Raw genomic sequence first — 42,727 nt, 5'->3', positions numbered from 1 at the left:
CATGATCACATTGGCAGCTTTCATGCCAAGACCGGTCATAGACAGACCACCGATCACAAGACCGGCTGCCGCACAGGCACCCGCAACGGGCAGAATACGCAGGGTTGTTTCACCAAGCCCTTCAACAACACGCCACAGGCTCATGCGGGTTCTTGGTGAACATGCTGCCGCAACCACCACCGATGCCGCCCCCAAACCAGCCGTCATGGTTGGTGAGTAGCCAAGTGACAGAACCAAAACAATCACCGCCACCGGGACCACAAACATCCAGCCATTGATGACCGTTTGCTTGAGAGTGGGAATATCATCCGGATAAGCACGCAAATCACGTTTTACAGCACGAAGATGGACCTGCGAAAAAACGCCAAGGTAATAAAGGATGGCTGGAATGATCGCTGCATACACCACTTCGCGATACGCAAACCCGGTATATTCCGCAAGAATGAATGCGGCCGAGCCCATGATAGGTGGCATCGCACTGCCCCCGGTGGAAGCTGCAACCTCAACTGCACCAGCAAAGCGCGCAGAATAGCCAAGCCGTTTCATGATTGGGATCGTGATAGATCCGGTTGCAACAACATCAGAAACCGGACTTCCCGAGATCGTGCCATACATGCCCGACGAGATAACCGCAACTTTTGCCGGGCCGCCCGGACTTTTACCGGTAAGCGCCGCCGCAAGATTGAAAAAGAAGTCACCACCGCCAGCGAATGACAGCAAGGTCCCGAACAGGACAAACAGGAAAACGTAACTCGCAACAACCTGGATTGGTACGCCGAACACGCCGTCTGTTGTGAAAATCAGAGCATCAAGAAGATAGCTATACTCGATCAAGCCATGCCCGAAGGGAGGCGGCAGCAAGTGTCCAAACAGGTTGTAAGCCATAAAGCCCAAAACCACGACCGTCAGACCAGCGCCAGTTGTGCGACGAGTAGCCTCTAATGAGAGAAACAGCAAAGAAGAGCCAAAGAAGAACTGCAGGGGGGTAAGTTCTTCGAGCAGGGTAATCCTGCTGGAAATGACATCGGCATTCCAAAGGAAGAATGCACCTGTCGCCAAGCTAAGTGCGCTGAGCCCCCAGTCGATGATCGTTGGCCGTTCAGCCGCGTTGGCACGCGAACCGATAACCAGAAACAGCATCGAAAAGAGACCGCTCAGAAACAAAATCCCGATGATCAGCGGATCGGAGATCACAAACAGGTTGCCATAGATCACGCCCAGAGCAAACAGCGCTGCAATGATGATCAGGGTTTTGTGGGGTAAGGCCGCAAACTTACGTTTGCGGCCTGTGCTAACAAGTGACTTCATCATTTGAGAAGTCCTGCCTCACGATATGCTTTTTCCGCGCCCGCGTGGAACGGCATGACATTCTGGTCAACCATCAACTCCGGGCTCAGCGCCTTCATGGACCCGTGAACAGCCTTCACCTCTTCGATGTGATCAATCAACGCCTTGGTCAATTCATATCCGGTAGATTCAGGCATCTGATCGGTCGTCACCAGAAGTGCACCAAGTGCTGGCGTTTCAACATCAGCAGGCTGGTTGGAATAGCTACCGCCCGGGATGGTGAAAGTCTGCGTGCCAAACCGTTCGTTGGTTGCATCAATCACGTCTTTCGGAATATCAAGAACAATCACTTCATTGTTCTCGTCAATTGCACGGAACGAAGAGTGCAGAACGAAGACACCGTTGGTGACCATATCGATACGGCCATCCTGAAGCAGGTCCGCCTGATCATTTGCACCGGCCTGCACAATACTGCCGCCATTAGCTTCAACAGCATCTTTGGCAAGTCCAGCCTGCTCGAGCATGAAGAGTGCAACGTTCGAGGTGATGTTACCGGAACGGTTCACACCAATACGCACCGGTGCCTTTGTCGTTGCAAGATCATCGAGGCTGTCGATGTTGTATTCATCGGCAATCGACTTCGCGAGGAAGAAGTGCATCGGCGCCCAATTATACATGTAGCCGATTGCACGCATGTTGGTCACAGGGGCCTTGAAAGGCGCTTCGCCTGCCAAAGCAATCTTCACTTCGGCGTTGTGAACAAGCCCCATATCCGTCCGGTTTGCCGCAAGCAAACCGATATTGGCAAAGCCGCCACCAGTCGCCTGATAGGTAACGACAGAGTCTGCATCAGACTGCTTGACTGCTCGGTCAATGCCTGCGCCAAGAAGGGACCACAAACCACCCGGGTTCCCACCCGACAATGTCAGGTTTACCGGTTCAGCTTGTGCAGTGTTAACGCCGAAGGCCAGTCCAATAGCCGCGGCAAGAGTCAAAAGCCTCATTCTTTCCTCCCTAATGGGTACGATCTCTGATTATGGTTTTGTTTTATTGTTATTGGACGCCGAACCTTTTCAGGTTTCCGCAAAGCAGCGTCAGGCCTCGAAAGTGATATTCACGTTTTTCTGTTCGGTATAGGACAGCATCTCACCGAGGCATTCTTCACGCCCGATACCTGATTGCTTCATCCCGCCGTATGGGGTGCCAAGAAAATGGTCGCTGGAATTGTTGACCCAGACATATCCGGCACAAATGTCATCCACGGCCCGCATTGCCTGGGAAAGGTCACGCGTCCAGACTGAGGCTGTTAACCCGTAATCAACACCGTTCACGGCATCGATAAGAGCGTCATACTCCGTCCACTTCAGGATACTTAGTACGGGACCAAACACTTCTTCTTGGGCTATGCGCATCTCAGGTGTCACATCGGCAAACACCGTCGGCCTGACGAAAAAGCCACCCGCCAGATCGGCAGGAACGTCGCCTCCTGCAACCATCCTTGCCCCTTCATCTTTGGCAATATCGATGTAGTGAAGAACCTTCTCGTACTGACCTCGTGTGGACAAACACCCCATCTGAGTGTCTGGGGAGAGTGGATCACCCGAGGTAATATCGTTGAAAGCGGAAGCCAGTTGTTCGACAACCAGATCATAAATGCTCTCATGAACGAAAACACGACTGGTCGACCCGCATGACTGCCCCGCCGTCCACGGCAAATTCATGCCCTTAACAGCACTTTGAACGGCTTTTTCAACATCGGCATCGGGGAATATGACAAGGGCGTTTTTGCCCCCCAGCTCAAGAGAGACATGCTTAAGTGTCTCCGCGGACTGGCGCATAACAGCACGTCCGGTTGCGGCACTGCCAACAACACTGACGCTTGCGATCCCCGGATGGGTCGAAAGACCTGCACCCAGATCGGGGCCACCATTCAGAATATTCAAAACACCGGGCGGGAAAAGACCGCCGATCAGTTCTGCAACCTTCAGACTTGAAAGCGGCGTTTCTTCGGACGGCTTAATAATAACGCTGTTACCAGCCATAATCGGCGGCGCGAGCTTGGCACATGCAAACATCAATGGATGGTTGAACGGGACAATACGGGCAACAACCCCGACCGGCTCGCGAACGACATAGTTCACTTTGCCCGCGCCAACCGGAACAGTTTCGCCCTTAAGCTCCGTCGCAAGACCGGCAAAGAAATCCATCAAGGTCGCGGCAAGTTCGACATCAAACAGCATCCCGGTCAGGGAATTTCCGCTATCGAGCGCATCAATACGGGCAAGCTCGTCCTTGTTTGCGCGGATGATGTTCGCGGCTTCACGCATCACTTGTGAACGTTCGCGCGGAGTGGTGCGCGCCCAAAGTTTCTGGCCTGCCGCTGCCGCTGTCACAGCAGCATCAAGATCAGATGCTGAGCCGCTATCTACCTTTGCGATTTCAGTTCCGGTAGAAGGCGCAAAGACCGGGATTTGGGCATTTGCGGCGCGATGCCATGCCCCTCCATAATAGAGCCCTTTGGGAACTCTCTCAGTCAGCAATACCTCGGCAGTAGAAGCTTTCAATGGCTTCATGCTGTTTTCCTCCCAGGAAAATCCGCGCTCTATATTTTTATTGTACGCGGAAAGGTCGTTATTTTCTTTTTTATAAGATATCTAAGTTAAATGGCAGGACATATGATCCGTCAACAATAAAATTAGATATCTTAGTTATTTTTTACCTGAAGGGCAGATTCGCAGCCGAACCTGCCCTTGAAAACACTACTCAGCAGCGACACTTGCTTCTTCTACAAGCGTACGCCAATCAACGGTTTGTGGATAAACCCCCTCGCGCGAAGCGATGTTTACTTGAGGGACTCTTGGTTCCGTCGTTCCAAGGGCCTCACCGCCGGCATCAACTTTCCTTGCGGCGTCCACCATCAGACGACGAAACTCGACAATCGCCAGATCGGATGCGCCCAAGATATCGTCAGACCGGTCAACAATCGCCCCCATAGAAACCCACATCACGATATCCTGGTTCGGAATACCGAGCACACCGGTAAAGTTCCCAAGCTTCATAGCTTGGCGGTCCTGCAGGAAGTTGTTGTGGAGTTGTCGCTGGGAAACCCATCGTTCATCCAGATGAATGCCTTTTTGGGCATGGTTGAACTTGCGCCACTCTTCGGTTGTCGGGCAGGCCTTCCCACCCCACGCGATGAAATGGAAGTGCGTGGTTTCATCATCGATCGGTACGATGACGCTCGCGACATTGTAATTGTTGTTCGGCGGAATCAATGAAGTGTATGGCGCGATGTATTCAGTAATACGCAGATAATGATGCGTGCCGGCATTCTTGATCGGCTTGCGGATCGCAGCATAGTGGAAACCATAGCTGGTTGTCTGCGTTTGCATGCGCGGCGATTTGTCGGTGGACGGACGATACCACGCCTGATCGTCTGCAGACGCGCCTTCGACACGCGCGGGTTTCATGTCAGAAGAATGCAGGCTTGAAGAGTGCGCAGAGTCGATCTGACCTTCAGTGATCTGTGCCCAGTTTGCCGGGATGCGAATTTTCAGGATGGAAACCTGCGTGTCTTCGGTCGGTGCAAAAGCGGGCGGAGAAAACGGATACATGTCTTCTTCTTCGCCAAGCCACGCCCAGACAAATCCACCCCACTCGACCGTTTTATAGGATTTGTGTTTGACCTTTTCGTGAAGCGGGCTGCCTTCAGGTTCGGACGACATGGCAACGCAGTTGCCTTCAACGTCGAATTTCCATCCATGATAAAGGCAGCGCAGTCCGCAATCCTCATTACGACCGAACACAAGAGACGCACGTCGATGCGGGCAAAGCTCGTCAAGCAGTCCAAGCTTGCCTTCTGAGTCGCGAAACGCGACGTAACGGTTACCCACCGCTTCAACAAGCAGCGGTTTGCCATCTGCTTCAGCGACTTCCTCAATCAGGCAAACCGGCGTCCAGTGCTGGCGCATCAGCTTGCCCATCGGCGCATCGCCAGTGACGCGGGTTAAAAGATCATTCTCCTCATGGCTCAGCATCTCGCGAACTCTCCTCCGTGTTACTTATTCTTAGATATCGAAGATTATATACATGACCTGATTACAGGCGTCTAGTGACTTGACAAGAATTATTAGATATCTAATTTATTGCGTAAAGTTAATTCGGGAGGAAAAAATGTCAATAGAATTAGAAAGCATAAAAATGCGCGTTGTGGCCCGGCGAGAGCTCACTCCCCACATCTGCGAGTTTGCGCTTTTTCCTGTGGAAGGCATTGAACTTCCAGCATTTGAACCCGGCTCGCACATCACAGTTGAGACCCCCTCCGGGGCGATGCGCCGCTATTCGCTGGTCAATGATGGACACAGCCCCGAGGAGTATGTGATCGCCGTAAAACGTGAACCTGAATCGCGTGGCGGCTCCTCTTCGATGCACGAGTCGGCGCTTGAAGGAACCGAGTTATCGATCCAGCCGCCCGAGAACACCTTTGCCCTGAAAAATGCGTCAAAATACCTTCTGATTGCCGGGGGCATCGGCGTCACACCCATCTATGCGATGGCCAATCACCTGACGATGGAAGGAAAACCCTTCAAGATCATCTATTGCACGCGAACTGCGGAAGATACGGCATATATGGCCGAGATGAAGGAAGCCTTCGGCTCAAACGTTACCTTCCATCATGACAATGGCAACCTTGAACAGGTTTACGATTTCTGGGACCACTTCGAAGAGCCTAGCCAAATCCATGTCTATTGCTGTGGACCATCACCTTTGATGGAAGAAATCAAGGCGATTTCCGGTCACTGGCCCGAAGGGCGTGTCCATTTCGAGGATTTCAAGGCCGTTGAGGCCGTCCGCGAGGATGACAAGGCGTTCGAGGTCACGCTTCTTAACACCGGAGAGACAATACAGGTCCCGGCAGATCGATCTGTTCTTGAAGCTTTGCGCGACAGTGGCATCAAAACCGTCAGCTCATGCGAGAGTGGCACATGTGGCACATGCCGCTGCAAGCTGATCGAAGGTGATGTCGACCATCGCGATATGGTGCTGATGGATGAGGAAAAAGACAGCCAGATCATGATCTGCGTCTCCCGCGCCAGGGAGGGTAACCTTGTCATCGAACTCTGAGTGCCGGTCTGAACAGACCCCGTTGCGTCTGGGTGTGATCGGGCTCGGACGCGGGTTCATGCTGACATTGCCAAGCCTGCTTGCCGATGAACGCGTCAAACTCGTCGCGGCCTGTGCCCCGCGGGCATCATCGCGTGCTTCATTCGAAAAGGAATTCGGCGGCCAAACATATGATCGCGTTGAAGACATCTGTGCTGACCCAGACGTCGAAGCTGTTTACATCGCAACACCACATCAGATGCATGTCGATCACGTTTCAATCGCCGCCCGCGCAGGAAAACATGTGCTCGTCGAAAAGCCACTGGCGATAAGCCTTGAGGATGGCATCAAGATGGTCGAGGCCTGCGAGCAGGCTGGCGTACAGCTGATTGTGGGACCAAGTCACAGCTTTGACGGTGCCGTCAGCCTTGCCCACGATATCATTCAGTCCGGCAAGGTTGGTCGGGTCAGAATGATCCACGCCCTGAACTATACCGACTTTCTGTACCGCCCCCGCAGACCCGAAGAACTCGTTACAGCAGAAGGTGGTGGCGTCATCTTTAGTCAGGCTGTCCATCAGCTTGATATCGTCCGGCTTCTGGGCGGTGGCATGGTGAAGACCATTACGGCAGCTACCGGCAACTGGGATCCAGAACGCTCTACAGAAGGTGCGTATAGCGCCCTTGTCTGTTTTGAAGGAGGCGCCTTTGCGTCTTTGACCTATTCGGGCTATGCGCATTTTGATTCAGACGTCTGGCAAGATTGGGTTGGTGAATTGGGTTACCCCAAAGACCCTGCCAATTATGGTCAGGCCCGCATCGCACTTTCAAAAGTATCCTCCCCGCAAGAGGAAGCCGCCCTTAAATCTGGCCGGACATATGGGGAGGCACCGGTGCGACCGCCAGCTCCCCATCACGAACATTTCGGACCAATTGTTGTTTCCTGCGAAGGGGGCGATTTGCGCATCACGGCAGATGGCGTTTGGTTGCATGGCGATTTTGAACAGAAGTTCATGCCAGCTCCAATGCATGCCGGCCCGCGATCTGAGGTTGTCTCGGCACTGATCAGCGCAGTGCGCTTGAATGCGCCGCCATCACAAACTGGCCGCTGGGGACTGGCAACACTCGAAGCCTGTCACGCAATTTTGCAATCGGCAGAAACAGCCGGAACCGTGAAATTGGTTCATCAAATACCGTCAAAAGAAACAAACACCGGAGGAAACTCGTGAGTAACCTGACCCTTTCACTGGCCTATGGGGACTATGATCGCACCAGACCGATTTTTGATGGTCGCGTCAAAATTGATGGCGTCGACCCGGTATCGATGCTCCTGTCACCCGAAGAAATGTTCTTCCGGGCATTTCGCAACGAAGACTTCGACGTAAGTGAACTTTCATTTTCATCTTATTGTGTGAAGCTTGCCCGTAACGAAGCACATTACGTGGCGATCCCGGTATTTCTCTCTCGCGCCTTCCGCCATACCTCGGTTTACATTCGCACCGACAAGGGCATTAACAAGCCAGAGGATCTAAAGGGCCGCAAGATCGGCATTGCCGAATATCAGCTGACCGCCAATGTTTGGGTGCGAGGCATTCTGGAAGACGACTACGGTGTAAAACCATCCGATATCCATTGGGTACGTGGTGGTATGGACACCCCGGGCCGCCCGGAAAAGATTAAGGTTGAGCTTCCCGAAGACGTCAAAATGACCCAAGCCCCCGAAGGCGCCACCCTCAACCAGATGCTGGCAGATGGCGAGATTGATGGCTTTATCGGTCCGCGTTGGCCGAAATGCTTTAATGAGGGCCACCCGCATGTTGGCCGCCTGTTCTCAGACAGCATTTCTGCAGCTGAGGGCCACTATAACCGCACCGGCATTTTCCCGATCATGCATGTGCTAGGCGTCCGGAGAAGTCTTGCAGATCAACATCCTTGGCTGCCCGGCGCGTTGCTTAAGGCTTTCTCGCAATCCAAGCAAATGGCTTTGGAAGCACTGAGCGATACCTCCGCAACCAAGGTCACCATGCCATTTGTCGAAGATACCCTTGATCGTGCCAAGAAACTTCTGGGCGACGATTTGTGGCCATATGGAGAGGCACCGAACCGCAAAGTGATCGAAACCTTCCTTGACTACCATTACCGTCAGGGCCTCTCACCACGGAAGCTTTCTATCGACGAACTCTTCCACCCCTCCACCCGCGAGGTTTTCAGCCTATGACCACCAATAAAGCAAAAACATCGGGCGCATTTCCCTCTCTCCCGGCCATTCTGGTCGAAGAGGGCGTGCGTGCCGCTCTCAAGGAAGACCTTGGCCGCGCCGGTGATCTGACCACCGATGCAACGATCGGCCCGGAGCTGAGCGCAAAAGTATCCCTCGTTTCCCGCGAAGCCGGGCGCCTCTGCGGTGTTGATTTTGCCCGGACTTCTTTTGCTCTTGCCGGTGCAGGGCTCCAGTTCGAGGCCTTCCGAAAAGATGGGGATACGCTCGCGCCAGGTGACGAAATCGCGCGGGTGACAGGAAACGCACGTGCCATCCTTTCATCCGAACGTGTCGCACTGAACTACCTCTGCCATCTGTCTGGCGTTGCAAGCACAACAGCAAAGTTTGCCGACTTAATTGCGCACACAGATGCGCGGATTTGCTGCACGCGTAAAACCACACCCGGTTTGCGGGCCTTTGAAAAATATGCCGTACGTTGTGGTGGCGGTGCAAACCATCGCTTTGGCCTTGATGATGCGGTTCTGATCAAGGACAACCACATCGCCGTTTGCGGCAGCATCACCAAGGCGATCGAAGCCGCGCGTAATTATGTCGGGCATCTTGTTGTGATTGAGATCGAAGTCGACACGCTTGAACAACTCGAAGAAGCGCTAAGCGCTGGTGCAACGACCGTTCTTGTCGACAACTTCGGAATTGATGGCCTGAAAGAAGCGGTGAAGCTTAACAACGGTCGCGCGCGGATTGAGGCATCAGGCGGGATCAATATCGATACAATCAAGGATGTTGCCGAAACAGGGGTTGATTTCATCTCAAGCTCCAAGATCACCATTTCTGCACCGACCCTTGATATCGGTCTCGACGTCACACTGGGGTAGAACAATGAAACAATTTCAGCCTGGCGATATCATCGAAATCACGCTCCCCCAAGGCTTTGGCTACTTGCAAGTCACGCACAACCATCCTGCGTACCCTGAAGTAGTCCGTGCCTTGCCCGGGCGCCATCCGGCTCGCCCGGCAAACATTGCAGAGCTTGCAAAAGGCAAAACCGAATTCACCTTCATGCTCCCGCTATTCTCAGCGCTTAAACAGGGCATGATCAAAGGCGAAAAAGTCGGTGCCGCGAAAATACCGGCCAGCGACAGCACCTTTCCCACATTCCGGATGCCGATCCGCGACAAGCAAGGCAACGTCGTATATTGGTGGTTCTGGGATGGTGAAGGATTGCACTATGACGCAAATCCAGACGCGTCAGCAGACCAAATGCCGCTGCGAGAAATCACAACGGCAGATGCCTTGATCGCAAAGCTGTCAGCGGTCTGATCGGACGCCTTAGGTTGGAATGCGGGTTGGCGGGACTTTACGTCCTTCCTCTCCCGCCTTTCGCTCATCTTCCTCGAGATTCTCAAGAATAATCAGCATGCCCTTCCGGATGGTTTCGATCTCGTCTGGTGTCAAGCCATCCAAGGCAACCTCGTTCACCTCAATCGCGAGCGGTTCAAGCTCCACACGAAGCTCCTTGCCTCGTTTGGTCAGGAATACATGCTGTTTGCGGCGATTACCGGCCAAGGTACGCTTTTCAAGAAAGCCAAGCGCTTCAAGACGTTGCAAGGCTGTATGTGTCGTTGGCTCGGTAAGACCGGCTTCTTCGGCCAGCTCACGTTGGGTTAAACCTTCCTGCTGCCACAGGATACGCAGGAAAATCCACTGGCCAAACGTCACGTGATGCGACGCAAGACGTATCTGCAGAGAACGGTTAAAACCGCGGGTTGCCAGCCGGATAATATGCGCAAGACGTTCGCGTGAATCCGGAACTCTGTTTTCTCTATCGGCCATGAATTGATGGATGCCCCTAAAACCAACTGATCTTGCTTTTCGGATTGACTGATACAGCCGTCTTTTACCGGTGTCAAACGTGCTTAGCCGGGAGCTTGCCAAGCACGCTTGCACATTACGCCAACGATTAACCTTCGTCACCTTCGGCAGTTTCTTCAGCCGTACGCGTCATACCCGACGACATGGCCTTGGTGTAACCAGGGGTTATGCGCGCATCGATCACGACGGCTTTTCCCGCCTTGACGATTGGCAACGCTTCTTCAATGGCGGCATTTAGTTCTTCCGGTGTGGACACAGGACCAAATGCCATCAACCCTTGCGCCCGGGCCATTGCCGCCAAATCGATATCCGGCCCGCCAATATGCTGGCCAATCCATTTGTTTTCGACCGGACGTTCGCGACTGATGGCAACTTTTTCCTGATGAATTTCATCGTTATAGAAAGACCGGTTATTGGCAATGATCGCAAGAAACGCAATGCCATAGCGTGCAGCAGTCCAAAACGCCGAAAGCCCCATCAGGAAATCACCATCCCCTAAAACGGCAACCGGAAGACGATTGGTGTCGCGCAGCGCCAACGCCGCACCGACCAACATGCCAGGACCCGACGCAATCCCGGCTCCACCATCATAGCCAAGGTAGTCAAGTGGGTGGCGGAAATGCCAAAGATCACCACCCCAGCTAAGCGGCAACCGAACAAGCGACACGACCTCTTCGGCGACTGCCGCTCCCAAAGATGCAGCAAGACTGTCCACGTTAAGCGGGGCTGCGGAATCTGCGATATCGCCAGTGCATAGTGCCGGCAGACTTTCCAGACTACTGGTTGCTGCAATGTCAGCTTCTTTGCAAAGTTGCTTGATAACCACATCCGGTTCAGCGGCGATATGCAGATCAGCCCTGACATTTGCCTGATGATCCATGCTCCAGCCATTGTGGATCTGATGATCGAGCGAAATCTGAACAATCTTTGTATTTTCCGCCCTCGGCCCAGCCTGTTTCAGCGTACCAGCAACATCGACCCAGTCAAAACTGACAATCAGGTCGGCATCGCTCAAGACACGAGCTCCTTCTGGCGACATAAAGAAGCCCGGAGCACCGGTATGGAGCGCGTGATCCGTCGGAAATGCTGCCCCAAGCTTGATGTCCGTGAGAACGCGGGCATTGAATACCTCTGCCAGCGCGACGCGGCGCGTCCAATCCTCCTCGTTGCGCGAAACACGGCCCATCAGGAACACTGGCGCTTTCGCCGTTCGAAGCATCGTCTGCAATTCGATCAAAGTTTCGCGTGATGCGGCGGGTTGCGCAGGCAAGGCATGACGACTGACATCAGGAAGACTTATGGGCTCGGTGACTTCCTCTTCCTGTACCGAAACGTCAAAACAAACGTAAACTGGCGCCATCGGAGCCGTTTTTGCAATTGTTGCCCCGCGCATCATGGCTTCAAGCGATGCACGAATAGAAGCGGGTTGATCGTCCCATTTGACATAGGGGCGTACCAAAGCGGCCTGATCACGGGATGTATGAATCCAGTCAATCCATGGACGCCGCTCGGCGGCGTCGACGGGACCGGTGGCACCAAACACCAAGACAGGCACACGATCACACCACGCGTTGTAAATTGACATTGCGGCATGCATCAGCCCAACATTGGCATGAACGATGGCCGCCATTGGGCGCCCAGTAACTTTCGCCCAGCCATGTGCGATCGCAACCGTATGCTCTTCATGCAGGCACAGCAGCATTCTGGGCTCTTCATTCCCAAGATGGTTGACCAGACTGTCATGTAAACCGCGGAAGCTTGATCCGGGATTAAGGGCAACAAATTCGACATCAAGGGACCGCATCATCTCTGCAATCAGGTCACTGCCCCATACCCCTTCCGATCCTGACGCGACAGGATTCTCGACCTTTTCCATTTTTCCTCCCGGACTTTTCAGTGCTTTATCAAAGCTATTTAGAATTTTTCTTTTTAAATACTTCGATATCTAACATTATGTCAAACGGGATTTCCCCGCGAACAGAACAGATGTCACAAAGGAGCTAAAGATAGGCTTTGGATTGCAATACGCCGCCGACCCAAAATGACTGTTCTAGAGATCACCAGCCCCAGCTTACTGATCAGCAGCAACCAACAGAGCGAGAAATATGAAGAAATTGAATTGGTTAACGATTTACGCCCTGATACTGGCCGTTTTCTTTGTCATCGGCGGCACGATGAATTTGCTCGCGTCTGATGCAACGCAAACAGATTACGCAAGATGGGGTTACCCGACATGGTTTCCCTATCTCACTGGAACCTTGGAGTGGGCCGCAGCCATACTTCTTGTGTTTCGCGCGACACGCCTGGTCGGCGCAGCATTGGCAGGAAGCGTTATGATCGCGGCAGCTGGAACGCTCATCCTCAACGGCGAATACACCCACAGCATCGCACCAATAGCGGTTCTGATCCTCGTTGCGGCCTACGCGATTACTCACGCCAAACATGGACGGTGAAGAAAGAAGCGATACATCAAAGAGCCACTTATGTGACCTGAAGGCCCAGCAACCGAGCGACATTGTCGCCTTGTTTTCCAATGCGAGAATGCTCGAAAACCCGGAATTATAACAAACAAACATCTGCACCGACGCATATATGCGTCGGGCTTAGGCGGAATAAATTTTTGTCAGGTGCCACAAAAGATGACATTCGACTTATTGCGAAATCAATACGTTAGGATTGTCGATTGTCAGATAAGTTGTCATCGATTGTCACAAAAGATGACAAAAATCTGCAGAATTGACAGAAAAGCTGACAATTTTATCAAACGCCTAGGAACAGCATCAGCGCCCGTCGTTGCAGTCTGTTGATTTGATTAAATATTATGCTTTCACAACCGAATATCGACCCGGGTTACTTACTGATAACCGCAACAGTATTCAGGTGAACTCTTTAGAAAGCACTCCAGTCTGGATACCTTCACAGCAAGTTAGAGCACAGCACTATCCATCTCAGTTTTAGAACATTCAAGCTGATATCTAGTTAGCGATAACAAGTTTGATGCCAGCCTCCGACAGTTGTAGGGACGCTTTCTCTGACGGTTCTGCGTCGGTAATCACTGCCGAAAACTCAAAAAACGGCGCCAACACATGAAGGGCTGTGTGATCAAATCTGAGGTGATTGATCAGAAGGACTGAGCGTGTTGCACCGTCCATCATGCGGCGTTTGGTTCGGGTGATATCATCATCCATGTGATAGACGTGACCATCGCCCGCAGCCGGGGTGGAGATAAAGGCAATATCGGCGCGCAGACTTCCTAGGGTTTCTTCGGTCACACGTCCGACCCAGGCATTGTACTTCGCAGAATATTTACCACCGAGCGCAATCACCGTGATGCCCGGTTCAGCCTTGAGCGTTTCCATCACCGCGTCGTTGTTGGTGATCACGGTCAACGGACGTTTTTCGGGAAGCATCGCACCCAGAACAGCTGCGGTTGAGCCATCATTGATCATCACCGTCATGCCGGGTTCCACCCATTCAAGGGCCGCGCGCGCCATGCGTTCCTTAAGTTCATGTCCCTGAAGATTGCGGAAGCGGAAATCACTTTCGAATTGAGAACCAGGCTCAATCGTCGCACCGCCACGAGTACGGCGCAGAAGGCCTTCGCTTTCGAGATCATCAAAATCACGATGAATGGTCATTTTCGAGACGCCGAATGTTTCGGCCAACTCATCAAGCTGCACAGCGCCATCGCGCACGAGCGCATCCAGAATCTGTTGCCTGCGGTCGTCTCGTTTCATCTGGGTTCCTTTGCGCGGTCAGTCAATCCAGCAGAGCGCGTGCGGTTCGCTCGTCCGTAATCAGACCGGCAACCCGTCCCGATTTCAGTACCGCCCGGATCGCATCAATCTTGTCCGGTCCGCCTGCAATCGCGACAATATCTTCTTTCCGCTCAGGATCATAGCCCACTGCGAGTGTTCTCGCCGAAAGGGTTGTATTGATGATCTCGCCATCGGCATCAAAGAAATCACCCAGCATCTCGCCTCGTGCACCAGCAGCAGCAATTTCTTCAATCTCGGCAGGCTCAATCATGCCAGATGAAACAAGCTGCGCATCCGCAGTCGCAGTGCCTATACCAACGATCTTGAGCGTCGCGTCCTGTGCCATGCGAAACACATCATCAACACCGCGCTGGGACAGGAGAACTTCCCGGTCTTCGACCGTGTTGGCAAAAAAAGGAACCGGCATGACATAGGCGCGTGCGCCAGTTTTTTCCGCCAGACGATGCATCACATCGTGTGGGTTTGCCGAGAAATTACGCGTTAGCCCACCCAGAAGAGAGACGAAATGAAGCCCCTTGGCGTCCGTGCGTGGCAACTGGCGGGTGACTTCGGCCAAAGTGCGGCCATGCCCAAGGCCAATGATCGAATGTTCCCCCGCTTCAAACTGGCGCTTGAGGTAAGCAGCCCCGGCCAGTGCCAGCGCACGCACTGGCAAACCTTCCTCGCCGATATCTGGTGCTACTTCGCACAGTTTAAGCCCATAGGCCTCAAACAGTCTGGCTTCGAGCTGAACGCATTCGACGATATCGCCTTCGATTGAAACTTTGACCCGCCCATCGGCGACCGCCTTGGCAATCAACCGGTGGGCCTTCACCGATGGAAGGCCCAATCGTTTGGCAACCTTGGCCTGTGTCAGACCGCCAACGTAGTGCATCCAGGCGGCCCGGATGGCAAGGGTTTCATCAGTGTCGTTCATATTATCCTTCGGCCTTACAAGGCCATAAACCTTTGGGTCAGCTATTTATACGGCGCCAACACAGATGAGGAAAGACTTCCCTGCATGTTCAAAGTTTTAGCGAAGCTGCACCGGTATCGATATATGGCGCCCAGAATGCGACACTTTCCGCAATCTGTGGGATAACCTCGCGGTCATTGGGCTCACGTTCCTTGAACGACAACTCAAGACATATCTCGTTGTTCTCAGCCCCGCCTTGGGCAAATGCTTCAAGCAGGGGTTCAGGCTGAATGCGCCCGCGGGCATTGAATTCCGCAGTGAATGGACGATGGCCGCCCTTATCCATCAGGCTTTGTTTGATGTGAATGATCGGTGAGACTTTTGGAACCGAGCGAGCCCAAGCATAAGGATCAAAATCATCCGGATTGTCAGATGTCACATCGCCATGATCAATGTCAGCCATCATCCACATCGGAATGGCCATATTGGCCGCGGTCAAACGGTCCTGAAGGGCAATGCATTCATCAATGGTCTCGCCAAATTCACGCGCGATGCTCATCGGTTCCCAAAACACATATTCAAGCCCGGCGGCTTTACCGTGCTCGGCAACTTCGGCCCAGCAATCTATGGCGATCTTGATCATTTCTTCGCGCAAGGCTGGATCGTCCTGTTCGCGATAGGTCAGGATGGCAAACTGGGTTCCAACCGATGTCCCGCCCAGATCTGCGGTGATATCGGCAAAGGTTTTGAACCAGTCAATATAATAGCGCCGAACATCTGCATCGGGATGGCCGAAATGGTTGAGCCGCCCATAGGGCCCAGTCATGCCCGATGTCACCCGCACGCCGGTTCGATCAAGCGCCTTGCCCATCTGCCGGGTCAACCGGCGGATCACAGGGGCCTGCCACGATGGGTTGATGAATTCATGGGTCAGCTGCAAATCGCGTATCCGCAAATCACGCGTCACACAATCAATCAGATCGTCAGGATCGGCAAAACGATTGACCAGCGGATTGGTATTAAGCGAAAGGGTCAAATTCATCAGGACGCCACCGCATAAGCTGTTTCAAACCAGTTTTCGAACACGTCAATTTCGGCGTTGGTCATATCAAGGCGGTGCTTGGTACGCCGCCAGATGATGTCTTCTGCGGTGATTGCCCATTCATTCTCGACAAGCCAGTTGACTTCGGCCTCATAAAGGTGCGCGCCGAAGTAACGCCCCAACCCTTCCAGACTGGTTGACGATCCAACAACCTTGCTGGTGAGCGTCCCGTAACGGCGACCGTAATAGTCGCGAAGTGCTCGGCTCATCCAAGGGTAGTCTTCCTTGAGCGTCTCGCCAAAGGCGGTGTAATCGGCATTGGGCATATCCCCACCCGGAAGCGGCGCGCTTTCCGTCCAGTCCTTACCCATTTTCGGGAAGATATGACGGATCTCATGCATGCCACGTTCTGCCAATTCTCGGAAGGTCGTGATCTTGCCCCCGAAGATATTGAGCAGTGGCGCGCCGTCCTTTTCGTCAAGATCAAAAACATAATCGCGCGTCACAGCAGACGGGTTGCCATGCCCATCATCAAAGAGCGGACGCACCCCCGAGAAGGTTTCAAGAATGTCTTCGCGGCGAAGCTTTTCCTTGAAATATCGGTTCACACAATCAAGCAGATAGGAGATTTCATAATCATCAATCGCAACGTCTTCAGCACGTCCGTCATAGGCGATGTCGGTGGTCCCGATCAGCGCCTTGTTGCCTTCATAGGCATTGATGAAAATCACGCGCTTGTCGTCATTCTGCACAAGGTAACTGTGCGGACCTTCCCAGAATTTCGGGACGATGATGTGGCTGCCCTTCACAAGGCGGACATTGCGCGTTGAATTGGCGCCAGCAACGCGGGTCAGAACATCGGTCACCCACGGGCCAGCAGCATTGACCAAACATTTTGCCAAAAATTCACGCGTTTCACCGGTGATGCTGTTCTTGGTCGTAACCCGCCATTTGCCATTTTCGCGTCGCGCACTGACCGCCGGCGACCGGGTCATGACAATGGCTCCGCGCTGGGCAGCATCAAGGGCGTTAAGCGTTACAAGACGCGCATCATCAACCCAACAATCGGAATATTCAAACCCGCGCGTGTATTTATCAAGAAGTGGCGTGCCTTCCGGATCACGCAGCAAATCGAGGGTCCGGGTTCCAGGCAGCTTTTTGCGACCACCCAAGTGGTCGTACAAAAACAGCCCCAAACGCACCAACCATGCCGGGCGGTCCTGCGGAGAATGCGGCAAGACAAAGCGCAACGGCCAAATAATATGAGGGGCCGCATTCATCAGAACTTCGCGTTCGATCAATGCTTCGCGGACCAACCTGAATTCGTAATATTCGAGGTAACGCAACCCACCATGTACAAGCTTGCCCGAACGTGATGACGTCCCTTCGGCAAGATCGTCCTTTTCGCACAAGGCAACCGACAAACCACGACCTGCCGCGTCACGGGCAAAGCCCGCCCCGTTAATGCCACCACCGATGACAAATAGATCCAGTTCCTGCGTGCTCATGTCACGATCCTCCTTGCGTCGACTTTGACGCATCATCTTTGGCATCTGCGCCCTCGCGATGATCGGCAAGACGGTCCCAGACCGGTTCAAGCGATTGGCGGGCTTGGGCATAGGCGGGATAAAGTTTTGAATAGGTGACCTGAAGGTCGGGCTCAGGGGCCTCAGCATCACCCAAAAGCGGGGTGACCCATTCAGAAACACAACTTTCCATATCGGGATAGGCACCAATGGCGACAGCTGCCATCATTGCGCAGCCTGCGGCACCGGCCTCTTCGCGTGCGGACACCCGAACAGGGGCGCCAATGGACGCTGCCAGAATGCTGCGCAATGCGCGCGAACGCGCTGCACCGCCGGTCAGGCGAAGTTCAAGCGGAAGTTGATCCATAGCGCCATAACAATCGCGCGCCGCCATGCCAAGGCTTTCGACAACAGCACGAATCAAATCGGGGAAACGATGACCAGAAGACAGCCCGATAAAGCCTGCACGCGCGTTCGCATTCACAATCGGACCGCGTTCTCCAGCTTCGGAAATATAGGGGTGATACAGGATCTGCCCGGGCTCAGACCGTGCGAGCCATCCATCAATCCGCGCGACCAGATCGGCGTAATCATGCGGATGGCCGGTTTCGCTCATCAGATCAGCAGCCATTCGAAGCGCCCAATCGATATTAAGCGTCGCAGCCATATTTGTCTGAACCTGCGTGACCATATGATCGGCTGGAAGACAAATCACATACCCGGAATTGCCGCGTAAATTGATGTCCGAATCCCGGACCGCGCGCATATGCACCCCGGTCGAGCCAATCGTCGAACAGGCTGCACCAGGTGTTCCGGTGTAAACACCCGCCCCCAATGCAGTCATCACCATATCGACATAGCCAAGGCTAACCGGCGTACCTGCCAGAAGTCCGGTTTCCGATGCAGCCTGTGCAGTTAACGGATGGGTTTGATGACTACCATCAAGAATATCGGGCAACAGATGACTGCGTGACTTAAGTTCAAGCGCGTCTATGACAAGATCGGAATAACGTCGGGTGCGAAAATCACCAAATGTGAAACTGGCCTCTGACGGGTCGGTCGCCCGAACCCCGGTCAGATTTAGATAGAGCCAGTCTTTGCAATGCATGGCAGATTCGGCACGATCGAGAAGATCAGCACAATGACGATGCATATGCGCCATCTGCGCACCCTGCTGACAGGTATTGAGCGCCGTACCGGTCGCCAAAAATCGCTCTACATCGATATCCTTGGATGCAAGATCGCGTGTGGTTTCCGCCGCGCGCGCATCAAGCCATAACCACGCATCAGCAACCGGGCGATTGTTACGCCCGACCAGCCAAGTGCCATCACCCTGTGCGGTCACAGCAAGGGCGGCTGTACGCTTGGGAAGGTCAGAGATTTTTTCACCAAGGCTTTGAATTGCATAGGCGCAATCAGCCCATGTGCGATCCATGCCCTGTGTGGCAGCACCGTTTGCCCCACTGTCATAGCGGTTTGGCACGGACGCCTCGCCCAGCTGTTTGCCCGACAGACCAAAAGCTACGGCCTTGATCACAGACGTGCCTGCGTCAATTCCAATGATGATGTCGCGTTCAGTCATGCATCACCTGTGCGGTGAGCAGATGGCTGAGCACGCAAAATGCGTGTGCCATGCGACGTCCTCCCTTTTGTGCTTTTAACGCCCGACCTTGCCAGTCGATGCAGTTGTTGATCGGGGAAAATCTTCCCCGGTTGTTTTCAAGCATAACCGGACGCCGCACGATGTCGAGTGTAATTTTTTACTTTCTTAGAAATTTTTTTCAGTTATGGTTATCAGCACAGAACGGATACCCGACGCCACCAAGCGCAGAAAAAGGCGGTTTTTAACAAAAAGCGGGATTCGGGATGTAACAGACGAAATTGCCCAAAAGGCATTTTGTCTTGTGCATCGGGAGGAAAATGGCCTGCACCAAGACAGGCTTTGCTGGATCTCATCAGCAGTGCGTTTCCCCATCGCCGACAAAGCGGTATCGGGTTTTGAAACGCAGCAGATCGAGAATTGTGTGGGGCAGCACCCCACTGTCTTTGTCCGGCACTCCCACAGTAATTAACAAGGCCCTTCGTGGCTGGACGGGAGGAAGAAAGGCAATGAATGCCACCGATATATCCATCACTTCCATCAAACCGCGTGTCGGTCGGCGCGGCTTGATCATCGGCGCCACGATCCTTGGTGTTGTTGCTGCGATCGCAGTCGATACGACGGTCATTGTCATTGGCTCCGAACAGGATTTGCGCGTGGCTGGCTTTTCACCAGATGCCTATGGCGCAGAACAGTTCCCGAGGATTCGTGACGACGTCGCAAGCCGTGCGGTCGATGCCCAAACACTCGCAGCAGAGCTTGCAGCTGACCGGAAAGCGGCGGGCGAGAAATATGGCATTGGCGGCATGATGCCCGTTATCCCGGTCAAGCTTGCCGGTATGTTCGGCGAGGGCAAGGGTGGTATTTACGACATCAATGTCGAAGGACTTGAAGAAACACGCATTCGCGTTCAAACCGGCCCGGCAATCAATGGCACCGACCTTCGCGATGCTCCGGGTGACATCGCGTTTGGCGAATTCAAAAACCAGATCGAGTATCAGGATGCCGGCGCGGGGATTAACCGTGCAATGAAGGCTGAAGTCCTTGAGGACATCGATAATTCGAACCTGACCGGCAAGCAGGTTTCGGTAACCGGCGTTTTTAAGCTGATCAACCCGAAAACCTGGTTGATCACCCCGGTCGAGGTGCAAGTCCAATGACAGCACACCAAACCATTCCCCCTGAAACACTTGGCACGGATACCAGCCGCGACGAAGTGGTGATGTCCGCGCGTGATGTAGCCAAATTTTATGGGCCTTTACAAGCACTCAAGGGCGTGAATTTCGACATTCACCGCGGTCAGGTCACCACATTGTTTGGCGAAAACGGTGCCGGGAAATCGACCCTGATGAAGATTTTGTCGGGCATTATCGCCCCGACTTCGGGCAACATTTTGCTCGATGGCACGCCGGTGCGCTTTCATGGCGCCAATCATGCGCTCGCCCACGGCATTTCCATCATTCACCAAGAACTGGCATTGGCCGGGAACCTGAATGTGCGTGACAACATCTTCATGGGTCGCGAAATCCGCAAGGCAACCGGTGTGGATTTTGCCGAGGAAGAACGCATCACCCGCCTTTTGATGGAAGAACTTGAAGAAGACATCGACCCGCTGACGCCGGTTGAAGAGCTTCGCCTTGGTCAGCAGCAGATTGTCGAAATCGCCCGCGCACTTCAGGCCAAAAGCCGCATCCTGATTATGGATGAGCCGACTTCTGCCTTGTCCGCATCGGAGGTCGAAGTCCTGTTCAAGGTGATCAATGACCTGACCGCCAAGGGTGTCAGCATTGTCTATATCTCGCACCACCTTGAAGAGGCACTTGAGATTACTGATCACGCCGTTGTGTTGCGCGACGGGGAAATGACTGCATGGGCACCGCGCGCGGAAATCGACATTGAGTGGATCGTGCGCAACATGGTCGGCGAAAATTTCGATCTTGGCTCGCCGCCCGACAGTAAGTTTGGCGCACCGGCCTTAACGATTGAAAATTTGTGCGTGCCCGATACATCCGGCAATGGGCTTGTTGTCGATCACATGAACCTGAGTGTTCGGTCCGGCGAGGTTGTTTGCATCTATGGCCTGATGGGTGCAGGGCGCACCGAGATGATGGAATGTGCCGCAGGCCGCCTGCCAGCACAAAGCGGATCGGTGAAACTCCATGATCGGGATGTTTCACGTCTTTCGATTGCTGATCGCATCAGCGCCGGGCTTGTTCTGGTTCCTGAAGACCGTCAACGCGACGGTCTGGTTCAGACCATGTCGGTGGGCCAGAACCTGTCACTCTCATCGATTGCGGCATTCACCCGTGGCCTGTTCACCAGTCGCAAGGACGAACGGAAGGTTATCGAAGACTCAATCCGGGAAGTCACCGTCAAAACGGAAAGCGGGGCGACCATGATCGGCGCGCTTTCAGGTGGCAACCAGCAAAAGGTCGTTATCGGCAAGATGCTGGCAACCCGGCCAGAGGTCATTTTGCTTGATGAACCCTCACGCGGGATCGATATCGGCGCGAAGGCAGAAGTCTTCAAGCTTTTGGCGAAAACCGCTGAAGATCGCGGCCTTGCAGTTCTTTATTCCACATCAGAAGTCGGCGAATGCCTGAGCATCGCACACCGGATCATTGTCATGAACCGGGGCCGCATTACCGCCGAATTCGACCATACAGCAACCAAAGAACAGATCATGGCCGCCTCTGGCGAAGCCGTGCACCACTAGGGAGGCCAATATGGCTCAGACCACTACTTCCGCACCAGCGGCAGGCGGCATTGACCTGAATATCGGAAAGATCCTGCTCGAAGGTCGCGCCTTCTTTGCACTGGTGGCCATCGTGATCACCTTCTCGTTCCTGTCGCCGGTTTATTTCAGTGTCAGCAACTTTCTGACCATGTCTTCGCATGTGGCGATCTTTGGTTTGCTGGCAATCGGCATGCTTGTCGTGATCCTGAATGGCGGCATTGATCTGTCAGTCGGATCGACACTTGGCCTGTCCGGTGTGGTCGCCGGATATCTGATGCAAGGGGTCGAAATTCCATCGGCCGGGATCATCATGTATCCGCCCGTCTGGGCTGTCGTGATCCTGACCATCGCACTTGGGGCCTTTGTTGGTGCGGTGAACGGGATCTTGATCGCGGTCTTCAGGGTTCCTGCCTTTGTTGCGACGCTTGGCATGCTTTATGTCGCACGCGGCTTCGCCCTTTTGATGACCAATGGCCTGACCTACAACAGTCTTGGCGGCGTCGAAGCGCTTGGAAATACCGGCTTTGACTGGCTTGGCTTCAACCGCATTGCCGGCGTGCCGATTGGTGTGATTGTTCTGGCAATTGTGGCGCTCTTGGTTGGCCTTCTTCTGGCCCGTACGGCCTTTGGTCGCTGGCTTTATGCATCAGGCGGCAATGAACGCGCTGCCGAACTTTCCGGTGTGCCGACCCGCGGCGTAAAAATCTCGGTTTATGTGCTTTCGGGCGTATGTGCCGCGATTGCAGGCCTCGTCCTTTCATCACAGCTGACCTCGGCTGGACCGACGGCAGGCACCACCTACGAGCTGACCGCGATTGCTGCGGTCGTGATCGGCGGTGCTGCCCTGACCGGCGGGCGAGGCAATGTGCGCGGCACGATGCTTGGTGCCTTTGTCATTGGTTTCTTAAGTGATGGCCTCGTGATCATCGGGGTCTCAGCCTATTGGCAGACCGTCTTTACCGGTGCGGTGATCGTTCTCGCCGTGCTGCTCAACAGCCTTCAATACGGCCGATCAGGTCGATAATCCATTCGCCGCGCGAGACAGGGTGGTCTCGCGCGGCGAATACCGCCGGCAACACCCGGCAAAATCAAAACCCAACGGGAGGACACCCACAATGAATTTTCTTAAGCGTACCCTTTTCGCAACCATCGCAGCCCTGCCTCTGATGTCGACGGCAGCCATGGCAGATGGCCTGATCTCGATCATCATCAATGATCCGTCCAACCCTTACTGGTTGACCGAAGGTGAAGTCGCCAAAGCAACAGCCGAAGAACTCGGCTATGATGCAAATGTTGCGGCTCACAAAGGCGACACCAACACCGAAAGCAACCTTGTCGACACCGCGATCACCAACCAAGCCAAGGCGATCATTCTTGATCCGGCAAATGCGGATGGCTCTGTCGGCGCGGTGAAAAAGGCCGTCGCAGCAGGCATCCCGGTATTTATCGTCAACGCAGAGATCAACCAGACCGGCCTTGCCAAGGCGCAGCTGGTGTCAAACAACGCACAAGGTGCAGCCCTTGGCGCGATGGCATGGGTTGATGCAATGGGCACCAAAGGTTCTTATGTCGAGCTGTTCGGTGCACCGTCCGATAACAATGCCCAGACCCGTTCGAACGGTTTTGAAACGGTGCTGAGCCAGTATTCGGACCTTGATAAAAAGGCACAGGAAGTCGCCAACTGGGACCGCACCCAGGGCTATTCCAAAATGCAGTCCATGCTGCAGGCGAACCCGGATGTTGCCGGCGTGATTTCCGGAAACGATGAAATGGCACTTGGTGCGATTGCCGCCCTTAAGGAAGCAGGCAAGCTTGAAGGCAAAGTCATCGGTGGCTTTGATGGTTCACCGGATGCGATTGACGCGGTCAAAGCAGGTGAGTTGACCTACACCGTTCTGCAGCCTGTTGCGATCTTCGCAGAAGAAGCCGTTCGTCAGGCAGATCACTTCATCAAAACCGGCGAGCTAAAAGTAGCCGAAGAAAAGCAGCTGTTTGACTGCATTCTGGTCGATGCCAGCATTCTTGAAGTCTATGACTTCGTTGGTCCGTTCCAGCTGGATCGGTAATCTTTCCCACCGACCTAAACGAAAAACCCCGCAGTTCTGCTGCGGGGTTTTTCTGTGCCTGAACTCTGCTAAAGGACGTTCTGGTTGGGCTATCCGAAGCACACAAAACATCAATAGGTTCGGCACAAAAAAAGAACCCCCGCACGAAGCGGGGGCCAAGGGAAGGTAACGAGGGAGACTACGTCACGGCTTCGTCGTTCAAGAGTATCATGCGGCCATTTCTTCAAGTGATCGGGGCTTGATCCGGCCCGCATGGCCTGCGGTGCCAAACGCCTCAAATCGCTCTTTGCAAAGTGCGGTCATCAGGGCGGTACCTTCTTTGAGATATTTGCGTGGGTCGAACTCACCTGGCTTTTCCGTCAGCACCCGACGCACCCCTGCTGTCATCGCCATACGGTTGTCGGTATCGATATTGACCTTACGAACACCTGAGCGAATACCGCGCTGGATTTCCTCGACCGGGACGCCCCAGGTCGGACGCATGTCACCGCCATAACTATTGATCAACTGACGCAGATCTTCCGGCACAGAAGACGATCCATGCATAACAAGGTGCGTGTTGGGCAGACGGCGGTTGATATCCTCGATTACATTCATCGCAAGGATTTCGCCATCCGGCTTGCGGGTGAATTTATAGGCCCCGTGACTTGTTCCCATTGCGACTGCCAGGGCATCAACACCAGTTTCACGCACAAAGCGCTCGGCTTCTTCCGGATCGGTCAGAAGCTGTTCCTCAGACAGTTTTTCGGTCGTACCATGACCATCTTCCTGATCGCCCATGCCGGTTTCAAGCGAGCCCAGAACACCGAGTTCACCCTCGACCGACACACCACAGGCATGGGCCATTTCAACAACGCGGGCTGTAATGTCACGATTGTATTCGTAATCAGCTGGTGTCTTGCCATCCGCCTTGAGCGACCCGTCCATCATCACTGATGTAAACCCGTGCTGAATCGCTGTGGCACAGGTCGACAGATCATTGCCGTGATCAAGATGCATGCAGACAGGAATTTCCGGGAACGTCTCAACCAGGCCATCAATCAACCGTGCCAGAAGCTGATCGCCAGCATAGGCCCGCGCACCACGCGATGCCGCCAAAATCACAGGTGCGTTTGCAGCGCGTGCAGCACTCATGATTGCAAGGCCCATCTCCATGTTGGAGATGTTAAAGGCCGGAACGGCATAGTTGTTTTCAGCTGCATGATCCAGCAGCTGGCGTAGCGTGATGCGGGCCATAAGGTCAGGTCTCCTCGGTTATGTATTTTTTGATGATTTCGACCTCTTCGCGCGCACCAAAAACAAGCGGAATGTTCTGGTGCGGTGTTTCAGGTACAAGGTCGAGAATACGGGTTGTGCCATCGGTTGCACTCCCCCCGGCAGCCTCGATCAGATAGGCGATTGGCACGGCCTCATAGGCAAGACGAAGGCGCCCTTCGCGATATCCTTCGCGCTGATCAGCTGGATACATGAATGCCCCGCCCTTCAGCAAAATACGATGCAATTCACCAACAGCCGCGGCCAGCCAACGCATATTGAAATTGCGTCCGCGTGGACCACCCGCACCAGCACGGACATCTTCGGCCCATTGTTTCAGTCCCGGGCTCCAATGACGTTCGTTTGAAGCGTTATAGGCGAGTGTGCTGGCAGCTGGTTTGAGCTTTACATTCTGCGCGGCCATGCGGAAATCTTCGCCATCATGGGTGGCAATATGCACGCCATCATTGATGGCAAATCCGAAATCAAGCGAATGTCCAAATGATGCGTAACCCGCAGCAACCGCTTCGGACCCTTTGCGGGCAAAATCCGAAGGCCCGGTCGGGTAAACCACAAACAGCATGCCAAGTGGCGCACCGATCCCGATCGAACCGGACCCGTCAATCGGGTCCATGGCGATGTCATATGCGCCGTTCGGATCAAGGGTTTCGACAAGCTCGGCTTCCTCAGACAGGACATGGCGCACGCTGCGGCCCTTGAGCGCAATAACAACATGGTCATGCGCGCCGACATCAAGCGCCTTTTGCGCATCACCACTTTCATTTTCACCACACAGCGCGGCAGGATCACCGGGCAGCTTGCCTGCAGCCAGTCGCGCGGCGATGGCTGGCAATGCCTGGGCGATAGCGTTTATCAAACTGCCAAGTTCATCAGCAGGCAAACAGCTTCTCAAGACCGCAGCATCAATCATACGATCATTGGGGAGTTTCAACATGTCAGAGCATCCGTTATCGAGGGGTACCGCGCGTCACTATACCCGGTTCCTGATATTTGGGGCTCATGCCGTATGATATTTTGCGTCCACCGCATCAATCGCATGAACATTGTTGGCTGATTTACCCTGCGGATCGAACGCAGCCCCAAGGAACGCATCAGCAATATCCTTGGCCAGTTCGGCACCAACGACGCGTGCGCCCATCGTGATGATATGCGCATTATTGGATGTTGCGGCCTTGCCTGCGGAATAGGTGTCATGGGTTTGCGCGGCACGAATGCCCGGCACCTTGTTGGCTGCCAGACACACACCAATACCCGTGCCGCAGCACAAAATGGCGCGGTCATACATCCCGGCCTTTACCGCCGATGCCACACGATCCGATAGATTGGCGTAATAGTCATCCGGTCCATTTTCCGTGCGCGACGCATCGGTCACCTGGTAATCTGGGTTCTGGCTCAGATACTCTGCCAATTGCTTGGCCAGACCTTCACCGGCACTGTCACCTGCGACTGCGATTTTCATACCGTTTCCTCCAGTTTTTCGTGTGCGCCAAGTGCTGCGTCACAGAGTTTTAGAATGTCGAGATACCCCTCCACGTCCCATGCAGACCGCCCGATAAACAGGCCATCAATATGCGGGCATGTAATGAGTTCCGCACAGTTGCCGAGATTGACCGAGCCGCCGTAAAGACACGGTACGCGACGCCCCAGAACGTCCTTGGCCACCGCTATAATTTCGGCCTGACGTGCGTCGGCATATTCTGATGTTGCGGGAATTCCGTTTTCGCCAATCGCCCAGACCGGCTCGTAGGCCAACCAGATTTCGCGTGATTTTTGCGCATCACTAAGTTTGGCGAGTGCGCCGCGCACCTGGGTCGCAAGCACCTCGGCTGCACGCCCCTGTTCGCGGTCGTCCAACGTCTCGCCAATGCAGATCAGCGGGACCAGATCGTGGCGCACCGCACTTTCGGTCTTAAGCCCGACGGTCTCATCAGTTTCACCGAAATGCTCGCGCCGTTCGGAATGCCCCAGCTCGACGATGTCCAGGCCACAATCAACCAGCATGGGTGCGGAAACCTCACCCGTCCAAGCCCCGGCATCTGCCCAATGCATGTTCTGCGCGCCGACCAATACCGGCATGTCTGCCAAGACATCCTTGACCTGTCGGGTCGCGGTAAAGGGCGGAATGACAAAGCTTTGAATACGCGAAGACAGCTCCGCCTTGGCCAATCCGTTCGCCCACTGCAGCGCCTCGGACAGCGTCTTGTTCATTTTCCAGCTTGTGCCAATCCAAACCTTGGACATCCGAAATTTCCTCCGTCTTTGTTCTGAACAAATAACATCGATGGAGTTAAATTCAACACTATTTTTGTTATTTTGTTATTTTTAATTGTTCGATCACGGTCGCGCTGTTAGCTTTCAGGCCAGAGGAGGACGTTATGAACGATCAATCACAAATCGCGGCAGCAGCCGCAAAAGACCCCGAAAACTTCGCACTCGCCAATTGCCTGCGGGCTCTGGCCATCGATGCGGTAAATGCTGCAAATTCCGGTCATCCGGGCGCGCCCATGGGCATGGCCGATGCGGCAACAGTACTGTTTCGCAAACATCTGAAATTTGATGCATCCGCACCCAATTGGCCGGACCGCGACCGGTTCATTCTGTCTAACGGCCATGCATCAATGCTGCTTTATGGTTTGCTGCATCTGACCGGTTATGAAGACATGACGATGGAACAGATTCGCAACTTCCGACAATGGGGTGCGATCACGGCGGGTCATCCGGAATGGGGCCACGCGAAGGGTGTTGAAACTACCACCGGCCCGCTCGGTCAGGGTTTGGCAACGGCCGTTGGGATGGCTTTGGCCGAACGCGCGCTGGGTGCTGAATTCCCCGGCCTTGTTGATCACCGAACCTGGGTGATGCTGGGCGATGGCTGCCTTCAGGAAGGGATTGGTCAGGAAGCCATTTCACTTGCGGGGCACCTGGGACTTGGCAAGCTCAATGTGCTTTATGATGACAACAACATCACCATTGATGGCGCGACATCGGTTTCATTTTCCGAAGATGTTCCGGCACGTCTGGCGGCATGCGGCTGGCACGTGATCAGCTGCGATGGTCATGATGCCAAGGCGCTTGATGCGGCGATGGCAGAAGCCAAAGCCGAAACCAGCCGACCATCAATGATTGCGATGAAAACCACAATCGGCTTTGGCTCCCCCAACCGTGCGGGGACGGCCAAGGCGCATGGCGCACCGCTTGGCGAGGAAGAAGGCAATCTTGCCAAAACCGCCCTTGGGTGGACGGCGGCTCCATTTGAAATTCCAGCTGACCTTGCTGCAAGCTGGCAGGCCATCGGTCGACGTGGCGCCGATGAACGCCGCGCTTGGGAAGCCAAACTGGCCACCTCTGAACATGTTGCATCTTTTAACGCCCGCATATCTGGCGATCTTCCCACAAACTATGAGGATGCGGTAACAGATGCGCGCACAGCCCTTTTCGAAGCACCGCAAAAGGTTGCCACACGCAAGGCATCCCAGCTCGCACTTGAAAAGCTCGCGGCAGCCGTTCCGGCGATGATTGGCGGAAGTGCTGATTTGACAGGATCAAACCTTACTCGTGTTGACGCGGTTGATAGCCAGTTTACCGCTGAACAACCCGGTCGATACATTGGTTATGGCGTGCGTGAATTTGGAATGGCCGCGGCGATGAACGGCCTAGCGCTGCATGGCGGGTTCAAGCCATATGGCGGAACGTTTCTGGTATTCTCAGACTATGCACGCAATGCCATTCGGCTTTCGGCCCTGATGGGGCTTGGCGTGACATATGTGATGACCCATGACTCAATAGGACTTGGCGAAGATGGCCCCACCCATCAGCCGATTGAGCATCTAGCCTCACTGCGCGCGATCCCGAACCTGAATGTGTTCCGCCCGGCCGATGCGGTTGAAACGCTTGAAGCATGGGATATCGCCCTTCGGTCCCCAAACACCCCGTCACTGATGGCGCTTTCACGCCAAGGCGTGCCGCAATTGCGCGAAGCAGGCAGCGAAAATCTGACCGAGCGCGGCGGTTATGTGATGAAGGCATTCGGCAACACGCGTGATCTGACCATTCTGGCGACTGGCACCGAAGTCGCACTAGCCATCGAAGCAGCAGAAACGCTTCATGCGGATGGCGTTGGCGTGGCCGTGGTTTCCATGCCCTGCTGGGAACTTTTTGATGCGCAACCCGAAAGCTACCGCGAAGAAGTTCTGGGCAGCGCACCACGCATCGCGGTTGAGGCAGCATCCACCTTTGGCTGGACCCGCTATGTTAACTGCGAAGCCGATGTCATCGGTATGCCCGGCTTTGGTGCTTCAGCTCCGGCTGAGCGCTTGTATGAAGAATTCGGCATTACAGCTGATGCAATCGTGAAAAAGGTCAAAACGCTTTTGGCCTGAGCCTTGGGTTAAATGAAGCTGGCTTGGGTAACAGCGAGACACGCCTTTTCAATAGGGCGCTGGATCAATCTGTCACCCAAGTGCTTCGTTCCCCAGTGGTTTAGACTGCATGCCAGCAATTTAAAGTCGCCAAATTTCTCTAGATGTAACGCAGATTAACCAACAACCCGACGCCACTATTATCGTCGACGTTTCTAATCGCTGTTACTACTGTCCGATAACCCCGAATTATGACAATTAATACAATCGCTCTCAACTGCCGTGGCTAGCGGAACTAAGGAACATTTCTTAAAAATGATCCGGTGCGGTCAGGAAGCTCATCTCAATTTCTGTGAAAAATAGTAAGGTGAAGGATCTTCACGGATGCATCGGCTAAGGAGAATGAGGTTCGATGTGTCCGTGTAGTTCGTCCCTAGGTACTTGGCGCTAGTAAGTCACATAAAAAAAGCCGGTTCGCGCGATGGCGTTATATTTTGCCTGATGAGTGGCAGGCTTAGTTTGCTACATGCAATAATTGTATCCCGGAATGTTGGGGCGGATTGATTACCTTTCGGGACTACTGATGCGCAAGGGTAAAACAGCGATTTCTCTTAAGGATAGGTATTTGAGAAAATCATTTAAATACAATGCACTGCATGTGATTTCATAAGATTGCACGAAAATGCAAAAGATTGCATGATAGTGCACGAAATGGCACAATTTTCACCTGTCGTTGTGGGGCAGGATAGGTTTGGTGGGCCCACCAAACAGCCCAAACGGGCTTCCTGCTTATTCGCATGGTGGTGCCATTCTCAACGGTAAGGGGTGCCCAGAGCGAAGTTAACGCCTGAAGGACAGTTTTGGTTGGGAAGAGTTAACTGGTGTTTCGTTTGAGAAGTAAAATGTTTAGGCGGGTGTTGTGAGTGAGTTTCGCGATCATTTGAGTGCGTCAAAGCCGATTTTCATTCTTCCTCGCGATGACGCTGCAGGAGAAGTCATATCCCCGGCATTTTCTGTGTCAAAGCGCGTTTCTATTATGATGGGCTTTTTCTCAAGTGGATCATTTTCCGAAATAGCACCAGGGCTCGCTCAATATCTACGAAGCTCAGAAGAAACTTTGCGCCTAATAGTCAGTCCGTTCATTAGTAAGCAAGACCAAGAAGCTCTTCAAAGCAACTCGGAACAGGTGGATTCCGTAGTTGAAAAGTTGTTTGAAGGGGTTTTACCGAATGCACATGATTTAGCATCCCATACACTCTCTTGTTTAGCCTGGCTAATAACAAAGGGTCGGCTTGAGTTGAAAGTCGCTGTTATGCGTGACGCTCTGTTCCATCCAAAGGTTTGGATCTTTGAATCTGGAGCAGATTGTGTCGTTCTTCACGGGTCAGCTAATATGACTGGTCATGGACTAGGCAAAAATAGAGAGCAATTGAGTTTAGCGAAGAGCTGGAAGACTGATGACGGGGCGGAAATTTGCGCAACTCTTGTGTCTGAGTTCGAAACTTTGTGGAGCGGAGGCGACGAACATTGTGTGATCATCCCTATTTCAGACGCTCTACGCGAGAAAATAGTTAGGGAATACAAAGGCGAGCGACAACCAGACGAGAAGGATTTTTTGAGGATATGGAGAAGGGCCCATGGCTTAGACGAGGAGCCGATTGATGTTGAAAGGATGTTGGATGCGCAAGGCAAACGTAGCTTTGAAATTCCAGATTGGATTGAATATCAGTCAGGTGAATATGCTCACCAAGGTCAGGCAGTAGGCAAGTGGCTAGATGCTGGTTGTCGAGGTATACTCGAAATGTGCACTGGATCCGGGAAAACCTTAACCGCGATGATATGTGCTCATCATCTTTATGCGCTTGAGAAACGACTCCTGATTGTGGTTTCTGCACCCTACGATGTCCTCATCAGTCAGTGGTGTGATGAGATAGCTCAATTTGGTATCAAACCAATCAATATGTCTCGCTGCGCAGGACCAAGGCAAAGAGCATTAGAAATCGTAAATGCAAGACGTCGTTTGCGCAAAGGTGTCAATAATGTAGAAGCCCTTGTCGTGTCAAATGATACCCTTTGTACTGCTGAGTTTATTGATCAGATATCAGAGTACGATGGATCGAAATTGTTGATTGCTGATGAGTGTCACAATCTTGGTGCGCAAAGCTTTATAAGTAATCCCCCAGAATGCTTCAATTTTCGCTTGGGATTGTCCGCTACTCCTGTTCGGCAGTACGATAGTGAAGGTACCGAAGCGCTGTTTAAGTTTTTCGGTAAACGTTGTTTCTGCTACGCGCTAGAACAGGCTATTGGCCATTGTCTCACTCCGTACGATTACCACGTCGATTTTGTCGAGCTAAACGACGATGAAATGGATAGCTGGCGAGAGATCAGTGAAAAGATCGCTAAGCTGTCATGGAAGGTGAAGGAGGGGGTAAGGGATACAGAGCTTGAACGCTTGCTTTTGAAAAGACGAAGGATCCTTGAGACGGCCGCATCGAAAATCTCAGTCTTAGAAAAATTGTTAGATGCAGAAAGTAGCCGCGATCTCAAATACACACTCGTATATGCCACAGACAAAGATCCCTCGCAGCTTGAAAGCGTAAACTCCCTGCTGAGGGATAAGGGAATAAGGTATCATCAGCTCACATCTGACGAGACGGGAAGGTCGCAAAAGGCGTCGCGAATTCTTAGTCAATTTCAATCTGGTTCTTTGCAAGTGCTTACGGCCAAGCGAGTGTTGGATGAGGGGGTGAACGTACCACAAATAATGAAGGCCTACATTCTGGCTAGCACGACAGTTGAGCGACAGTGGGTTCAGAGGCGAGGCCGCTTGTTACGTACCTGTAAGGATATAGGGAAGCAGGCAGCAGTTATTCATGACCTCGTGACACTTCCCCCAGGGGCAATTGATGGTGGAGTGTTGGACAATGATGCAAAGAAGATCGTTAATTCAGAGCTTAACCGTGTGTGGGAGTTCGCCCGTTTAAGTCGAAATGGGGCATCGAAAGGTGGGCCATTTGACGCAGTCGAGAAACTCAGAGGGCTATTAGGGGAGGGATAAATGTCTTTTAAAGACGAGAAGATAGTGAAGGTTCTGCTCGAAGAAGTAAAAAACACTGAGCAACGATGTGTGGGTTATCATGAGGAAATGGCTGAGGCGCTCAGCGATGTCATTCAAAAAGAGCGCGCTCACCTATTTCAAAAGACCAACATCGCGGTTGAAATTGGAGAAGTAATCAGCCGTGTCAGTGCTTATATCGGTTTGCATAATGATAATGCTAAGGGGGCGGAATAATGCTTCTTGTTCGCGCTAGAATTGACGGATTTCGCCTGCTGAGTGGCTTGGATATAAGGTTTTCGACCCATGCTGAGCGTAATATCACAGTTATAAGGGCGGCGAATGAGAGTGGCAAAACTACTCTTTTAACGGCATTGCAATGGGGGCTGATTGGGGACAACGCTCTGCCTTCTGGATATAAGATTCGACCAATGGGGCAACCTAATTCAAAGATCGTCGAGACAAAAGTTGAGATAGAATACGAGATAGAGAATCGTGACGGACGGCAGCGTTACTTGTTGGAGCGGTCCGTTGAAACGAATGGGGAACTCAGTATAAAGCCGAAATCTAGTCTTACCTTGTTTCATATAAAGGACTCTGGCTTTGAGCCGATCATCAGTCCCTACAATCATGTTCAACAGCATTTTCCTGCAGAGCTTCGAGAGGTGTTTTTCACCGATGGTGATCGAGCATTAAGCTTCATTGAAGGGCCGCAAGTTGACCAACAACATAAGGTTCGTGCAGCCATCAAGAAAATGATGGGCCTATCAATTTTAGAAAGCGCGATAGAACACCTGAAGTCTAACGAAAAGAAACTACGCTCTCAGTTCGATAAAGAAGCAGGGAATGAAGAGACTCGTGCTGTCGAAGAAGAGTTGGATGTAATTGAGCGAATATTGCCAGAGCTCTCTCAGAAATTTGAAGAGACAAAAGACCAAGCCGCGAACCTCAACGATAAGTATCACAAGGTAGATAAGGAGCTATTCAACGCTCTAAAGTTGGGGAATAGAGAAGAGTTAGCTAAAGAGTTGCGAGAGACTCAGTCGCAACGCAAGCGTTTGGAGGACCAGAGAAAGAGGACGGAAGTGCGTCAGGCTGAATTGCTATCTTCAAGTGTCCTCGCAAAATACATGATGGGCAGGCAATTCAAAAAGGCAGGTGAGATACTAGATGACTTGAGGCAGAAAGGGCAAATTCCCAATAAGACTATCCCAATCCTCGAAGATCGCCTCACCCATAGCGACTGCATTTGCGGTGAAAGCCTTGATCCGCATAGCGAGGATGGAATGAGACGACGTAGCCATATTAAGCAACTGATCGAGGATAGCAGGGATGCCGATAGCGTAAAGGCTAAGGTGTCAGATCTGTATTTCCAGGGAAAACCTCTTTTCTCTGATGAACCTGTTAGCTGGATTGCTCTCTATTCAGATGCCTTCGAGGAAAGACAGAATATACGGTATGTCTACGAAGAGGTCGGTCAAAAAGAAGCTGAAATTGAAGCGAAACTCAACAGTATTCCTGATGCCGATGTTAAAAGGCTTCAAGATATGAAGGAAACATATCGCAATCAACTTCGACAACTTACGATGGAAGAGACGCGGTTAGATGAGAAAATAAAACTTAAGCGTTCTGAAAAGAACGAACTGGAGTTGAAGTTCCGCACACTCTCAGCTCGGGTGGAGAAGGGCGAGAAAATTTCTAGAGAGCTCAATGTTGCCACTGATATGAAGAATATTGTTGAGCGATCATTAGAGAGAATGAAAACTCAGGAAGTTAAGCAAGTCTCGGACGCGATGAATAGGCTCTTTCTTAAAATGATCGGGGCCGACGAAGAGAGTGCGTTGATCACCAGGGCGGAAATAACACCGGAATTCCGGATAGTCGTCTTTGGCCGGGAAGATTCAGTTCTTGACCCTTCAATGGACTTAAACGGAGCTTCTCGTCGAGCCTTGACTATTTCATTTGTTTTGGCTTTGACAAAAATTAGTGGTGTTGAGGCACCAAACGTAATCGATACTCCCCTCGGAATGATGTCGGGGTTTGTGAAGTCGGAAGTTGTTAAGACAGCGTCTGAAAACAGTGCGCAATTGATACTTTTATTGACTCATGATGAGATCAAAGGGTGTGAGGAAATACTAGATGCAAGGTCAGCAGAAGGTTTGACCCTGACTAATCCTGCGCACTACCCCAAAATTCTGAAGAACGACCCTGGTACCAAAGAGGTAAAAGTCCTCTCATGTGATTGCAGGTACCTAGAGACCTGCGCGCTTTGCGATCGCTATGAAAACTCTACAGATGCAGCTTGATAGGATATTGGTATGGACAATCCGTTTGCGGGACTAGACATAGCGATTCTTGATGATTTTAGGGAGAAAATTGATGCCTATGTTCAGCGCCGAGAAGGACAGCGCGCATCTCCCTTGAATCAACCGTTCAATCGAAATGTAGACATTTGGTTTTTCGCAATCATGTTGGCTGTTCAAAATGGCCTTAAGCCAACTGAAGTCAAAGGTAAAACGTACAAGGCAGCGGAAGGTGTGGTTATCGGCTCGGACAGTTGGCGGCCAACTGCGTTGACCCTTCTTGCTATTGCAGAGAGCGAAGACCCGAATATTGTTGATCGAGCCGGGGATATGATGAGAATAGCAAATAGCTATGCTAACGCCGGGTTTCCTTTGCTTTTCTCAATGCTTGACAGTCGAGGTGATGACACTGCACTTGATTACTTGTGTGATGAAGTTGAAAAATTTGTCCGCTAATGAGCCCGTTCGTATTCGATTTGCCCAAGAGCGAGATTTAGCTCTCAATTGAGTAGAAAGACGATACCGATTGAGTGTTCTGCTATCGGGTATATAATATCGATGTAAACTGCGGATCATCGGTTTTCGGTGATCCCGTAATTTACTTGTGGCAAGTTAGGCACCCTTTCGATTGGCCAAAGATATCGTCGATATCAATTTCCTCATCGTTTATTCTAAGTGGATTGATTTGGTGGCGCAATTTTGCCCTCTCAAGTCGTTTTTGATAGTCCTGCTTTATTTGCTTGATACGTTCAGGTTGCATCATCTCTTCAAGAGATTCACCTTGTGACCAAGTAAACGGGGAGCCGTTTTCAACGGCATCCTTCTCATATGATTTAGCTTCTTCAAATGCGTCGGGATGTTGTTCCTTGAGCCGCACCCATTCTATTTTCTGTTGATAAAAGCAGAAGGTGCAGCCGCTGCGAGAGCGCCAGTCGTAATACTTTGGTAAACCTAGTCCCGACGCATCGAGGAGCTCAATTACACCTGGCTTATCAATCCCAGCTTCTTTGAAGGGCAATCTAACCTTCAGCCGTTCGTGTTTTGAGCTGTAGCCTTCGCGATATTCCTCATCCGCCCTGATTGCGACGTAGCTGTAGACTGTGGTCCCATCTGCTAGAATTGGGCGAAGCCAATGCTCGAAGGGTCGGAGTTTAAGTTGCCTGGTGCACCAGCGCGTTTGCGGTGACGGAAGGAAATTATTGTATTGTTTGAGCCAGAAATCGAAGTCGCGATCAGGGTTTAGGTAAAGGATCGATTTGCCCAAAAATCCCTCAAGACGCCCAAGAAATTCGTAAACTTCAGGCAATTCCTTGCCGGTGTCCGTAAAGAAATATTCGATATCCAACTCGGGGTGGTGTTGTCGCATATAGACTGCGAGGGCGGCGCTATCTCGCCCTCCCGAAAGGCCCAGAACGTGTTTTTCTGATGAGTTCGTCACGAGACTACTCTTTGAGTTGGGGGTTCGTTGCTTTTATCGATATCTACCATGAAGCGCGAACTTAGCTCTGCTAGCGCTGCTAGCACCATCCTGCGCTTTTTTTCGTCGCTAGTGTCAATGACGCTTTCAAGTTGAGAAATGATCTTGTCGATCTGTTTTCGCTCGCCTGCAATTACTTCGAATTCTGCATGGAGGGGCGCGGGGCGACCATTCACACCAACGACCACTGCCATGGCATGACGCTTGTCGGAGCGTCCTTTCACGCGAGCAAAGTTCTCTGACCGGATAAACTTTTGTGCGAGGTCGGCTATTTCAACTGACGCTCGATCTAGGTCAGGGTCAGTCCAATCCCTAGAGGGTTTGTTCGCTGCGAGGCTGGTAATTCCCTCGACGTCTTCAACTGTTCCTTCGAACCTGGCAAGTCGGCCAATGAAGGCGTTAAGGCGGAAGTCGCCGCTGATCTCGACGATGTTCTCTGCGCGTTCGCGTAATTCGCCCAATGCTTGTGGAGACTTATTGGGTACTTGCAGTTCAGCAAGCATAAGGTCCGTTAGGCGGACAAGCATTGACGGATATGAAGCGACCAGTTCTTCAAGCCCTGCACGGACATCATTTACGACTGATTGGATCTCTGTTTCACTTTCCAGAGCGCCTCGTTCACCGAAAGCTGCTGGAATATCATCAAATAGGAACTTATTCGGGTCATTGGCAAGTTTGAACAGGTCGCGCACTCTTATGGCGTTCGCGGAAAGCTGTGTTGTGCGCTTGGTCCACGATTGAAGTCGGTCGAAAATTGCGATCAGTCCGCGCGCGACATCAATCGGTGCTAGATGTGTAAGACTGTTGCTTGTGTCGAGGTCCCGAACAACTTCTGCCATGCTTGAGAGCAGGCGTCTGGATAATACAGAGAGATCCATCCAACGCAGTTGAATCTCCTTTGCATCCTTTGCAAGAATTTCTACATCAATGTCTTTAAAGCGCGCCTGGAAAACACCCTCTCGGTATAGGGCAACCTGTTCACGTTGGGAAAGGATGAAGGCTACCGCAAGTATGGGCATAAGGCCGTCTTTTACGCCAAATGGCGGCTTTGACCAAAGATCATAAATTTCTGCCACGCTTACTGTGCGGTCGCCCGCTTGTTTCAGTAGTTCACTTGCAGCCTCCCACAGTAAATGAAGGCCACAAGGGTCATTAGTATTTGAGGGCGAGCTAAACTCCCACCCTTCTCCATGGTTAGCATAGAGGCCTGTTGCCTCCAAAAGTGACGCGTAAAGGCCGCCTTCGGCAGGATATCCTTCAATACCTAGGCGCGGTGACCCTTCTTTTGAGACCATCGCACGGAGCAAAGCGTTTTGCGCAGCAGTTGCATTGCTTGAGGGCTTAATGCGGTTGAGAAGTTCATTGTTAAGTTTAGGGGAATTGGGATAGCGCGCAGCTGCGAGCTCTGAAGCAACATTGTTGAGTTCTGCATGTCGCCACTGTTGTGGCTCCCGGTCTTTTAGATACCAAGTGGCGTTGTCGAGCGCGCGACGAATTTCTTCTTCAATTTGTCCCTGCAAGACAGCCTGGCGGGCTTGCAGCTCGCGTTGTGCCACGGCATCGCCCGCAAGGTCTGTGTGTTCTTCTTGCACTTCATGAAGCGCAATCAGTTCTCGCGCGAAGTCTGTAATTGCCCAGGCTCTCTGTGACATGCCCGTCGCGACATCCCATTCTTTAGATTCATCGGCTGCTGCGCGACAAATCTCCTGGGCTTGTTCACTTGTTTCTCCTTCTGTAGGTATCGCTAATAGGAATTCACCTATTGTACCTGCATGAGGATGGTAGGTGCGAACTCGCTCTTTAAGGCTGCTCAAGGCTGTGACGCCAACGTTGAACCAACGTAGGGATCCTGTTTCATGGTAGTGACGTTTTGCGAGGATTGGCTGCAGTCCTGCCAGCTTTTGCAGGGCAGTGAAATCCACTTCCCGAACGTGCTCTAGTGCTTCTTGCGCCGCGCGGTCAATGTCGAAGTCACTGCCAGCGTATATCGCATAGGAGTCGGCGAACTTTCTGTATATGACAAGGGACCAGGACTTGAGCTGCTGAAGGGTTGCGTCAATCTGCGCTTTTGACGTTCCGTCTACACAAGCAGCGAGTAGCTCATTCGTTGGCACTAGACCGGATCTCTCCTTGAAGAGGTCAATGAGTGCTATTGCCTTCAATAGTTTAAGGTGGAGCTCATCGCCACCAAGCGCCTCGCAGCGCTCGATTGCTTCTGCTGCCATCGCCCATCTGTGACCGTCTGGTGAGGCGAGAATAGAGGGTTCCAAGTTGACACGCAGATAATTCCAAAGGCGGTCGGGTTCGTAAAGGCTATCCTCGGTGTTGTGGCGAATGAAATCTTGAAAACCAGAAGGCTCTGCTGAATTGAGGAAGCCAAAAATGCTTCGTTGGTTTTGGCCAAAGCGGCGACGCGATATGGGGCCGAGCAAGCAGGTTGTAACGGGGTGTAAAGGCCAGCATCCCTCAAGGGTTTCTGCTAGATAGGTAGATGCTGCAGGACGCTGACGTTTAATTTCCGACGCAACGACATACGCAATCCTTCCAGGTTCGGATGCGGCACGACCGTTTTCGATTGCACGTGAGATTAACTCTATCTGCTCTTCACCTGCAGCATTGACGGCGAGGTCAACAAAACGCCCTTGTATTTTCGACCATTCATCACGCACTTCGCGAGATAGGCGGTTGGCATACTCTTCGAAAGCTTGGTGAAGAATTCCAACTACAATCAATCGACCAGAACTACGTGACGCGGCTTCAGCCAGTAACTGAAATAGATAAACGTCAGCGCCTTCTTGAGCAGCGGACTCCAGGAACTTTCCCATTTCGTCAATGAAAAGGATCACGCCGCCATATGTGCGGGGTTTCGCATGCGCTAGTTCTGTTAGGGCTGAAACTACTGCGTCGTCGGTCCAGTGTCCTTTGGTCGATGGGCTGACCAGCCCCTGTTCTTGCAAGGTTTCCCCTATAACCGTTGCCGCGTCATCACGACGACCAACGATGGGAATGGTGCGCCATCCTTTTGTTTTGGGAGGCAAAGCAGCATAGATCTGTTTTGCATGGGCCTTTCCAATTGACCCTTCGGCCCTTTGTTTAAGTGCGCTATCGCCACCCAATAGGGCGCTTAATGCAACGACAAGGCTCGACTTCCCACTTCCATAGGGGCCAGTCCATGTAAATGCACCATGACCAGTTTCCGATACGTGTTGTCCGATAGAGAGCAATACCTCTATCGAGGACTTGGGGCAGACATAGCCTTCCAAAGCAGCCGCGTCGTTGTAGTCTGAGTCGATACGGATAGAGCGTTGGAAGCGTCTTGCAACATATACGCTATCTTCGAGTACCATCACGCAGCTGCCTTCGTTTTCTTAGGTTGATAGTCTGAGACGGCATGGTCGAGTGCGGTATCCTCTTCTAGAGACACTTCGCGAAATACTTGTTTGAGGCCTGCAGTTTCAGACCATCGGAAAGCGCCGTCAGTGAACTCCTCAAGATCAAGTAATCGATCAGCAATGTCGTTTTCGTCGAGAAGGAACGCGCGCCCCGGAGATCCGGGTTCATGAGCAATAGCCTCAAAAGACAATGTTTGTGCCGTTGAATAGTGTTTCCAGAAATTTATCAAAGCATACAAGAATACACCGTTCCCTAGTGTGGATTTTGGGCCACGGGCAAATCTGAAGCCATCTCGTTTGCCAACCGCTTTGATTAGCCCTAACTCCGAAAGTGGCGACTCTAGCGTGTCTTCGGGCGAGGTCTTGCCAGAAGGAATCTTAGCGGCGTAGGTGCGGAGAAAACACTCTACATCACGCCTAATGGTCGTGGCAGAAACTCGTGGCCAAGCACGATCTTCCGCAACTTTTTCAAGGGCCCGAACAAGTCTTTCGCGTTCAAACGTTGCGCCAGGAAAATTGTTGAAACTCCAATGCCAAGTGGTTTTTTCGGGCCGCCCTGCTAAATGCCAATGAATTAACCAAAGGCTTGCAGGATGTTCCATGTACGGATCGAACCCGTTCTTGCCAAAAATTTGATCTCCAAGTTCAGTGGTAGTCAGTTCGCTCGCACCTTCGCCATCGGCGATAATGCCGCAGCAGGTCGCCCAATGACGCATCGAGGAGACCATATTCTTGCCAACCCCAAAACGCGCGATTGCATCTTCACTAGTGAAAGCGGTTTTGCTGTTAGGGTCGCCGGCACGCTCAGCGACCGCATCATAGGCCTTTTTTAGCCAACCGTAGCGCAACGGAAAGGTCTCATGTCCTGAAAACTGAGGCTTATATGTGTCTTGAAAAATTGGGCCGCGTGGCATTGCTCTTTGTCCTGGATTGTTGATCCAGGTCGACATTAACGCATAAAATATAGTAGGGTCAATTTCGTTCCTGGAAACATTCTCCAGGAAGCTTTTATTGGAAGCGTGCTGTAAAATGCAATATTCTTAGTTAAGATATTGTTGTGTAAGTGAAAATTCCAAAAATGATATATCTAGATCATCAAGCTACAACGCCACTTGATCCTGAAGTGTTGGAAGCAATGCGCCCATATCTTGGGGAGTATTTTGGAAATCCACACTCAGCTGAGCATATGGTTGGCTGGCGAGCTTCTCAAGCTGTGGACCGGGCGACTGATGAAGTTGCAACGTTAATTGGGGCGGATGCAGATGAGATCATCTTTACTTCGGGAGCAACTGAAGCAAATAACCTAGCGCTTCTGGGAGTGGTAGGGCGAGCCAATCATGGCGCGAGGAATCGCGTTCTGATAGCGGCGACGGAGCATAAATGCGTTTTAGAACTCGGTCGTGTGTTGGAACGAAGGTTTGCGATTAAGGTTACAATACTTCCTGTTGGTCGTGATGGGGTTGTCGATCTGGAGGTACTCTCTGCAGAACTAGGAGAGGACGTGCTCCTTGTTTCTATTATGGCGGTCAATAATGAAATTGGGACACTGCAAGATATTTCAAAGATAGCGCAAATGACGTCTCAATTCGGTTGCCTGTTTCATTGTGATGCAGCCCAAGGGCCTTGTGCAATGGATATGTCTCAGCTTGCAAAAGTGGCCGACCTAGTTAGCCTATCTGCACACAAAATGTATGGTCCTATGGGCATAGGCGCCCTTTATATTAGACGAGAGCTTCAAGGCAGTGTTGAGCCATTGATTTATGGTGGAGGTCAGCAAAATGGTCTTCGGTCGGGTACGTTGCCAACTGCTCTGTGTGTTGGTATGGGGAGGGCTGCGAAAATTGCCTCAAACGAAAACGCAGCTATTGAGCGGGCTTCTGTGAGGCAGCTTCGAGACCTACTTTTAGATAAGCTTCTCAAGCTGCCTTGTTCTACTTGGGTGAATGGCCCCAGAAATATGCAATTCAGGCACCCTGGTAATATCAATATTGGCTTTAGCGGGGTTCAAGCTGCTGACTTGCTGGGGCGTATTCAACCGCACTTGGCAGCATCAACCGGATCTGCTTGCACTAGTGGGATTCCTGAGCCTTCACATGTTCTACGTGCTATTGGTTTGAGCGATGAAGAAGCAGCCGCATCAATTAGGTTAAGTATTGGCAAAAACATAACTGAAGACGAAATCGAGACAACAGTGAGTGTTTTTGAGGGGGCTATCGAAAAAATATTTTCCGATGAAACCTCCATACTTCCTTAAGTGCAGGGATTTCTCACTTTTTCTGTCAATCTTACTGCTTTTTGTCGGCTTATGTGTCAATCGATGCCAACTTATCTGGCAATCGGAACTGCCAAGCGGTTGATTTCGCTGTATGCTGAATTTCAGCTTTTGTGGCACGTGACATTTGGGAGGAGATGGTGGGCCCGGCAAGACTCGAACTCGCAACCAGACCGTTATGAGCGGTCGGCTCTAACCAATTGAGCTACAGGCCCTGATTGAGTAAGAGTTAGCGGATACTCACTACTCAATACGCCGCCGTAAACTAGATAAATTTGGGTTCAGGTCAAGCACAAACACTTATCGACTAGTCCCCTTTCGAAAACCGATGTATCCAGATTGTTTGCATCGCAGCTAACGGCAAAATCTCCGGATCAATTTCCCTCAGACAATTTCTCTACAAGCTAAAGAGCGCTCTCAGCTTCGAGATATTCTTTGACGTGGAGAATACCCTCAACGCCTCTT

35 protein-coding genes and 1 tRNA gene are annotated in these 42,727 nt (G+C 52.3%); 16 read left to right on the top strand and 20 right to left on the bottom strand.

What is annotated here, in order from left to right:
• The 4 genes from B2R48_RS02210 to B2R48_RS02195 form a co-directional block, all read right to left on the bottom strand.
• Positions 1-1,311: TRAP transporter permease (locus B2R48_RS02210; protein WP_296997263.1), on the bottom strand; the 1,311-nt coding region annotated here is incomplete at its 3' end.
• Positions 1,308-2,291, bottom strand: coding sequence for a TAXI family TRAP transporter solute-binding subunit (locus B2R48_RS02205; protein WP_296997260.1), 984 nt, complete (start codon positions 2,289-2,291; stop codon positions 1,308-1,310). The genes B2R48_RS02205 and B2R48_RS02210, both read right to left, overlap by 4 nt.
• Positions 2,292-2,381: 90 nt before the next feature.
• Positions 2,382-3,860 (bottom strand): aldehyde dehydrogenase family protein, encoded by a 1,479-nt coding sequence (locus B2R48_RS02200; RefSeq protein WP_296997257.1) that lies wholly within the window; start codon positions 3,858-3,860, stop codon positions 2,382-2,384.
• A gap of 186 nt (positions 3,861-4,046) precedes the next feature.
• Entirely contained in the window at positions 4,047-5,324 is a 1,278-nt protein-coding gene (locus tag B2R48_RS02195; protein ID WP_296997254.1) for a Rieske 2Fe-2S domain-containing protein, read from the bottom strand.
• Positions 5,325-5,460: 136 nt separating this feature from the next.
• On the opposite strand from B2R48_RS02195, the gene B2R48_RS02190 reads away from it, so the two are divergent.
• The 5 genes from B2R48_RS02190 to B2R48_RS02170 are packed head-to-tail and all read left to right on the top strand — an operon-like array spanning position 5,461 to position 9,930.
• Positions 5,461-6,411: a PDR/VanB family oxidoreductase gene (locus tag B2R48_RS02190; RefSeq protein ID WP_296997252.1), complete on the top strand. Its 951-nt coding sequence runs from the start codon at positions 5,461-5,463 to the stop codon at positions 6,409-6,411.
• Complete coding sequence (locus B2R48_RS02185; protein WP_296997249.1) at positions 6,395-7,618, top strand: Gfo/Idh/MocA family oxidoreductase; 1,224 nt, start codon at positions 6,395-6,397, stop codon at positions 7,616-7,618. Before B2R48_RS02190 ends, B2R48_RS02185 begins: the two co-directional genes overlap by 17 nt.
• Positions 7,615-8,607, top strand: coding sequence for an ABC transporter substrate-binding protein (locus B2R48_RS02180; RefSeq protein ID WP_296997247.1), 993 nt, complete (start codon positions 7,615-7,617; stop codon positions 8,605-8,607). Before B2R48_RS02185 ends, B2R48_RS02180 begins: the two co-directional genes overlap by 4 nt.
• Positions 8,604-9,485 (top strand): carboxylating nicotinate-nucleotide diphosphorylase, encoded by an 882-nt coding sequence (gene nadC, locus B2R48_RS02175; RefSeq protein ID WP_296997245.1) that lies wholly within the window; start codon positions 8,604-8,606, stop codon positions 9,483-9,485. The genes B2R48_RS02180 and nadC overlap by 4 nt, the downstream gene beginning before the upstream one ends.
• Before the next feature lie 4 nt (positions 9,486-9,489).
• Entirely contained in the window at positions 9,490-9,930 is a 441-nt protein-coding gene (locus tag B2R48_RS02170) for a hypothetical protein (RefSeq protein ID WP_296997243.1), read from the top strand.
• A gap of 9 nt (positions 9,931-9,939) precedes the next feature.
• On the opposite strand, the gene B2R48_RS02165 is transcribed toward B2R48_RS02170, so the two are convergent.
• Positions 9,940-10,443: a MarR family winged helix-turn-helix transcriptional regulator gene (locus tag B2R48_RS02165; protein WP_296997241.1), complete on the bottom strand. Its 504-nt coding sequence runs from the start codon at positions 10,441-10,443 to the stop codon at positions 9,940-9,942.
• A gap of 127 nt (positions 10,444-10,570) precedes the next feature.
• Positions 10,571-12,358, bottom strand: a complete 1,788-nt coding sequence (locus tag B2R48_RS02160; RefSeq protein ID WP_296997239.1) for a thiamine pyrophosphate-binding protein — start codon at positions 12,356-12,358, stop codon at positions 10,571-10,573.
• Positions 12,359-12,587: 229 nt separating this feature from the next.
• Between B2R48_RS02160 and B2R48_RS02155 the strand changes: the two genes are divergently transcribed.
• Positions 12,588-12,935, top strand: coding sequence for a DoxX family protein (locus B2R48_RS02155; RefSeq protein WP_296997237.1), 348 nt, complete (start codon positions 12,588-12,590; stop codon positions 12,933-12,935).
• A gap of 522 nt (positions 12,936-13,457) precedes the next feature.
• On the opposite strand, the gene B2R48_RS02150 is transcribed toward B2R48_RS02155, so the two are convergent.
• The 6 genes from B2R48_RS02150 to B2R48_RS02125 all read right to left on the bottom strand — a co-directional run bounded on the left by B2R48_RS02150 (position 13,458) and on the right by B2R48_RS02125 (position 19,451).
• Positions 13,458-14,219, bottom strand: coding sequence for a DeoR/GlpR family DNA-binding transcription regulator (locus tag B2R48_RS02150; RefSeq protein ID WP_296997233.1), 762 nt, complete (start codon positions 14,217-14,219; stop codon positions 13,458-13,460).
• Between the two features lie 22 nt (positions 14,220-14,241).
• Positions 14,242-15,177: a sugar-binding transcriptional regulator gene (locus B2R48_RS02145; protein ID WP_296997230.1), complete on the bottom strand. Its 936-nt coding sequence runs from the start codon at positions 15,175-15,177 to the stop codon at positions 14,242-14,244.
• An 88-nt stretch (positions 15,178-15,265) separates the two neighbouring features.
• Positions 15,266-16,198, bottom strand: coding sequence for a TIM barrel protein (locus B2R48_RS02140; RefSeq protein WP_296997228.1), 933 nt, complete (start codon positions 16,196-16,198; stop codon positions 15,266-15,268).
• On the bottom strand, positions 16,198-17,706 hold the full coding sequence (locus B2R48_RS02135; RefSeq protein WP_296997225.1) for a glycerol-3-phosphate dehydrogenase: 1,509 nt from the start codon (positions 17,704-17,706) through the stop codon (positions 16,198-16,200). Before B2R48_RS02135 ends, B2R48_RS02140 begins: the two co-directional genes overlap by 1 nt.
• 1 nt (position 17,707) lies before the next feature.
• Complete coding sequence (locus tag B2R48_RS02130; RefSeq protein ID WP_296997224.1) at positions 17,708-19,306, bottom strand: FGGY-family carbohydrate kinase; 1,599 nt, start codon at positions 19,304-19,306, stop codon at positions 17,708-17,710.
• On the bottom strand, positions 19,299-19,451 hold the full coding sequence (locus B2R48_RS02125) for a hypothetical protein (protein ID WP_296997221.1): 153 nt from the start codon (positions 19,449-19,451) through the stop codon (positions 19,299-19,301). Before B2R48_RS02125 ends, B2R48_RS02130 begins: the two co-directional genes overlap by 8 nt.
• Before the next feature lie 382 nt (positions 19,452-19,833).
• Between B2R48_RS02125 and B2R48_RS02120 the strand changes: the two genes are divergently transcribed.
• The 4 genes from B2R48_RS02120 (at position 19,834) to B2R48_RS02105 (ending at position 24,127) form a co-directional block, all read left to right on the top strand.
• A complete protein-coding gene (locus B2R48_RS02120; RefSeq protein ID WP_296997218.1) occupies positions 19,834-20,484 on the top strand; it encodes a DUF2291 family protein in 651 nt (216 codons plus the stop codon).
• Positions 20,481-22,040, top strand: a complete 1,560-nt coding sequence (locus B2R48_RS02115; RefSeq protein WP_296997215.1) for a sugar ABC transporter ATP-binding protein — start codon at positions 20,481-20,483, stop codon at positions 22,038-22,040. The genes B2R48_RS02120 and B2R48_RS02115 overlap by 4 nt, the downstream gene beginning before the upstream one ends.
• Positions 22,041-22,050: 10 nt before the next feature.
• Complete coding sequence (locus B2R48_RS02110; RefSeq protein ID WP_296997212.1) at positions 22,051-23,085, top strand: ABC transporter permease; 1,035 nt, start codon at positions 22,051-22,053, stop codon at positions 23,083-23,085.
• A gap of 91 nt (positions 23,086-23,176) precedes the next feature.
• Positions 23,177-24,127 (top strand): D-ribose ABC transporter substrate-binding protein, encoded by a 951-nt coding sequence (locus B2R48_RS02105; RefSeq protein ID WP_296997209.1) that lies wholly within the window; start codon positions 23,177-23,179, stop codon positions 24,125-24,127.
• A 207-nt stretch (positions 24,128-24,334) separates the two neighbouring features.
• On the opposite strand, the gene fba is transcribed toward B2R48_RS02105, so the two are convergent.
• From fba to B2R48_RS02085, 4 genes are all read right to left on the bottom strand, one after another.
• Complete coding sequence (gene fba, locus B2R48_RS02100; RefSeq protein WP_296997206.1) at positions 24,335-25,363, bottom strand: class II fructose-bisphosphate aldolase; 1,029 nt, start codon at positions 25,361-25,363, stop codon at positions 24,335-24,337.
• 4 nt (positions 25,364-25,367) lie between these two features.
• Positions 25,368-26,336 carry a class 1 fructose-bisphosphatase gene (locus B2R48_RS02095; protein WP_296997203.1) on the bottom strand — a complete coding sequence of 323 codons (969 nt, stop codon included), beginning with the start codon at positions 26,334-26,336 and terminating at the stop codon, positions 25,368-25,370.
• 63 nt (positions 26,337-26,399) lie between these two features.
• Positions 26,400-26,861 carry an RpiB/LacA/LacB family sugar-phosphate isomerase gene (locus tag B2R48_RS02090; RefSeq protein WP_296997200.1) on the bottom strand — a complete coding sequence of 154 codons (462 nt, stop codon included), beginning with the start codon at positions 26,859-26,861 and terminating at the stop codon, positions 26,400-26,402.
• A complete protein-coding gene (locus B2R48_RS02085) occupies positions 26,858-27,643 on the bottom strand; it encodes a triose-phosphate isomerase (RefSeq protein ID WP_296997197.1) in 786 nt (261 codons plus the stop codon). Before B2R48_RS02085 ends, B2R48_RS02090 begins: the two co-directional genes overlap by 4 nt.
• A gap of 134 nt (positions 27,644-27,777) precedes the next feature.
• Between B2R48_RS02085 and tkt the strand changes: the two genes are divergently transcribed.
• The 5 genes from tkt (at position 27,778) to B2R48_RS02060 (ending at position 35,577) form a co-directional block, all read left to right on the top strand.
• On the top strand, positions 27,778-29,781 hold the full coding sequence (gene tkt, locus B2R48_RS02080) for a transketolase (protein ID WP_296997194.1): 2,004 nt from the start codon (positions 27,778-27,780) through the stop codon (positions 29,779-29,781).
• Positions 29,782-30,679: 898 nt separating this feature from the next.
• The gene (locus B2R48_RS02075; protein WP_296997191.1) at positions 30,680-32,821 is read left to right on the top strand and encodes a DEAD/DEAH box helicase family protein; all 2,142 of its coding nucleotides are present in this window, start codon (positions 30,680-30,682) and stop codon (positions 32,819-32,821) included.
• Positions 32,822-33,055 carry a hypothetical protein gene (locus B2R48_RS02070; protein WP_296997188.1) on the top strand — a complete coding sequence of 78 codons (234 nt, stop codon included), beginning with the start codon at positions 32,822-32,824 and terminating at the stop codon, positions 33,053-33,055.
• Complete coding sequence (locus B2R48_RS02065; protein WP_296997185.1) at positions 33,055-35,124, top strand: AAA family ATPase; 2,070 nt, start codon at positions 33,055-33,057, stop codon at positions 35,122-35,124. The genes B2R48_RS02070 and B2R48_RS02065 overlap by 1 nt, the downstream gene beginning before the upstream one ends.
• A 12-nt stretch (positions 35,125-35,136) precedes the next feature.
• On the top strand, positions 35,137-35,577 hold the full coding sequence (locus tag B2R48_RS02060) for a hypothetical protein (RefSeq protein WP_296997182.1): 441 nt from the start codon (positions 35,137-35,139) through the stop codon (positions 35,575-35,577).
• Between the two features lie 142 nt (positions 35,578-35,719).
• On the opposite strand, the gene B2R48_RS02055 is transcribed toward B2R48_RS02060, so the two are convergent.
• Genes B2R48_RS02055 through B2R48_RS02045 form a run of 3 tightly spaced genes read right to left on the bottom strand, consistent with a single transcriptional unit; the run spans position 35,720 to position 40,904 of the window.
• The gene (locus tag B2R48_RS02055; protein ID WP_296997180.1) at positions 35,720-36,559 is read right to left on the bottom strand and encodes a phosphoadenosine phosphosulfate reductase family protein; all 840 of its coding nucleotides are present in this window, start codon (positions 36,557-36,559) and stop codon (positions 35,720-35,722) included.
• Positions 36,556-39,945 (bottom strand): hypothetical protein, encoded by a 3,390-nt coding sequence (locus B2R48_RS02050; protein WP_296997176.1) that lies wholly within the window; start codon positions 39,943-39,945, stop codon positions 36,556-36,558. Before B2R48_RS02050 ends, B2R48_RS02055 begins: the two co-directional genes overlap by 4 nt.
• Positions 39,945-40,904 (bottom strand): DUF4007 family protein, encoded by a 960-nt coding sequence (locus tag B2R48_RS02045; RefSeq protein ID WP_296997173.1) that lies wholly within the window; start codon positions 40,902-40,904, stop codon positions 39,945-39,947. Before B2R48_RS02045 ends, B2R48_RS02050 begins: the two co-directional genes overlap by 1 nt.
• Before the next feature lie 149 nt (positions 40,905-41,053).
• Between B2R48_RS02045 and B2R48_RS02040 the strand changes: the two genes are divergently transcribed.
• Entirely contained in the window at positions 41,054-42,244 is a 1,191-nt protein-coding gene (locus B2R48_RS02040) for a cysteine desulfurase family protein (protein ID WP_296997170.1), read from the top strand.
• A 156-nt stretch (positions 42,245-42,400) separates the two neighbouring features.
• Here B2R48_RS02040 and B2R48_RS02035 read toward each other — a convergent pair.
• Positions 42,401-42,477 (bottom strand) — tRNA-Ile (locus B2R48_RS02035).
• Positions 42,478-42,727: the final 250 nt, after the last annotated feature.

This window comes from Thalassospira sp. UBA848 (assembly GCF_002295455.1).
GTDB lineage: Bacteria > Pseudomonadota > Alphaproteobacteria > Rhodospirillales > Thalassospiraceae > Thalassospira.
Note: the sequence above shows the minus strand (reverse complement) of the source record. Positions and strands in the feature narration are given on the sequence as shown.

What these genes read in the sequence shown, in the direction of transcription:
- B2R48_RS02205 (WP_296997260.1), bottom strand. Translation starts at nt 2,291, where the DNA reads ATGAGGCTTTTGACTCTTGCCGCGGCTATTGGACTGGCCTTCGGCGTT.
- B2R48_RS02200 (WP_296997257.1), bottom strand. Translation starts at nt 3,860, where the DNA reads ATGAAGCCATTGAAAGCTTCTACTGCCGAGGTATTGCTGACTGAGAGA.
- B2R48_RS02195 (WP_296997254.1), bottom strand. Translation starts at nt 5,324, where the DNA reads ATGCTGAGCCATGAGGAGAATGATCTTTTAACCCGCGTCACTGGCGAT.
- B2R48_RS02190 (WP_296997252.1), top strand. Translation starts at nt 5,461, where the DNA reads ATGTCAATAGAATTAGAAAGCATAAAAATGCGCGTTGTGGCCCGGCGA.
- nadC (WP_296997245.1), top strand. Translation starts at nt 8,604, where the DNA reads ATGACCACCAATAAAGCAAAAACATCGGGCGCATTTCCCTCTCTCCCG.
- B2R48_RS02170 (WP_296997243.1), top strand. Translation starts at nt 9,490, where the DNA reads ATGAAACAATTTCAGCCTGGCGATATCATCGAAATCACGCTCCCCCAA.
- B2R48_RS02165 (WP_296997241.1), bottom strand. Translation starts at nt 10,443, where the DNA reads ATGGCCGATAGAGAAAACAGAGTTCCGGATTCACGCGAACGTCTTGCG.
- B2R48_RS02160 (WP_296997239.1), bottom strand. Translation starts at nt 12,358, where the DNA reads ATGGAAAAGGTCGAGAATCCTGTCGCGTCAGGATCGGAAGGGGTATGG.
- B2R48_RS02155 (WP_296997237.1), top strand. Translation starts at nt 12,588, where the DNA reads ATGAAGAAATTGAATTGGTTAACGATTTACGCCCTGATACTGGCCGTT.
- B2R48_RS02150 (WP_296997233.1), bottom strand. Translation starts at nt 14,219, where the DNA reads ATGAAACGAGACGACCGCAGGCAACAGATTCTGGATGCGCTCGTGCGC.
- B2R48_RS02145 (WP_296997230.1), bottom strand. Translation starts at nt 15,177, where the DNA reads ATGAACGACACTGATGAAACCCTTGCCATCCGGGCCGCCTGGATGCAC.
- B2R48_RS02140 (WP_296997228.1), bottom strand. Translation starts at nt 16,198, where the DNA reads ATGAATTTGACCCTTTCGCTTAATACCAATCCGCTGGTCAATCGTTTT.
- B2R48_RS02135 (WP_296997225.1), bottom strand. Translation starts at nt 17,706, where the DNA reads ATGAGCACGCAGGAACTGGATCTATTTGTCATCGGTGGTGGCATTAAC.
- B2R48_RS02130 (WP_296997224.1), bottom strand. Translation starts at nt 19,306, where the DNA reads ATGACTGAACGCGACATCATCATTGGAATTGACGCAGGCACGTCTGTG.
- B2R48_RS02125 (WP_296997221.1), bottom strand. Translation starts at nt 19,451, where the DNA reads ATGCTTGAAAACAACCGGGGAAGATTTTCCCCGATCAACAACTGCATC.
- B2R48_RS02120 (WP_296997218.1), top strand. Translation starts at nt 19,834, where the DNA reads ATGAATGCCACCGATATATCCATCACTTCCATCAAACCGCGTGTCGGT.
- B2R48_RS02115 (WP_296997215.1), top strand. Translation starts at nt 20,481, where the DNA reads ATGACAGCACACCAAACCATTCCCCCTGAAACACTTGGCACGGATACC.
- B2R48_RS02110 (WP_296997212.1), top strand. Translation starts at nt 22,051, where the DNA reads ATGGCTCAGACCACTACTTCCGCACCAGCGGCAGGCGGCATTGACCTG.
- B2R48_RS02105 (WP_296997209.1), top strand. Translation starts at nt 23,177, where the DNA reads ATGAATTTTCTTAAGCGTACCCTTTTCGCAACCATCGCAGCCCTGCCT.
- fba (WP_296997206.1), bottom strand. Translation starts at nt 25,363, where the DNA reads ATGGCCCGCATCACGCTACGCCAGCTGCTGGATCATGCAGCTGAAAAC.
- B2R48_RS02095 (WP_296997203.1), bottom strand. Translation starts at nt 26,336, where the DNA reads ATGTTGAAACTCCCCAATGATCGTATGATTGATGCTGCGGTCTTGAGA.
- B2R48_RS02090 (WP_296997200.1), bottom strand. Translation starts at nt 26,861, where the DNA reads ATGAAAATCGCAGTCGCAGGTGACAGTGCCGGTGAAGGTCTGGCCAAG.
- B2R48_RS02085 (WP_296997197.1), bottom strand. Translation starts at nt 27,643, where the DNA reads ATGTCCAAGGTTTGGATTGGCACAAGCTGGAAAATGAACAAGACGCTG.
- tkt (WP_296997194.1), top strand. Translation starts at nt 27,778, where the DNA reads ATGAACGATCAATCACAAATCGCGGCAGCAGCCGCAAAAGACCCCGAA.
- B2R48_RS02070 (WP_296997188.1), top strand. Translation starts at nt 32,822, where the DNA reads ATGTCTTTTAAAGACGAGAAGATAGTGAAGGTTCTGCTCGAAGAAGTA.
- B2R48_RS02065 (WP_296997185.1), top strand. Translation starts at nt 33,055, where the DNA reads ATGCTTCTTGTTCGCGCTAGAATTGACGGATTTCGCCTGCTGAGTGGC.
- B2R48_RS02060 (WP_296997182.1), top strand. Translation starts at nt 35,137, where the DNA reads ATGGACAATCCGTTTGCGGGACTAGACATAGCGATTCTTGATGATTTT.
- B2R48_RS02050 (WP_296997176.1), bottom strand. Translation starts at nt 39,945, where the DNA reads ATGGTACTCGAAGATAGCGTATATGTTGCAAGACGCTTCCAACGCTCT.
- B2R48_RS02045 (WP_296997173.1), bottom strand. Translation starts at nt 40,904, where the DNA reads ATGCCACGCGGCCCAATTTTTCAAGACACATATAAGCCTCAGTTTTCA.